This is a genomic window from Paenibacillus sp. Y568 (assembly GCF_059445545.1).
On sequence record NZ_JCAIUM010000005.1, the window covers coordinates 230,686 to 288,356 of the forward strand.

Below are 57,671 nucleotides of genomic sequence, written 5' to 3' on the forward strand. Positions count from 1 at the left end.
AAACGTCGTGTCGTCACCGACCTTCTCAGCAATAATTTCTAAATATCCATGCTCGATGACCGTTCCGCTGAACACTTTCGCATCCTTGTCTCTACTGACTGGAACGGACTCTCCTGTAATAGCTGCTTGGTTGATCGTAGCTTTTCCTTTGAGAATAGTACCATCCACCGGAATGCTTTCACCGGGACGGACTAGAACAATGTCTCCTTGGATCACTTCATCAGGTGATAACTTAACCTCTATCCCATCACGCATGACAGAGGACGTCGTAGGTGCCAAATCCATCAATGTTTCCAATGAAGAACGAGTCTTTTCAATAGTTCTCGCTTCTAGATATGAACCGAATATGAATAGGAAGGTGACGGCTGCCGCCTCCCAGTATTCCTGGATTATGATGGCCCCGATGACAGCTACCGTAACGAGTGCTTCAATTCCTAATATGCGATAACGTATTGCTTGAATGGCATTCCTCATAATCGGATACCCTGCGCTAAGCGCGGCTGTAATCATGAGCATGTTAGAGAATAAATCCAGCACGTTCCATAATTCCAGTAGAAAAGATATAGCGATAAGCAGCCCAGAAATCACTATAACCCTTTCTTTCTTCTTTCTAGACATGATGCATACCCCCTTATTTAAAATTTAGAATTTGAAAGCCCAGGTCGGTGATGACTTTACCGACACCCGCAGTATTAACAATATTCTCATTGTGACTTACTTTTACCTTGCTTGAAGTGAAGAGGACTTTTACCTCAGATACGCCATCTTTGTTATTTAATGCTGTTTCGATTTTCTTAATACAGCTAGGACAAGTAAGTTGTTCTAATTGGAAAGTTGTTGTTGTTGTTGTTGTTATTGTCATTGTAAATCCCCCTTAAAAGTGTAAGTTATCTTCTTGCTAATTTCAGTATAGGTTGAACCTTGTCATGTTAAATTGATATAGATCAAGATTTAAAATAATATGTATTTTTTTCGAATAAAACTAGGAAGAATCCATACATAAATTAGACCACATCAGATATACCTCTAATACAACCTGAGACGAGCTGAACGTATAGAATATATATTTTTCTATCTATTATTGTTATGATTTGATCGTAAACCAGATTGGTTTCATGTCATTAAAGTAGGAGGACTGATTCAAGATCAATCAGATATTAATTGTAGATGATGAGCCTGAAATTCGGCAGCTAATCCGAATACATTTAGAACAATCAGACTTATCCGTTATTGAAGCTGGGTCAGGACGCCAAGCTATTCAATACTTACAGAATCACGCCATAGAACTAATGATACTGGACCTCATGATGGATGATGGCAACGGGTTTGAGGTGCTTCGCTATTTGCGTGAGGCAAATGCTGGGCCATTAGTTATTGCTCTCAGTGCAAGACGTGAAATACAGGACAAAATCTTAACACTCGGATTAGGTGCAGATGATTATGTCACTAAGCCCTTCAGCCCGATGGAATTGGTTGCTCGTGTGCAAGCACAGTTAAGAAGACACCGCCCTCAATCTACTTATCCTGCTAAGGTTCTGCGCTTAAATAAATTAGTGCTGGATATCGACAATTATGTTTTGCGAAATGATGGAAAGGCTTTTCCCGTAACCCCAGTAGAATGCAGACTTTTAGCATTGTTCATGCAGAATCCAGACCGTGTGTTGACCAAAAGGGAAATTTACAAGCAGGTATGGAATCATGAAAACTTTGATGGCAACAATTTGAGTGTTTTCATAAGCAAACTACGTAACATTCTTGAACCAACGGAGGGTTCTCCTCATTACCTTCATAGCATACGTGGAATCGGGTATAGGTTCTCAGGAGATGGACAATGAAGAATCAAACCAAGCTGTGGTTACTTATGCTTATTAGTGCAACCATCAGTATTCTTGTGTTTATTCCACTAAGCATCGTTATTGGGAATATAGGAAATCAGGGGTATGATCTAAAAAGCCTGAACAACGTCTCCCAAGAAATCCTTGATACGGTTGAAGACCATCGAGCTTTTCATGCTGCAGACATAACACCAATACTAGATAATGCTCATCGAAGCCATCCTAATATTCGCTTTGAGTGGATTGCAGCAGATGGTTTGACGATCTATGATACCTTCGGGGAAAAGAAACATTATAATTTTCAACAACTTGCAGATCGTATGATTCATATGCCCGAGACCCTATGGGGCACCGATGATCCAGTTACACTTACTTTTTCTATTAGCCAAGAGGACAAACCCTATTATCTACTCATGGGGTTGTCCAGTGACGCCATGAAAGAGGGCCAATTTTACTTTTTCATGCGTACCTTTAAAGCTCTGTCTGTTTTTATGTTACCGTTAATTGTTGCTTTCATCATTCCCTATCTACTATCTCTAAGGTTCTTCTCTTCCATGAACAAACGCATCAATAAGCTCAATTATGCTATGGGACAGCTTAACCTCCAAAGTGAAATCACTGTACTTGAAGACACCAAAAAGGATGAAATTGCCCTACTTACTGCGCATTATAATGCGATGGCTCGCCGTATCCAGAATCAAGCCGAACAAATCAAGCAATTTGATAATAGACGCAAACTATTACTGTCTAATCTTTCCCATGATCTACGCACCCCACTAACGATGATTTTGGGATACGCGGAAATGATTCGCACTGGATTATATAAGGATGAGAAGGAGCTGCAGGCAGGTGCAAAGGTTTTGCTGCAACGCTCTCGTTATATGGATAAGCTATTGGATCAATTGTTAGATATTGCTCGGCAGGATGAAGACAATATAGAGATTCATGTTACATTGGATAATCTATCTGAAATCATGAGAAAAATTGCTGCAGACTACCTAATGTTCTTAGAAGGGCTAAATTTCACTATTGAAGTAAATATCCCTGACAAAGATATCGAAGCTTGGATTGATTCATCCCTAATCGAACGTGCACTGAGAAACCTAATCGATAACGCGATCCGTTACGGTTCAGATGGTCATTACCTTGAGATCGGGATTTCGGAAAATGATGATGCCATATTCATGACGGTTATCGATAAAGGCCGTGGCATTTCTTTACAGAATCAAGGGCATATTTTTGAGCGGTTCTACCGTGTTGATAGCAGCAGAAATGGCGAAGGACTTGGCATCGGATTATCCATTGTTAAAGAGATCATTACCATCCATGGTGGGTCAATTATGTTGACCAGTACTCCTTATGAAAAGACAGTGTTTGAAATCCAGTTACCGCATCATCAACGTAAATAGTAGCAAATTGTTGGAAGAAAGCTATAATGATACACTAGATTCAGTGATACTTACTTATTTTACTAGTAAAGTGAGATGACGTTATAAAAAAAATATTATCTTTCATGGATTGGGGCATATTTACTCTTCGGTTCTATCATTATATTTTGTTGTTTATCCGGTTTTTCACAGAAAGTGAGCTTTCGAACCATACATTGTTAAACGTCATCTGGCTGATGGCAGCACTTATCGTTCCTATGATATTCTGGTTTCCTGGTCGGCGGATGAACAAAGTCTGGTTTTGCATACTAGAGCTATTGTTGGGCGGTTCTTACTATGTGAATTCTGTCTTCCATCCAGATCTGACTTCAAGAGCAGACTACTTGTTGCCTAGTCTTACAATGGGGTACTTATTGACTAAGCAAACGCTATGGGTTATTCCCGCAGTTACTTTAGTTCCTTTTATCCTTCAGTCTCACTTAAAATCACCTTGGGAACAAACGCTTAGTATCGGAGCAGACAATCTGTTATTCTGCTTCATCGGTATATGGGTAAGCTTCGTAGCCAATGCATATTATCAGAAAAATGAACTGGTAACCGAAGTGGAGCAGCAAAATAAGCTGTTAACCCACTACGCCGCTCAGATTGAGAAGATAACTTTGCTTGAAGAGCGCAACCGCATGTCCAAGGAGCTTCATGATACACTGGGTCACTCCTTTATCTCACTCATTATGAGCCTTGATGCTTCCATAGCCCTTATGGATCGCAAACCTGCCGAGGTCAAAGATCGGTTAATTCGTTTAAGAACATTGGCTGAGCAAAATCTGGACGACATGAGAAATATCGTACATGAGATGGGAGAAGAAGATGAAGAATCTACTCTTATGCAACAGGTTGAGGCGCTTATGGCTAGCTTCCAGGAGCACACTGGAACAATCGTGACTTTGAATACGCTGGGGGCAGAGCAGCCGATCCGTTTTGAAGTGCGACAAACGATTCTTCGGGTCATCCAGGAGTCTTTTACAAATGCATTAAAGCATGGGAAAGCGTCTCAACTGCATTTGGAGTTTCGATTCTCCGAATCAATGCTGCAATTATCCATTCAAAATAATGGAAAACCAATGGATAAGCTGGAATATGGCTTCGGCTTGACCTCTATGAAACATCGGGTTGAGCGGCTGGGTGGCCACCTGTTTGTGTCATCCATGGTGGGAACTGCAGCGATCACCGAAGTCAGATGTGAAATTCCGCTGAAAGGAGCGATGCTGCATGGCAAAAATTAAAGTGCTGCTTGCCGATGACCAAGAATTAATTCTGGAGAGTCTACATATCGTACTGTCCATGGAAGAGGATTTAGAAATTGTCGGGTTAGCCAAAAATGGGGAAGAAGCAATCGAAGGCTGTGAGCAGTTTCAGCCGGATATTGTGCTGATGGATATCAATATGCCCGTCATGGATGGGGTTGCAGCAACGGCCATCATTAAAGAGCGGATACCTTTAATCAAAGTTATCATGCTGACCTCCTATCGAGAAGTAGAATATGTGTTGGCAGCACTAAGCCATGGGGCTGAAGGTTATCTACTCAAAGCCATCCATCCCAAGGATCTGGCTGCAGGCATACGGGTGGTACATGCGGGAGGGACTTTAATCACGCAGGAAATGGCAAGTAAAATGATCAAAAATATGAACAATACCACCACCACAAAAAGTAATGAATACGGACTCAGCGCCCGTGAAATAGAAGTACTACATAAGCTGGCTTCTGGCTTGCGCAATCAAGATATAGCTGATGCGCTGTTTCTTAGCGAAGGAACAGTTAAAAATTACATCTCGACGATTTATTCGAAGCTTAATGTGAGGGGGAGACGAGAGGCCGCCCGTAAAGCCCGAGATTCAGGAATCATGGATCACTAATAAGCCGATATCCAAGAAGCTGGCACTTACTATGGGTGCCAGCTTCTTTTGGCATGGTCATATGAGTAAATCATGACAAAAGCGCACTCTCTCTATATGACTTTTTCAGCCTATACTCATAACTATCAAGCGATAGAGGAGCTGAAGCAAGACATGAAGAAAATGACTGTATACAAAGAAAAGCAGCAAATTGGTGAGAAATTAAGTATATGGCGTTCAATAATGAGCTTTCCAATCATCTGGATGATTGTAGGGACGATCGGCATTATTCTCGTGGATGCACTATTTCGGCCATTAGCAGAGCAAACAGCGGGATTTGCCTCCCTTCTTTTAACACTAACGGCTGGGGTTGTGGCCATCATCATCTATGGGCTAACAATGAAATACATCGCCCATCGATCAGTTCCTGAGATATCAAGAAAACACGCAGGAATTGAAGCTGGCATGGGATTACTAATCGGAGCAATCTTTATGATCGTGTCTACTTTAATTATTGTTGCTGCAGGAGGTTATTCCCTTCAATGGGCGGGTGCTGCGGATACGGGCTCTGTTATAATTCCTTCTATTACAGCAGCTCTAGGGGCAGCCATTGTTGAAGAACTTATCTTTCGCGGGCTTATGTTTCAAGCTATTCAGAAATTGGGGAACAGCTGGATTGCGCTGGCTGTGACCTCACTATTCTTTGGAGTTGCCCATCTTGGAAATCCAGGAGCAACGCTATGGAGTGGGTTTGCTATCACCTTAGAAGCCGGGGTTCTACTTGGAGCTGCATTCTTGTGGCGACGGAACCTGTGGTTTGCCATGGGACTACATTTTTCCTGGAATGCAATTGAGGGTCTGCTTGGGATTCCCGTTTCTGGGCACGCAGCAAGCGGTCTGTTTACTGTAAAGGTGAACGGTGCTGCACTTCTCACAGGGGGGGATTTTGGACTCGAGGGTTCTATTATTCCAGTTATAATCAGCCTTCTAATTGCCATTCCCATGCTGATTGGCGCTGCACGAAATCGGGCGTCGTTAGGAAAGCAATGAGCCAGAAAAACGCAAACAGACTGGATAAATAATAAATCAACTACCGAGGCATTTAGAAACAACAGGCACCTATTGAGGTGCCTGTTGTTTTCGCCCTACTTATGGTGCGGTTCGCCCGCTGTCTCTAACGGTGTAGGCCCGCCCTATTACGGGATGGTCCTCCCCTGATTCACTTTGATCATGTGTCTTGGACCCTTACTTGGATTCGATGCGACCTAACGGACTGGCACCCTCCTCCAGAGCTTTCTGGGCTGCCAGCCAGCTAGAATCGTTGAAATTGAGTGCATTGCAAAGATAGGAACATGTGAGCTGCTGGAGCATAGCAACTCGTTCGGGATTCTCGTCCGTTGTCTCTGCTACGTTATACCCGGCAATTCCGCCAAGAGTGTGTTCTGCCCCAAAGAGGGTGAGCAGGCTCTTGCTGCCCGGACTCAAGAAATAGGGGTCGGTGAACCAGTCCGGCCCCCGATTAGACAGCTGGGATTGGTCATGATCCCCTGCTACTATCAGGGTCGGCATCTTCATGTCGGAGAAGCTCGGGTTCATAAATGGGAAGTGCTCTGCCGCAAACGGAGTCAAGTCAGCCCCCAGATAGGTTAAATATAAATTGAACCGGCCCCTTCCGCCAAATAACGGAGGGGCGTTTTCAATATACAGAGGGTTTCTCTCGACTAATAAAAAACTCACCCGCATTTCTACGCCGCTCATTTTGGCACCGAATAAGGAACCTAAGAAAATACCTAGTACTAAAAACACACCCCAATTGAGGAAATCCATATTCCCTGATACTAAGTACTGTAAAATGTTCGCCGATGGTGTTGTAATGCCTAAACCAAATATACGGCCAGAAGCCGCACTTAACGGCCAAGCTAATGTAGCAATTAAAGCAAATACACCAACGATCTGAATGGAAATAGCAATCAAAAGAGCATAAAATATACGATTGTCTTTCGCTATATACATATCTCTGAACCCAGAAAACCTCTATATATGAGAAAAAGCCACCTTTATATCGGTAGCTTCGGTCTTAGACCCAATTATGTTTCACTCTTTGTGTGAAATTGAGATTCGCCCTTTATAGAGAACAGTCCGCAGACCGTTCCCTTCGCTGTCTCACTTAGAAGCAGGTGAACGATCGAATCTGATTTAGATCAGTTCCGTAGTATCCCCAGAATATACCGACCCATCTGAACCCTGCAACAGAATTACGCCCAACGAAAACCGGGAAGAACCAGAATTGCTCTCCATTGTTCATCCAAATGTACGTGTTGCGGAATAGGCAGCCTCGGATTCCTCCGGGATCGACAGCAAATGTGGTGGTCTGCATTTGTGGTACGAACTGCGGTGGAGGAGCTGTTGGCGCTTGGGCGCCTCCTGGTGCACCTCCCGGAGATCCACCTGGAAACCCCGGCCCTCCCTGTCCTCCCGGAAATACCGGCATGCCAGATCCTCCAGGTCCTCCAGGTCCTCCTGGGAATCCCGGAAATCCTCCGCCAGGTCCTGGTGGTGAAAATAAACCCATATGTGTGGTCACTCCTTTCAACTAGTAGGCATAATCATCATATGCTTTTGCTGAGAGAGCGCCTGTGTGAATGCCCATAAATCGGACATGATTAGTCTACCTGATTCAAATGCATCTTACGGTGTGAGCAAATTCCACTATCGACCTAGAGGAGATATTTTAGTTTTGTTTGATCACTTCAATATTGCCGTTATTCGATTCTATATCCACTAGATTTTCTCCTTTTCCAATGACCGCATCCCCCTTATATTTATTGATAATATTTATTTTACCGTTGTTAGATGAAACCTTAAAGGCGGTATTAGTCGGTTCTTTATCCGTTATAATCGTAACTTTGCCATTGTCGCTCTCTAATTGAATGTTCCGATCTAAGTCCTTTGTAGTGATTGTTATTTTACCATTATTTGAAGAACCCTTGATATTTCCTTCCACATCATTAAGATCCACTCTACCGTTTGCACTTTTCAAGTCAATGTTTTCTGCTACGATCTGATCTAACTCAATATGACTATTATCCGTTTCCACTTTCAGATTCTTTATTTTTAGCTCAGACATGTTCGTTTTCCCATTTTTATTATCGACGATAAAGGAATCATATGACTTTTGCGGGACATATACGTATAACTTAGATGATCGAATGTTAAATCCAATGCTGAAGGTACTGTGTTCTTTTAATCTAATGGTAAGCTTATTTCCGTCCACTTCGGCAGTGAAATCCAACTTAGAAACATCTATACCTTTTGTTACAAGCTCTACTGTAGTCTCTGTATCCGAAGTCGGAAGAACTTCTACAGTTGCATTGTCCGCTTGAATCTGAACCTCTTTCACCATATCGGAGTTTACCGTTTTCTCTGTCGTGATTTCTTCCCGATTGGTTTGGGAAAACGTAATGAAACTGCCTATACCGCCAATTAATAATAGAAGCAACGCAAGGATTGATAATTTTTTACTCATGCTTCAAACCACCCTTCACAACAGTAATGTTAAATTTCAAATAGCGAATAAATCCTTTAGTTAAAGCTTTTGTGGCTACGAGCATCCCCATTGCTATAAATATGCCAATCCCACAAAGAGCAAGTGAGAAGAACAAATCAGATAATATAAATTGACTCATAAATAGATTAATAACAACAGCGAGTGGTGAAAGAATGAATGCTACAGATACTAACCATCCGGATACTGCCACACATAACAGTACACAAAAGGGTGCGAGGACAATTAAGATATTAAAAAATCCCAACCCAATCAAAGACCAGACTGCACGGAAAATGTTTCCGGCAGAAGTTGTTTGTTCAACCTTATCAAAATGGTAGGAGGCGAGTAGCTCCTTAGCAATTTGTTTCGGGTTCCCAAGGGATGCTGAGATTTCTTGCTCTAACTTTCCCTGTTCCATCCCTATTGCGAAGTACTCTTCGTAATCTTGAAGAATATCTTGTCTTTCCTCTTTAGAAAGCCTTTTTAGAGAAGCTTCCAACTGCATTAAAAATTGTCCTTTATTCATTTGCGTACACCTTCCTCGATTAATTGATTGACTCCATTAGCAAATTCATTCCACTCTGTCAACAATTCGTGAAGGTATACCCGCCCTTTATCAGTCAACTTGTAATACTTACGCGGTGGTCCTTCTGATGATTCTTGTAAATATGTCGTAAAGTACTCTTCCTTCGTCAATCTTCGTAATAGTGGATAAACCGACCCTTCCGATATTTCAATCTGATCCGAAATCCTCTGAACTAGCTCGTAGCCATATCGGTCTTGCTTATCAAGTAATACAAGCACGCATAACTCCAAGACGCCTTTCTTAAATTGTACATTCAATGCACGAACACTCCTTTCTGGTAAGCTTAGGTACTATTCAATGAACAGTACTGAGCATCAACCAATACATCCTTTTTTAACAATTTACCACATGCTACTGTTTATTGCAAGGTACTGTAATTGTCGGATAGCCTCTTTCCTCGCTTAAGGAATTAATCATCTAGCAGACGACCATTATCGTTCCATTGTCCGTACATTTTATTATCTCTCGTGTTTGTTATGAATTTGTCTAATCTGCTTTTAAATAATTCTGGTTGATTCTTATAGCTTTGTATCGTGTCGATCCGAACTCTCTTATATAGATCTGGAAATCCCATGAAGTTCTCATGGACTTGCTTATCCTCTTTTAGCCTTTGCTCTATGACTTGATCTATCCTGAAAGAATTGTGATCCATATCAGGAAGAACCCTTCTACCCTCGTCTCTCATGAGCCCTGACTGTTCGAGGCGGCGAACACGTTCTTTATTTAATTCTGTCCATGAACTTTTTTTACTTCTAGGAGATAGTCTCTGAGCCAGCTCCTTATCGGAAATTTTCTTTTTGACTCCATCAATCCAACCAAAGCACAACGCTTCCTCGACCGCATCCAAATATAACAATATATCCGGGGTGGGCATCATACTAACCAAGACCCAGCAAGAATGTTCACTCTTACCATTGTTCTGCAACCAAATCCTTAATTCTTCTCGCGATTTCACGGGTATTAAATTATTAATATCCATAGATAGAATACATGATCCTTTCTACATGAGGGCTAATACAATCCCGTAGCCTAAATTAGTAAACAAAAAATGGTCTTTGACTGCAAGACCATTTTTTTAAAATAAGTTACTGTTTGTTGGAAAGGACCTGATCCAAGAACTTATCAGCGTCACTATTGATCTTGTTACAAAAGAATATTGTTTCAACAACCGAGTTCTCCCAATTATTTAACGTGTCCAAAAGAACAATTCTACGTGATATGGAAACACTCGGTTATGCTAACATACCTATTTATGCTATAAATGGCGTCCACGGTGGCTACGGAATTATGGATGAATAGAAATTAGACAAACGGCTTTTAAGCAGCAAAGACTTAGAAAACATTCTAACTGCACTCGGTGGATTGGGGCAGATTTTATTTAGTGATAAAGTAGAGTTAACTCTTAAAAAAATTGACACCATGGTGGGATCAGCATCCTGGAAAGGTTCAATTCACCTGTCATTTTATGATTGGGAGGGTCGTTCTGAGATTCTTCAGACCTTGAACACATGTCAGGAATCCATATTAAAGAACAAGTTAGTTTCGTTTGATTATATTGATAAAGATGGTATGACAACCAAGCGAGTGATCGAGCCATATCAGCTTCATTTAGCGAAATGAGTTGGTATTTGAAGGGATTCTGTTTACATCGCCAGAGCTATAGAATATTTAAATTATCTAGGATTGATCATCTTCATATGGACGAACAAACATTTACTCCTCGAGATTATGTATTAGAACAAGAACATAACGTAAGCTACCAACCGCAACTAGTCGCTATTAAGGCGTTAATTTCACCTAGCGTAAAAGATCAATTTATTGAAAGGTACGGTCGAAAGAGTATTGAAGAGTATAGCTCTGAGTATCTCTTAGCAACAATAGAAACGCCGTCGACTTTCTCGCCTATCCTTCGAACGAATCCACACTCTGACATGAACAAAAAGAGATTGAAGAGGTTGAGCTATCCTTTGATAAAAACATAGAGGATTACGATAGCAATCTAATATTTTTACATCGTACAATTCCTCACATGCAATAAGATATTACAATGATAAGCTTAATCATGTATACCTTATTACATTTTTTAGGGGGATAATAAAATGAGCAAGTACACTGAAGCCATGAAGCTGCTGGACGAACAAGTGGGCAACAAGGACGGCCTGATCACTCTGTCCACCATCGCGCTAGAACCGGGGGCCGATGGCAAAAGCCGTCCTGCCGCCCGTATTGTGGACGCCTATTATGAAGACGGCTCGTTCTACACTGTCACCTATGCAACCTCGGGCAAGATGCTGCAGATCGCCCAAAACCCTGAAGTCGCCATTTGTATCATCGTCGAAAACTTTACGGCCGATGGTATCGGTGAAAACCTGGGCTGGGTATGTGACGAGAAAAACGTCGAGATGATGACAAAGCTGCGCACAATATTCGCTGCGTGGTATAACGAAGCCAATAACGATGAAGACCCCAACACATGCCTGCTGCGCATTCGCCTGACAAAGGGCCTGTGGAATGACGCCCACAAGGGGATCAGAAATGAGATTGATTTCGTCAATAAGACGGTAAATTAAGTAGCGTATGTAGTTTCCGTATATTTTGACCAACGGAAGCAACCTATCGGAAGTCATCCTATGTTTCTTCGAAAGGAACAATGCGATCGCTCACTAATATTTCTCCTGAACAACAATTCCACCCTCAGGTGACCTCTCGCGGGGGCAACTTTCCTTGCCTCGTAAGCGGTAAATACGAAAATTTTCGCCTCATTTAGGTTAAGGTTCACCGTACCATCTATAGGGAAAAATTTTAAAGGACATCCGACTGGATGCCCTTTATGCTTAAATTCTGACCGATTTGCCTAGGTTTATCAACAACACTAAATTTGATTTTATAGAGCTTTCCACAATCTCAGAAGTAAGACGACTGCTTCGGCTTTTATTGTCGATCCATCTGGGACAAACTCATTGCCACTTCGCCCTCTAAGAAGTCCATGGTCATAGGTTGCTGCGATATACGGCTTAGCCCAGGGTTGTATTCGTACGTCATCAGAGAAATATGTGCTTTCCGTACTGTTGGTCTTCCACTTCATTGCCCTTGAAACCATCACCGCCATTTCTAATCGGCTTACCGTTTGCTGTGGACGTATTGTCCCGTCGGGATATCCCTTGAGAATTCCCTCTGCCACTGCTGTCTGGATCGCCAATCGATCCACTCCAAGAATGCTTCCCACATCACTGAAGTCTATCGTCCTGGAATCGTCACTTAATGTAATTTGAAGGGTTCTCATCAACATCGTTGCAAACTCTGCCCGTGTGACGAGGCCATTCGGCAATAAAGTGTGGTTATCCTCTCCCATCACAATACCCAGCCCTACCGCTTCGCAAATATCTAGCTTCGCCCAGTGGTTCTCAATATCTGTAAATTGGCATACAGGAGCTTTAGTCCCATTATTGACTACTCGATTAATCGTTAATCTATATGTTTTACGGGTTCCATCCTCTGCATGAACCTTAATTGCTATCACGTTAGTACCCATCGTCAAAGGAATAGTTACCCTCTCACTTATACGTTTATCTATCAGTTCAACAACACTCTTAGGATGCTCAGGGGCCAGATGTAGCTCCACTTGTTCAACGCTTGTTTCTACTGTATATTCCGTAGTCTCGAACGTAAATGCAGGCGAGAGTTCCAATTCCTCGTTGGATGTATGAACGGTTAATCTAGCTAGATCTGCATTACTCGATGGAGTCGCTCTTGGTAGATAACCGCCGCTGGGTGGATTCTGAAGCTGGATAACATTCACCGTCCGCACTACATCCGTAGCTGCATTTCCCGAGTGATCCTGTATTTTATATGTTAGCTTATAAGTACCAACTTGACTACTATACACTGAACCACTAACTGTAATCTCGCTAGTTAAGTCCCCATTCACATCGTCCAATGCAGTCGCTCCCGGATCAATAAATGGGCTACCCACTTCTAATTCTAATGGATTTAAACCTATTAATGATAGGACGGGCGGAACCGTATCCACAACAATTGGATCCTTGGGATGGATAACAATATCTACAGTAGAGGGCAACGATTCACCATGTATATCACTTGCGCTCCACTCAAAAAATACCGTTCCCATTTTACCTACGTAGGAAATAAATTGTAAATCAGATAAGTCGCTAACATCTATAGTTTGATCTGCACTAATATCTGTTATGATTCCTCCTGTATTTAGTTGTAATTTTCCATACTTATTTTCTGGTAGGGTAACTATATTAATCTGAGTTAAAGGAGAAGAACCTGAGTATTGTGAGGTAAATACAGCTTCAGAGAATGTATATATCTCCCCTTCATTCATACTAATACTAACGGGTGTAATTACAGGTGGTGCGCTTATAGTTCTAAGTACCAGATGTATTGTGGACTCCTTTTGGATGTTATAATCAGCAAGGGTACGCCCATCCTCTAACTGTTTACCAGCATATATTAATCGCATTTGATCGGGCGGTATCCCTTCCTTGTCTTGGATCTTCACTTTTACATTTTCTATGCTATCACCCGATTCCACTTCTATCGAAATGGTTTTTCCTGTTAGTGTCTTAACAAAAATCTCCATGGCGAATACACTTTGTGGAAGCACAAATAATAGCATAACAATGAGCAGAAAACTTACGTAATATTTTTTATTCTTCATATAATGCACCTCACCTTTCCCTAGCCACTACAAACATAATATTATGTCTCTTAGCATGTCCTCTAGAATACTTCTATACTGAAAAAGGTCTTTATTCCATGTACCGCACACCTTCCTATAGTTCATTCCTACTATAATTATATAACCTATTTGCCGATTCAATCTTAATGAAATCTTAATAGATTACTAATAGGAGCTCTACCGTATCACCAATAGAGCAAAATCGATACGCAAGATTCCTAAACGACTCTTATTAACATAACCTCATTATTCAAATTGGAATCGGTCTTAATCCCCATACTGTCTAATTCACGTCCATCGGCTCCAGATGAAGCATCGATAGCCATGCAACCCCCGGGCGGCTTCAAGCGACAGGTAGATCACGATGTTGGAGTTAATGAATATGGTGGCCCTAATCGATTACTTGCGTATGCCGAGAAGTATTCCTTCATGAAGTCGATCTTCAATAGCGATATAATAAGGTGTAAAGGGAGGAATGACATTATATGGATAACCATATTTTTTCATCCGCATTGGGGGAATTCATCAAATCGCGCCGTAATCGGCTTCAACCTGAAGCAGTGGGAATCAAGCCGTTCCCCGGCCGAAGGCGTACCCCGGGACTTCGAAGAGAGGAAGTCGCCTACCTCGCTAATGTCAGCGTAACTTACTATACCTGGCTGGAACAGGGACGAGAGATAAATCCCTCCCCTGATGTTTTGTTCCACATCAGCCAAGCGTTTCAGCTGGACGAGGACGAGCGGAAGCACTTGTTCGACTTGGTCGCACCCGCTCCGGTCAGTCTCAATATGGCAACGAAATCGGATAAACCCGATGTCGAATTTTTGCAGAACCTTGTGAATCAAATGCGTTATCCTTCTTTTATCGCGAATGATGTTGCCGATATGATCGTTTGAAATCGGGGAGCAGAGCTTGTTGTTGCGAATTTTGGCCGTCTGCCGGAAAGCGAACGCAACATGGTGACGCTGCTATTTCTGGATCCGGAGTACCCGAAAAGGCTACTGAATTGGAAGGAGTTCGCCCGATATATGACGGCGTTGATACGAGCAACCTTCGACCGTTTCAAAGACAACCCGATATACATGGAACGATTCGAGCGTTTGAAACTAAACAGCGAGGACTTCGTTCGTTTGTGGGAATGGCATGAAGTCCGACAAAAAAGCACTGTACCGGTTCATTATCTCCTACCGGATGGTCAGAAGTTAGCGTTCACGATCCATTGCGCCGCCGCCATCGACAACGATCCTGGACTTCACTGGTGCTTCTTCGTACCGACGCCAGGTTCAGGCACAGAAGAGAGACTCGCGTTGCTACTAAAGCAGGACTCCGAATTGCCATCGCAATCTTAACCTGTTAGTCCCATTAATAGTATGGAGACACTGTGGTTAGCCCCCTCTGTCGTTGGTATCATACAGATAACTTCAACGACAAGGAGGGGCTTTCATGAACCCATATCATTATCAAGGCAAGCTGGCTGTGGTCACCGGCGCTTCCTCCGGGATCGGCGAGTCGTATGCCAAAGAGCTAGCAGCACGAGGCTGCCATCTCGTACTAACCGCACGGTCACAAAATAAGCTTGAAGCGTTAGCCGGCGAAATCAAACGGAAGCACGGCGTACAAGTGTATGTCCTGCCCAGCGATTTGTCCAAAGCAGGTGCCCCACGCCAACTAGTCAAATCCATAAACGAACTCGGCCTGAAGGTCGATATTCTCATCAACAACGCAGGCTTTGGCACGTATGGCCGCTTTGAGGATATGGATCCGGAGCACGAGCAGGAAGAGATAATGCTGAACACCGCCGCGCTTGTCGACCTGACACATCATTTTCTGCCCGGCATGCTGGGACGCAAGGATGGAATCGTCGTAAACGTAGTTTCAATGGCCGCATTCGTGCCTTGCGCTTATTCGGCTGTTTACGGTGCTACCAAGGCATTCGTATTATCTTTCTCCGAAGCGCTATGGGCAGAAACCCGCGGACGAGGTGTCCACATACTTACCCTGTGCCCGGGTGCGACGGATACGGGCTTCTTCGATGCTGTCGGCAGCCGGGACATGGCGGCGGGCAGTGCGCTGTCCACACCGGAGAACGTAGTTCAAGCCGGATCTCGTGGAATCGACAAAGGAAGCAGTTATATTATCGACGGGCGAAACAACTACATGGCGGCTCAGATGGGCCGCTTTCTTCCCCGACGCAGAGTAGCTATGATCATGGAACGCATTTCGCGCCCCAAAGCACGTTAAGGGGATGCAAGCGGCCGATTTGCTGCCTTGCATAATTCATGAAAGGCAGCAAATCTGTTTCCTAATATTTTAGAACGTTTGCTTCTCCCTACTTGTGGTATGGTTCATCGTATCACCGCAAAAGCGAAAAAAACCTTCATGAAATATATTCATGAAGAGTTTATTCCATAGGATTTCGCATATAGAATCTAGGGTTCGTGAGGATGTCGATTTATAATGATGTCGATGTCTTCACTACTAACCCGAATGAGGAATACTTTTACGAATCATACTTTTATGCTGACAAAGTAGTACAAATCCAACTGGAAGGTTACCCCGATATCATCTCTGCTCTAAATGCATCGTTGACGTCACGAGATGGTCATCCATTTTGCGAACCGTTCAGATCAGGCGGCAGAGGTTGTTCAGAATATTCAAAAAAACGGCGGGGAAGCGACAGCGATTCAGGCCGATATCAGCTGTTTGAGCGAGTTGGAGAAACTCTATCAAGAAACACTTAAAACGTTCGGAAAGCTTGATATTGTGGTGAATAACGCGGGGATCATCATTACAAAACCTATTGGCGATGTAACGGAAGCGGATTACGACCAACTGTTTGCGATTAATGTCAAAGGGACCTATTTTTCCTGCCAGCTTGCGCCAAGCATCTAAATCTCAATGGTCGCATCATCAATTTCTCCACGTCAGTGACCGGTCAGATGTTCCCGACTTACAGTCTATATGCTGGCTCTAAAGGAGTCGTCGAACAATTCACGCGTCAATTGGCTAAAGAGCTTGGAAAGAAAAATATTACGATTAATGCTGTAGCACCTGGCCCTATTAATACCGAGCTTTTCATGACTGGCAAAACACCCGAACAAATCCAGGGACTTGCCAACATGAACGCATTAGGACGTCTCGGGGAAACTGAAGACATCGCAGGTGTGATCCTCTTTCTTACGAGTGAAGAATCGCAGTGGGTCACGGGACAAACACTCCGCGTTAATGGTGGTTTTATTTAACCTACAGAAAGAACGTTATTTTTCCGTTACACGCCTGTCTAGCAGATATAAGAAAAGCGTAATAAACGGCGGTCGTATCCTGGTACTGCATCAGGGCGACCGCTTTACTGCTTCTGAATAAGATTGTCAGAATACGTTGTTCCAAAGGAGTAACAAAAAAAGCACAAAAATTTCGCCCTATTTGTGGTATGGTTCACCCCGATTAATTTTCACCGCACGGTACACCTGCTCCGTGAGTACCAGCCGCATCAGCTGATGCGGCAACGTCATGCGCCCGAAGCTAAGCTTCTGCTGGGCGCGACGCAACACTGCATCGGAGAGCCCGTGGCTCCCTCCGATGACGAATACGACATGGCTCGTCCCATAGGTGCCGAGCTTGTCGATCTCAGCGGCCAGCTCTTCCGAGCTCCATAGCTGGCCACCGATAGCGAGCGCGACTACATGCGCCTCGCTCTTAATATGCGCGAGGATACGTTCGCCCTCGCGCTCTTTTACAATAGACACCTCAGCTTCGCTCAAGGTGTCCGGTGCCTTTTCATCCGCAACCTCCACCATCTGAAACTTGATGTAAGGAGTAAGTCGCTTAGCATATTCCTGTATGCCCAAGACCAAATACTTCTCCTTCAACTTTCCCACGCCAATAATCTGAATAAACACGCTATAATCAACCTCCATAATGTATATAGCCCTATAAAAGATGCCTACCTGCATCCACTATCTATTTTTTATTATTGAATTTTCATAGAATCATTATCTTCTTTACCTCATGATCAATAATGATATCAATATTCTTAATTAACAATTGGTTCTACATCTATACCTTATTCTTTATCCCGGTCCTAGTCTTGGTTTTAATCTTGTCTTACCTTTACCTTGATTCTAGTACTGGTCTTATCCGCCTTGAACTTGCCTTTGTCTTTGTCTTTGTCTTTGCCTTTGTCTTTCCCTTGATCTTTATCTTTGTCTTTGCACTTGCCCTTGTCCTTGGCCTTGACCTTTGCCCTTAGATGGCTAACATGAAATCAGCCTTCACATCTTTCATACCACACCGCAGGCAGGCGCGGACTTTGCGCTCTGCCACCCACAGTGGGCGCGGAGGGAGGTGCGAGCCTTCTGGAGCGTTAAGTGGTTCAAGTGCGTACCAGCGAAGAGAACGGAATTGTTCTGGAGAAGCGATAGCGCTCGCCTTTGCGATCGGAAGAACAATCCGTTCTCGTAGCGGACTTCGAAGCACCCTTCGTAGCACAACTTTCGCATCACTTGCACTTCCTTCCATCCCCACAAACACAAAAAGGGCGCAAAATTCACGCCCCCTCCCCTTTTATACCACCAAATACTGCGCCGCCTGCTCACACTCAATACATTTAACCGGTGGATCCCAGTCGGAGAATTCGGTTTCCTTCAGATCGACAATATCTGGTGCATCTTCATATTCATCAACGAACTTATCAATCGCTAGTTCTACATGATCTTTGCATACCACGTACATGAATGAAAGCATCCTTTCTGTCCTACACTCTGCTGTTTATTATCTATTATAACCCGAATTCTCGTATTAGACATCCATAACCCGCATTTAGTTTTGCTCTCACTCTTCTACTGGCTTATCGCTAAGTTTCAATTTAGCTACCTTCAGTTCACCTTCACGGTAGTAAGTTACACTTAGCTCGTCACCAATTTTACGTTGATCATAGAGAAACTTACGAAGTTCCATAGTTGAACTAATCGGTTCATCATCCAATTTCGTAATCACGTCATTTAGCTTCAGCCCCGCATCAAGTGCTGGACCTACTGCATCCAGTACAACAATGCCTTCTTTCACATCACTTGGTAATTTCAGATTCTTACGTTCATCCGCATCCAAGGGAGCAAAAGAATTATTTAAATCGACGGTGTATACGCCTATGTATGGACGAGTGATTTTACCTGTGAGCATCAATTCATTTACGATTTTCATGACCTGCTCCGTTGGGATAGCGAATCCAAGTCCCTCTACACCCATATCAGATATCTTCATCGTATTAATGCCAATAACCTCACCGTTCAGATCAACTAATGCTCCTCCCGAGTTACCCTCGTTAATGGCTGCATCCGTCTGAATGACCTCTTGTTCCCAATCGTAGATACCATCTTTATTCAGAGATACCGGAATGAGACGATTCGTGTAACTTACAATACCTGAGGTAAGAGTGTCACCTAGCCCTAGTGGATTCCCTATAGCAATCACCGTTTCACCTAATCGGAGTTTACTTGAGTCACCAATCTTAGCAACGGTATTAATTTTCTTTCCTTCAATAGAGAGTACCGCAATATCGTTAACTGTGTCTGTACCCACTAACTTCGCTTTGATCTTTTCACCGTCAACCGTCATCACTTCCAGTTCTTCTGCTTCAGAGATGACATGATTGTTCGTGATAATATAAGCTAGATCTTTCTCTTTTTTAAAAATCACACCTGATCCGAGACCAGACTCCTCTAAACTCAACTTATCCTTGTTATGGTCCTTGTAATTCGAAATGCTTACGACCGCAGGGCGAACCTTCGCTGCCGCTTGAATCAACCGTTCATAAGGATCATTCTCAAGCTTTAATTGTACTGCGCTCACAGCAGATGCGTGGGGAGTTGAAGAGGGTGCTCCCGTTATTACACTAAATAATACTACTGCCACCACTGAGCTGATTACCGAGCTAATTACAGATATTTGCATGGTGGACATGCCCCGCCGACGGGTTCTAGACCAGCTTACGGGGTTTGTTTTTACTTTGGTATGCTCTTTTCTCTGTCTTGACACCTTTGTCGAATAAAAATCATCTTCGAACAAACCCATAGTAAATCCTCCCCTTTGTTATTACCCTCTAAGATTAAAACGTTTCTTCATCCCAGCCAAGCCCGAATCTTGACTTTCATATATTATATATAACTCCTTTATGACCCAAAAAGTTGCATGTTTAATTTCTTTAATTTTAAATTACCACATTACCGCTTTTCTAAATAGAAAAATGGCCAATTCCACATAAAAATAACCAATTTTATGATCATGTATGACTTCAATTCGTTCTCTCAATCTCTCTAGTAACCTTTATAAATAAATAGGAATATTTTATGTTAAAAGAGACTACACTAATAATAACTCTCCCGTAAATAATTCATAGATTAGTACTGTTCATTGTAACATACGTGTCGCTTACTACATAATATTTCACCATTAAATTTAATAGTTAAATATGGACTAATTTCCATATATATAAGAGAGGAGGCATGTATTTTGGAACGTTCAAATGTATCGATGGACATTGTCCATATGATGGCTAAGCTAGGAGATATGAAGGACGAGCATTATCGTAATATCCTTGCCATTAGTACCATCATTGAACTTCTTATAGAAAAAGGTATTCTTACTCGTGAGGAATTGGCTATAAAAGCCGACGAACTCGATCAATTTATGGCTTCATCAACCGATCACACGGTGTAATTGGTAGGTGGATTATAATAGATGTCAATGTATGCCTTGCGCGCAAAAAATGCGACCCGCCCCTCGTGAAGGGGCAGGTTGCACTTTGTTGTTTACTTTCTATCCAAACCGCTTTTTCAATCCCATTTTCTTAGACTCTTTAATGAGTTTTTCTATTCTATTTCTTTGCCTTCTGAGCCTTTGCCACTTTGTCAGCAGCAGCTTTAGTCCGAGTCTGAATAGTAGCCGTTGCTTGGTCTAATGATTTCTTTCCTTTTACTACCTGTGACAGTTCCGCCTCCATAATCATCCAGAATTCACCTTCCAAATCTTGTGATTTCTTCCCCAGTAAATGTCCTGTTATAAATTGATCGAAATTAGGTTTTAGTTTATAAAAAGCATCCAGCTTGTAGCCTGAGTACTCCTTAATCATGCGGGATAGAGGAGCCCCAATACTATTATTAGAGGTATTAGGTTTATAGTATTCGTTAGCAAAGTCATCTCCATTGAAATATTTAATGAAGTCCCAAGCCGCATTCACATTTGATGCATTTGCTGGAATAGCGAGTATGTCAGAAATATATGTATTTCCTGTTGACTTTCGATCCTTAGAATCCGCAGGGCCGGCAACCATACCAAGCGTGAAAGGTTTATAATTCTTCACACTACTTTTTGCTGCTTGCAAGGACTGCAGCGAAGAGATCGAAGATATTGCCATAGCTGATCGTCCCATAATAAAGGCGCTACCCTCCAGGTAACTTTTTTCAGAAATAGTGCTCCCATCGGTAAGCGCCCCCGACTTTATGGCTTCGACGGACAGACGATAGGCATTTTTCCACGCTTTTGTATTCGCAGTAGCCTCTAGAGTGTTCGGGTCTATGTACGTTAACCCTTCTGTTCTAGCGATATCCATGGCCAAATTACTGACACCAGAGTACCTTAAGCCCCAAATTCGGGTGTTCTTATCTCCTGTAGTAGGAAACTTACTAGCAAGCGTCAATATCTCTTCCCACGTCACTCCGTCGCTTGGCGCTTTAACATTGTACTTTTTAAATAAATCCGCATTATACAGAAGCGCGTATGAGTCCGTTCTTGGGCTTAGCCCGTAAAGGTTGCCATCGCCTTGTTCCTTCAACTCCTCAAGTAAGCCAGGATATACGGTTGTCATGTCATACTGATCTCGCTTAATTAAGGGCTCTAAATCTGTCAGTTTTTTATCTTTAGACATTTGTTTGTAATCGGATGGAGGCAGCAAAACAAGATCTGGTGAATACCTTTTGATAGCCGCGTTGTAATCTGTAATCGAACTCGTACCTGTAGGTGCAACTACTTGAATGTTTGTATTCGGGTATTTCTCATTAAACAAATCCCCATATGTCATTTTGAAATCGCCTGCGTTCCAGTACAATACCTTCAAATTATCTTTCTTATTGGCCTGATTATTTGAATTGGCATAAACTGAATTACCTGTGTTAAGACCTGCCGAAGTACCGATCAACATCACACCGAGGCTAGCAAGCATGAGCTTCTGAAATTTATTTCTCTTCAAATATAAAACCTCCATTCATTATTGTTCAAACAATTAATCACTTATGATGAACATGAACTAAGTATAGAAGAGGAAGCTTATCATCTTGCTACCCAACTTCTTATCAATCCCTTAAATAATGATGACGCTAATATTAAACTTACAAATATTCTATTTCTTTGCCTTCTGAGCCTTTGCCTCTTTATCAGCAACAGATTGTGTTTGTGTTTGAATAGCGGCAGTTGCTTTGTCTAATGTTTTCTTTCCGTTTATTACCTGTGTCAGTTCCTTTTCTAGAATTGACCGAAAATATAATTCAAAATTTGGTGACTTGTTCATGAGAGCATAACTTGATATAAATTGATCCTGTTTAGGTTTCAATTTATAAAATGCATCCAGCTTATAACCAGAGTACTCCTTAATCATGCGGGATAGAGGAGCCCCAATACTATTATTAGAGGTATTAGGTTTATAGTATTCGTTAGCGTATTCATCTCCATTGAAATATTTAATGAAGTCCCAAGCCGCATTCACATTTGATGCATTTGCTGGAATAGCGAATATTTCATGAATATTAATATTTCCTGTTGACTTTCGATCCTTAGAATCCGCAGGGCCAGCAACCATACCAAGCGTGAAAGGTTTATAATTCTTCACACTACTTTTTGCTGCTTTTAAGGACTGCAGCTGACTGAGCGGAGCTACTATCATAGCTGTTCGTCCCATAATGAAGGCGTTACCTTCCAAGAAACTCTTGGCAGACAGAACGGTCTTATCGGTAAGCACCCCAGATTTCATAGCCTCGATCGACAGACGATAGGCATTTTTCCACGCAGTTGTATTCGCAGTAGCCTTTAGAGTATTTGGATTAATGTACGTTAACCCTTCTGTTCTAGCGATATCCATGACCAAATTACTGGAGCCAGAGTAACCTAAACCCCAAATTCGGGTGTTCTTATCTCCCTTAGTAGGGAATTTCTTAGCAAGATTCAATATCTCCTCCCACGTCACTCCGTCGCTTGGTACTTTAACATTATACTTTTTAAACAAATCAACATTATATAGAAGAGCATGCGACTCCGTTTTTGGGCTTAGCCCGTAAAGCTTGCCACCGCCTTGTTTCTTCAATTCATCAAGCAAGCCAGGGTATAATGTTGTCGTGTTATACTGATCTCGCTTAATTAAGGGTTCTAAATCTACCAACTTTTTATCTTTAGACATTTGTTTGTAATCGGATGGAGGTAGCAAAACAAGATCTGGTGAATACTTTTTGATAGCCGCATTGTAATCTGTAATCGAACTCGTGCCTGTAGGTGCAACTACTTGAATGTTTGTATTCGGATATTTCTCATTAAACAAATCCCCATATGTCATTTTGAAATCGCCTGCGTTCCAGTACAATACTTTTAAAGTTCGTTTCGTATCGACCTGGTTGTCCGAATTGGCATAAACTGAATTACCTGTGCTAAGACCTGCCGAAGTACCGATCAACATCACACCGAGACTAGCAAGCATGACCTTCTGTAATATATTTTTCTTCAAAAATAAACCCTCCACTCATTTAATGTTCAATGATTATTAGTGTATGAACTTAGTATAGAGGAGGAAGCTTATCATCTTGCTACCCAACTTCTTATCATTTCCTTAAAAAAGACGGAGACGCGTGGAAAACATAGAGCCCATTGTCAGATCGTAATGATCTGACAATGGGCTCTTATAGGCATATAAGTGCGTTATCAGCAAGCTAAGTTTCCTGAGTTACTTTTTCGCCTTTTGCTTTTTCACAGCATCATTAAGGCTCTTTTGAACTTGTGTTTGAATGGAAACCATTGCTTTATCCAGTGTTTTTTTGTTGCTGATTACCTGTTTAAGTTCATTATATACAATAACTGTATACTGCAAATTGTTAAATGGGATTCCTATTGGGTTGATATGTGGAGGTGTTTCCAGATTTGGTTTTAATTTATAGAAGGCCTCCAGACTATATCCTTTGTATTCTTTACTATAATTCATGCGAGATAGGGAATTAGAGTAAGGTTCCTCAGCTCTGAATTTAGCATAGTCCACACCGTTATAATATTTGATGAAATCCCAAGCAAGCTCTTTATTCGCTGAACCCGCTGGAATCGCCATGATGGTTTCAATGTACACGCTTCGTGTCATGTTACGGTTCTTAGGATCGGCCGGACCCGCAGCAATTTTAACGTTAAAAGGTTTATAGTTAGCTACAGCAGATTTATCTGCAATTACTTCTTTTAAAGTTACCATACTTTCAACACTTACCTTCATAGCCGCTCGTCCCATAATGAAGGGATCAACATCAAATCCAACTAAATTTGAGCCTTCTATGGTTTTGGACTTTATGGCATTGATAGCCATACTATATACTCTTTTCCAACCCGCTGTATTTAACGTTACTTTTAGGGTATTTGGTTCAAACTTATTTAACCCTTCAGAAGTTGCTATGTCATTTATTAAATAGGTGTAATTGTCAAGAGGATAGTCAAGTCCCCAGATCCGGGTGTCCTTAGTTCCGGTAGTTGGGAATTTAGCGGCTAATTTCAGTATTTCTTCCCAAGTCATTCCGTCCTTCGGCAATGGAACATTATATTTTTTGAATAAGTCGGCATTGTAAAAAAGAGATTCTGTGCTGAAGAATGGGCTTAACCCGTAGAGCTTTCCATTCACTTTCAAGGCGTCCAACAATCCGGGATATATGGTTGCCGTGTTATAATTGTCGCGTTTGATTAACGCTCCCAGCTCTGCTAACTTATTCTCCTTGGACATCTGCTTATATTCGAGGGGATTCATCATAACGATGTCAGGGGATTGCATGGCAATAAACGTCTTCAAATCTGATGTGCGATCCCATTTAACTTCCTGGATCTGTACATCAGGAAATTGCTGTTTAAACACATTCTCATCGAAATAAGCTTTATTATTGTACATCACCTTTATCGTTTGCTTCGTCTTTGCCTGGGAATTTGCAGACACTTTTTCATCCAGACTGCAACCTACTGAGACAGCCAATAGCATTAAGCTCAAAGTAGCAATTGATGCCCTTTTAAAAATATTTTTCTTCAAAAATAAAACCTCCACTCATTTTTTGTTTAAACGATTATTCCTTATGCTTGAACTAATTATAGAAGATGGAACTTATCATCTAGCTACCCAACTTCTTATCATTTCCTTAAAAAAGGCTAACGTTATTTATTGCATAAGAAAAATCGCTTATACTTATTGTTCTGATCTTCAATTTAAGAAAGATTCAGGAATCAAGGGAGGATCTATGGTGGAAAGTACGATTTTGATGGTGGATGACGAAGCGGAAATTATCCAATTAATGAATATTTATTTTAATAACGAGGGCTACAAGCTCCTGCAAGCGTCAAATGGCCTGGAGGCGCTGGAGATTCTACAGTCTCAACAAGTCGATCTAATCGTACTTGATCTAATGATGCCTAAGATGGACGGATTGCAAGCTTGTATGAAAATTCGAGAAAGTAATCCGATCCCCATCATCATGCTCTCGGCTAAAAGCCAAGATATCGACAAAATATCAGGCCTCAGTATCGGCGCTGACGACTACGTAACCAAACCTTTTAACCCGCTCGAGTTGATCGCACGTATCAAGTCGCAGCTTCGAAGAATGAACCAGTTCAACTCTGTTTCAGCTAACGCGAACGAAATACATATCGACAACATCGTGATTAATATTCCGTCCCATACGGTAACGGTCGACCAGCAGGAAATCAAGTTGACTCCTCGAGAGTTCGCGCTCCTTCATATGCTGGCTGTTAATAGGGGGATGGTACTAAGCATGGATCGCATCTACGAAGAGGTCTGGAACGAACCATTTATGGAGTCGAAGAATAGCGTTATGGTTCATATCCGAAAGCTTCGTGAGAAGATAGAACCTAATCCACGCGAACCGCAGATAATCAAAACCGTGTGGGGAATTGGATACAAAATTGAAAGCGATCTTAAGAAAAGGGATGAGTAAAATCCAACCACAATGGCTGTATACAATTCGTTGGAGATTAATGTTAATCATGGTTGCAAGCCTGGCTTTAACAGGTGCAGCTATCTTTTTCGGGTATTACTTGGTGGGAGCGTTGCAAAAAATTGATTACGTAGCTCGCCCGATCAATTGGACAATTGTGCATGCTGGATCCTTTCGCGTGATGATTATAGCCTATATCCTTCTCTTTCCCATCATGTTCTTCCTTGCTAGCATCCGGTTGGTTAAAGACTTGCACGAAATCAACACAGGGCTGGAAAAAATGTCAGCAGGTCAGTTCGGGCATGTGGTAACGGTCAAGGGCAAGGATGAGTTAGGCAATATCGCAGAGAGTATGAACCAGTTGAACAGCGAATGGAATCATTACTTTTCCGAAATCACGCATGGCTTGGAGGAAATCGCCAACGGACAGTTCGACCATCAAATACCGGAACTTACCGATAACAAATTGGGTGAGATCGCGCTCAGTATCAACCAGATGCGTATGCAGTTGAAACATTCGAGAGCAGAGGAACGCAAAGCGGAAAAGACCAAAAACGATTTAATTACCGGTGTATCACATGACCTACGCACCCCCCTGACCTCGATTCTCGGCTTTCTCGAAGTGATCGAGAAGGATCGATATCAGGACGAAGTGGAATTGCGTTATTATGTCAACATCGCGTATGAGAAATCTTTGGCACTTCGGCGTTTGATCGACGAACTGTTCGAATATACGCGGATCAACAACGGCATGCCTTTGGAACGGAGTGAGCTTAATATCTCCGGGTTAATCTCTCAGCTTGCCGAGGAATTCGTGCCGGTTACGGAGAACGCAGGCATGGAAATCAGGCTTAACATGCAGGAAGGAGAATTCAAGATCCAAGCGGATGGAGGATTATTAGTGCGAGCGTACGAGAATATTATCGCCAATGCCATCCAGTACGGACAAGCGGGTAAATATATTGATATCGATATGGCACAGGATGGAGATGTGCTTGCCGTGCGAGTCCAAAATTATGGAGACCCCATACCAGAACGGGATTTACCCTTTGTGTTCGACCGCTTTTATCGATTGGAGAGCTCTAGATCGAAGCAGACCGGGGGTACAGGTCTTGGTCTGGCCATTACGAAAAGCATTATCGAGGTACACGGGGGGGACATCACTGCGCACAGCAGCAGGAAAGCAACCTCATTTGTGACACGATTCTCGATTTCTGGCCTTAATCAGGCGCATGCGGCAACTTCAGAAGAAATACAACATGATATCGAGCCGGAACCGACCGTGCCTCCCGAACAAGGCCCGGTACCGAAACAAAGAAGGTTTACTCAGCAACGAGGCTTATTTCAAACTAGGGTAGCCGCAGTGTCGATGATCGTATTGCTTGTCTGTGCAGTGGTACTATTCAGCGTTAAAAATCCATTTACCTCCGCGATCGTGCCCATTTTGACTAAATATAGCGATCCAGCGCTGATGCCAACAGGCGGATTTAATGAGATGCTTGTAATAACTGCTAAAACAGACAAAGGCTATACCCTTCTCATTCATGAATACTTTTTTAACGGCCATAGTCTTATTATTCGCTACTCAATGAAACATTCTAACGAGATAGCGGAATTGCAATGGGTGAATCAATCGCTCAAGCCTACTTTTCAACTGGACTCTTCAACAATACAGGCGGTTCCCGGCATCGCTACGGATTCAGGTGTCATGTTGGCCAAAAACGGCACCATCAATTATCATTTTACCGGAACCACACCTCCAGACAAGTTCATGTTACAAGTCAACGTAAAAAGTATAGCCCTATCCGATGACTCCAATCAGCAGCGTCTGCTCGCTGGAGACTGGAGCTTCGAAATTCCCGTGGAGAAAAATTATAAATTAAAATCCAACGGCCAAAGTGCGCCGCTGGCAGATTTCGAATAAAATTTATAGTGGAATAAAGCAATCAAATCAAACTCAATTCATTTATGACTTGCTCACGCGATCCCACGGTGTAGGTCGATCATAGTAGGTGTCACACAATTTGAAATCCGTCTCTTTGAAGAAACACCCGCGTTCTTCCATTGCATCACGTACGGACATTTTAGCTAAGTCCATCATGTTGTGATCTCGACTTAAGTGTGCCAAATACGTACGTTTCGTATCACCTGTAAGGAGTTCGCTCATCGCTTCCCCAGAGGCTTCGTTTGAGAGATGCCCTAGGTCTCCTAGGATACGCCGTTTGGTATTCCAAGGATACCGTCCCATACGTAGCAATTCGACATCATGATTAGCCTCAAGCACTAATACATCTGAATTCTCGATAGCCCGCTTCACTTTTTCACTAACATAACCCAGATCCGTAGCTACACTAAGCTTCTCATCTCCATCATAGAAGCTGTAACCTACGGGTTCTGCTGCATCATGAGAAATACCGAATGATTCGACACGAAGTGTTCCGAAGTCTTTCACTTCACCACTATCTAACACAATACGATTCTCTTCTGAGATTGCACCAATCGATTTATTCATAGCATCCCAAGTCTTCTCATTAGCATAGATAGGTAGATTATATTTACGAGCTACTGGCCCTAGACCCTTGATATGGTCAGAATGCTCGTGTGTTATTAATATCCCATCAATTTCACCGCCTGTCATATCACGTTCCTTCAACAATTCATCAATCCGACGTGCACTGAATCCTGCGTCGATTAATAGGGTTGTCTCCCCATTCGTAACTACGGTCGCATTTCCTGTCGACCCACTAGATAGTACTGTAAATGATATCCCCATAACAATTGTCCTACTCCTTTGTTTTATCTGTTTTGGAACTAATAACGTCCCCACTGATGCCCTGCACATAGTAGACTTCATTCTCTAATGTGAACCGCCATGCAGGTGCTGCTACTTGATTCTCGGAGTTAAACATCTCTCCATAATACCCGAGTTGAATATCTTTCACCGTTGAATTCGGCGGAATATAGTTATTATTAATTAGCTTTGCTAATGCATCTGACGCATGCAACACTTTCTGCTGCTCTTCTTCGTTGGAGGGTATAATCTCCGTATCCGACAGTTGATAGGAAGTGATTTTTTGCTCGTGGTACAACAGCTTGAGCTTCACTTGATCATTGAAAAGTGGCCATTCCCCATCGACTACAGGGTGAAACACAAATGTCCCATCTTCACTTTCCATAGGGTCATAGCGATAGTTTCTGAATTGAGGAATCTGACCTTCAATTGCTGTCGCCAGCTCGTTACCCATAAAGACAAGCTTACTATCTAGAGGTTCCTTAAGCTCGACTGGGTTTGTATTTAGCCTACTTATGAAATGATAGGTGATCTTAGGGAGAACCGGATTTCCAGCAGGTATAAGGCATAACAACTGAATATTCTTCTCCTGCATGATTTTTTGTGTATTCTCATCTAGTGAAGTATAATCCAGATTCGTAATGGTTTGTTCTCTCACATCGTTCCATAACTGATAGCCTAACAAGAAATTCAGCAACAAGAATGCGTAGATCAATACATTTTTGGCTCGTCCCCAATCCATCCATGTCCCCCCCTTAGCGCCAACAATTATTTTTCTAAATAGGTTCCAAATTCATATCTTTATTCAATGGTAATCACAACACCGCTACGAAGCTTAACTGCCCATACAGCGGTTAAATGTAACCCTTCCTTCGTGAGCGTTGGCTTGTAAGCAGGATAAAGGTCCGCTATAGCTGATTGTTCACTTACGTTTTTCAACTTCGCTATTAACTCATCTCCACCCGGTAACAACTTCATTTGCTTGTTTTGTTCTTCAGGTTTCATATAGATAAGAGATCGTTCATAAGCAGATACCGTCCCTTGGTGCAAATCAAGGTTAATCGTACCATAGTGGAATTGAGAAGTATCTAGAATAGGATAGGTGCCGAAGTACTGTTGAAAAATCACCTTATTCTTATCTATCCCACCTCCAGCTAGACTTAAGCGATAGTCACCATTCCAACCACCATGTTTATTCACGAAATCAACCGCTGCTAGAACTTCTTTATCGATATTACTCTCTCCCTCAGGCATAGCTGCTGGGTCGGTGTAACTGATCCATTTCTGTTCTTGTCTTACTTGCAAGCTACGCTTACTATCTGTATAGATTTCAGAGCCATCCTTTTCCCTAATGTTACGGGTAATACTTGAATCAAAAAATAAACTTCGTTGCATTTGTTCTGCTGTATACACATCCATGCCTAATGTGGATTCAACCATCTCTATCGATGTATCCGGAATATAATAGGAACCCTCCCTCGCTGTATAAGGGGTCCACGTTAGACCGAAATCAACATGTTGCTGTACATCCTGCACGGTAAGGTCAGCTTTACCTGCCTCATATACCACTCCACCCTCTGTACTAAAGAACAAAGCATGTGCTTTCGATTCATTATTGACGTTATATATCCAGATCCGATCAATCTGCTCTGCTTGAAATAACGAATCCGGCTGAATCTGCATCACACGCTGCAATAGTGTCACAGGTACACCTGATCCAAAGGTCAGCTCAATACCCGAGTTCTTAGAACGTATTTCATCCACGTCTACATCCTGTAAAGAAAGCCGTTGGAAACTATCGAAACTTCGCCCTTCAAGCAAGGAGAAGATCAAGTTGTAGAACGTTGAATTAGGATAGAAAACAGTATGATTATCGTCACCCATATGAATAACCATTTTGTCCGGATAAATAAGGTTCTCAACATTCGTCTCAGGCCCCATATTATCCGTCTTAATATACTTCGTGGCCGACTTAATGACAGAGTCACTACCTGGAAGGCGATACATGAGATAATAACTCTCCACGAGGCTACTCACAACTAATAAGACAAGTAGGATTGACTTCAACTTCTCCTTCATGTCGTCACACCTCCATCATCAACCAAAGGAAGCGTGAAGCTGACCTTCGTTCCTTGACCTAATTCAGATTGGAGTATCATGACTCCCCCATGAGCGCTAACAATTTCCCGGGCAATGGAAAGACCTAGACCCGTTCCTCCCATATTACGTGAGCGAGCCTTGTCCACTCGATAGAAGCGGTCAAATATATGCTCCAGATCCTTCTTAGGAATACCAATTCCCGTATCTTGTACAGAGATTGAAAGCCTTGAATCTTCTGTAAGCTTAGCTTCGAGCGTGACCACGCCACCCTCAGGAGTATATTTGAGCGAATTAGATACAAGATTATCTAACACTTGGTCAATCTGATCACGATCAAACCATACGCTGCCTATGCCTTCTTCCACCTTCACCTCGGATTCAATACTCTTTTGCTGCATTTGAAAAGAAAACCGATCTTTTACATCCTCCAACATTTCCAATACTTCCGTTGGTTCTTTTCGAAGGGAGGCTTCTTTATTATCCAGCCTTGATAAGTGCAGAAGATCTGTTACTAGGCGAATCATACGTTCCGTCTCATTCTGAATGACCCCAATAAAACGAGGTGCTAATTGCGTATCTTCAAGTGCCCCATCATCTAGCGCTTCTGTATAGCTCTTAATTGTCGTTAACGGGGTACGTAACTCATGAGATACGTTAGCTACAAATTCACGGCGTGAAGCTTCCAACTTCTCCTGTTCCGTTACATCCTGTAGTACGGCTATCGTACCAGTAATACCGAATTCCCGACGGTGAATAGGTGTGAAAGTTACCTTTACTTTAAAGGACATTGCCATATCCTCTGGGCTGATCTCCATAAGAGCTGTATTAATAGCCCCCTCTGTAAAAAAACGCGTCTGCTCAGCATTAAAGCCAAGTAGTTCAGTAATGTCGCGCTGATCTAAGTCTTCTTCATCCAAGCCCAACATCGCAGCAGCTCGTCTATTCATGAGAATGACATGTCCCGCTTCATCCGTCGCAATCACACCATCACTCATATTCGTAAGGATTGAGGCTAATTTCTCCTTCTCCTCTTCATTCTGTAAGAGAGCATTTCGGAGACGACTCGTCATATAGTTAAAAGCTTCACTCAATTTCCCGATTTCATCATCGCCAAACACTGGCATCTTCTGATCGAAGTTCCCCTCTGCTACTGCTGTAGCATGGCGTGTCATTTCTTTAATTGGCTGAGTAATAGTATGTGCTAGAATAACACCCACGATCGCTGTCAAACCTAGTGCAATCAACATGCCGGATATAAAAATATTGTTCACACGGCCCATTGTATCGTGCAGTTCATTCATAGAGGCTACAATATAGATCGCACCGACAATTTTACTGTTATAAATAACAGGCTTGGCAACCACCCGCTTGCGCTCATTGTCTTCATCAATCATATATTCTTCATTATCGCTAATGCCCTGAAGAGCACGGCTAACAACGGTCTGCGTATTCTTACGTCCTACGTAGTCTTCATGGGTTGATAAGGAAGTAATCAATACCTTACCACTGACATCAAGGACTTGAATCTCTACACCGCTGAGATTGAATAGGTTATTGACGATAATGCCCAAGCTCTCAACAGAGTTCTTCCCCGCTTCACCGTCACTGCCCAATTTCTCAGCTGCCATCACAGAGAGTAACTCCGCTTGTTCTTTCAGATCATTAGTGAAATTGCTCGTTAGTGAATTTTTCATTGCGCTCACGAAATAGACACCTATTAATTGCATCGCAATGAGAATCAGCAGCATATATACAATAATAAGTTTTGCTTGAATAGTACGAAAAAAAGAAGCTAACTTCATCAGAGCCCCCCGTTTTTAAGGCTTCGCATAACATACCCAAGCCCCCTGCGGGTAAGAATATATTCTGGCTTGCTAGGGTTCTCCTCAATTTTCTCACGTAATCGGCGGATCGTAACATCCACAGTACGTACATCGCCGAAATATTCAAATCCCCATACCGCTTGTAGCAAATGTTCGCGTGTCATCACTTTACCCGCATGTTTCACAAGGTAGACTAACAACTCATACTCTCGATGGGTCAGATCAAGCGGTTCTCCACTCTTAAATACCAGATACATATCTGTATCAATAAACAATTCAAAGAGTTGTATCCCTTGTTTCTCTTCACCCACGGTTTCTTCTGAGGGCGCGACTGTTTTGGTGAGTCTCCGCATATGTGCCTTGACGCGGGCTAGCAGTTCACGTGTACTAAATGGCTTAGTTACATAATCATCTGCACCCAACTCTAATCCGAGTACCTTATCGATTTCTCCATCCTTTGCTGTAAGCATAATAATAGGGAAGAACAATTGTGCTGCACGAATATCTCGGCATACATCCATCCCGTCCTTACCAGGCAACATCAGGTCAAGTAACATGAGATCTGGCTTTTCTGAAATGGCTAACTCAACAGCTGTAATCCCATCCGGCGCACAGATCACATCGTATCCTTCTTTTTCTAAGTTAAATTTCAATATATCAGCAATGGGTTGTTCATCATCTACTACTAGAATCGTTCCTTGCATGAATGTATCCCACCTTATATTTCAAGACATTAGTTGTTATTCCTGCTCCTATTTTACCACACCTGATAGCCTGTAACATCCTCATAAGTATCTAATAAACGGCAAAAAGAGCACCCCCGTAGTACTAATCATAGGGTCATGCTCTTCTTTCATCATGCTTTAATCATATCTTGTGTTAATTTAAGTATTTCATAGGGTTCTGGGCCACATTATTCTTCTTAATCTCAAAATGTAAATGCGTACCTGTAGAACGTCCCGTATTACCCATCACGCCAAGACTACTACCTTTTGATACGGTCTGGCCCTGAGTAACAGAAATACTACTCATGTGACCATATAACGTAGTATAGCCATTACTATGATTCACAATGACAGCATTACCATAACCACTTATCGTTCCAGTAAAAGTAACTGTCCCTTCATCCGCCGCCATAATGGTACGGTTACTAGACACCATATCAAGTCCTTGATGTTGTTTGCCCCAACGTGAACCATACGTGCTAGATATCCGTGCGCCTTTCACAGGCCAAGCGAATTGTCCTGATCCTTGCCCTGCAATCTTCGTTCCTTGGAGTACAACTTCTGTTACAGAAGATTTCACCACTTTTTGACCAATCCATTGTTCATCAATCGCTTGGCCATTTTCCTTGGTTACTAAGTACTGCATGACTTTAAGTCCTTCTTGTCCAGGACGAACCACTTTTGATTTACCTGCAGCAAGTTCTGTCGTTTTTCTAATTTCTATAGCTGGAGCCGTTACAATCTCTTCAGAAATTTGTTCTACCGTTGTAACTGTAACTGGAAGTTTAGGCACCGTTAACTTTAACTTATCTCCGATTTTAAGATATTTCTCTTCAATACCAGGGTTGTTTAGATAGATCTGCTTTTCCGTAATCCCATATCTCTTAACAATAGAACTAAGCGTATCACCTTCCGCTATTGTGTAAACGATAGGAGCATCTTCACTATTCGTGAGAAGTACCGTTACTTCCTCAGCGCTAAGCACCTTATTAGGGTCGGTGTTAACTGACGCAACATCTACTTTTTCGGCTATTTTTATAGATTTCACAGTTGAGTCTGGCGCAGACCCCGTACTAATTGTAGATGCAGTCACAGAAGCACTCATGTTTTTTATTTTTAGTTGCTTCACTTCTTCAGCTGGTAAATACCTTGATTTCACTTTCTCTAATATACTATCAACTGTTTCTTGATCCTTTACAATCGCTATAACCTTACCGCCAATTTTGAGCTCTACACCTTTGGCATAGGCAGTCAACATACCATCTAGCTTCCCGAGCGTGGCTTCACTATCGACTTCTGCTTTATAGGATTTATCAACTTCGGTTGTGATGCCTTTGGTCTGTAGGATCATTTCTATACCTGGATATTTATCCTTATACTCCTGCCGCTTTTGGCTAAATAATTGCTCAATCTGAGTTGGTTCCTGTACATTACCAATCATCTGACCCTGAACAAACACATTATAATACGAAACCTGGTTAGCATTGACATACTGCTTACCTGCAAATACAAGTCCTACTATAATGACAACACTCGATGCCGTTATTACCATCCATTTATTTTTAATTAATTTTGGTTTTTGCCCAATCATGTCCGGTGATTTCATGCTGTTTTCATTTTGTTTATGGATCGGTTGGATGCCGGTATAGATCTTGTCCCACATCTTTCCTACCCAACGTATGTTATTGAAACCCTTCATGCTTTTTCTCCTTTATAACCAGGTCTATATATTTGACAGATTTAGATTCGTAAGTACTGTCTAACTTATTAAGCCAATATTATGTCCAAACGTTATAGTACCCCATTCATGCAATTATAAGTACGGGTATGTAAATAAATCACTCTAAAAGGTTTCAAAATTTTAACTTTTTGAGTTCTTTGTATACTTTAACATAAGGTTTATAAATAATTCAACTTTCGCCAAACACGAAAAAACCCGCTAATTTAGCGAGTTTCCTATCCTTTTCCTATATTTACATGAAACATTAACTTATGACAATTCAGTGATTTTTAAATGATTTTAGGATTTAAGTAACGTCATTAACTTACTATATTCGTCTTTACTCAGATACTTTGAAATAATATCTTCCACTTGTTTAAGTTCCTGTTCTGTTAGGCCATTCTCCATAGCTACCGTTATTTCTTGTATTTTATCTTGAGGTAGCTTAGTCATTAGTATGTTAAATATCTCTTCCTTTTCACTAGCAGGTAAGTCATCCTTTTTACGTGCAACATCATCAGGTGTAACAACAACCTGTTGATCTTGTTGTCCCATCCCAGAAGCCTCTGAATCAATCCCACCCATCACGGATAATGCATCCTCAGGAACTTCTTCATCCACAACTGGTGAATCCTCTTTGACCGATCCTGGGGAGCTCTCACCATTCCCTTTAACCTCATCCCGTTTAGATGAATCTAAGTCTTTCGTTATGCTTGAAGATCCCACTACAGGTTCCTTATCTTCTATTACTGGTTTTTTACTATCTCTTTCCTCGGTAGATGAAGAGTTGTTGCCCCCCATCATTCCTTGAAGCATACTTCCCCAAGCAAAGGGTTGTCCCTCAAGCTGTATATTAAAACTATTTAATATAGACTTAATATAGGCATTTACAACCATTCCTGTCGTGAACACCGTCAATGAACTGACCATTAGAACAACTAGCACCATCTTACACAACCAACCCATAAATTTCATAATAAAGTCCTCCTATACATCCCCTGATCCGATATCTTCAACGTTACTCTCTTTGGCAGTATTGACCAGAAGGAGGAGGTTTAACCTACGTAATTCGTAATAATCATATAAAAAAAGCCTGTCTAGCCACAGTTGTGACAGACAGGCTCATATATTCTTATCTTCCTAATCTCATAACAGATATCCTATTCGTAAATCTTAATAACTTGGTTCGTCTGATCACGATTACGTCCTACGGAGAAGATCGCAATTGGAATTCCAGTAAGTTCAGAGACACGAGTTACATAATTACGTGTGTTCTCTGGAAGATCTTCGAGTGTCTTAGCACCTGTAATATCTTCGCTCCAACCCGGCAATTCTTCATATACTGCTTCACATTCTGCAAGCATCTTCAAGCTTGCAGGATAAGTAGTAATCACTTCTCCACGATATTTATATCCTGTACAGATCTTAACAGTCTCAAGTCCAGACAGTACATCAAGTGAATTCAAAGATAATCCCGTTAATCCACTTACGCGACGTGCGTGACGTACAACCACACTATCGAACCAACCTACACGACGTGCACGGCCCGTAACTGTTCCATACTCATGGCCTGTTTCACGAATAATATCTCCGATTTCATTGTTTAATTCCGTAGGGAAAGGACCGTCTCCTACACGAGTTGTATAGGATTTAGCTACCCCAATAACTTGTTTAATCTTAGAAGGACCCACACCAGATCCAATACACACCCCACCTGCGGAGGGATTAGAAGAAGTTACGTAAGGATAAGTTCCTTGATCAATATCTAGCATGACGCCTTGAGCACCTTCAAATAATACTTTGCGGTTCTCATCAATCGCATCATTTAGGATAACGGAAGTATCCGTTACATAAGGTCGAATAAATTCTGCATATTCTAGATACTGTTTCAAGACTTCCTCCACATCAAGTGGTTCTGCACCATACACCTGTTCAAGAACATGGTTCTTCTCGATCATCATATGACGAAGTCTTAATTCAAATTCTTCTGGATCAAGCAAATCCGAGATACGAATACCATTACGTGCAGCTTTATCCATATAACAAGGGCCGATCCCTTTACGTGTTGTACCGATCTTATTAGCACCTTTACGATCTTCTTCTAATGCATCTAGAACCATATGATAAGGCATAATGACATGTGCACGGTCACTAATTACCAAGTTGTTTGTAGTAAATCCATTATCGTGAATGTATGTGATCTCTTGAATAAGAGCCGCTGGATTAATAACCATTCCGTTACCAATAACGCAAATTTTATCTTCATAAAATACGCCTGATGGAATTAGACTCAACTTATATTTTTTATCGTCAATCAGAATGGTATGGCCGGCATTGTTCCCGCCCTGATATCGAGCTACTACATCTGCGCTCTCTGCCAGAAAATCCGTGATTTTGCCTTTGCCTTCGTCTCCCCATTGTGTTCCCACAACGACTACTGTTGACATATTCATTCCCCTTTTGGTGCTGTCACACCTCGTATTATTTCTTATTACTTTGAGCTTAGCATATGAACTTTACATGCAAACCATTCACTGCATAAGCAGCAATAATAGTGTAACAGCCCCCATTTTTAAAGTCAAATAAAAAACGAACAATCCGACTTGTCTAAGTTGGATCGTTCGGAAATAGATGCCTTATGGATAAGCTAATGTCTTCATATCGACATTATCCTGCAAATGAGTCTGAATGTGCTCGCTCATAATTGACAAACTTATTGAAGTTTTTAAGAAATACGAGTTCTACTGTACCCACTGGACCGTTACGTTGCTTAGCGATAATAATTTCGATAATGTTCTTTTTTTCCGTATCCGCATTATAGTAATCATCACGATACAAGAAAGAAACAATATCCGCATCTTGCTCAATCGATCCCGATTCACGCAAGTCACTCATCATGGGGCGTTTATCTTGTCTTTGCTCGACACCACGGCTTAACTGTGACAGGGCTACTACAGGTACTTCAAGCTCACGAGCAATCTGCTTCAATGTACGAGAAATTTCGGATACTTCCTGCTGACGGTTCTCGCCAGCTTTTCCTCGTCCATGAATGAGTTGAAGGTAATCAATAACGATCATTCCAAGACCCTTCTCTTTCTTCAATCGTCGACACTTAGCTCGAATGTCTGCTACGGTGACGCCGGGTGTATCATCAATATAGATTTCAGCTTCAGATAGGGACGATATCCCCATCGTTAACTTCGCCCAATCATCATCTTTGAAGTCGCCTGTACGCATCACATTCGCATCCAGATTAGCCTCAGCACAGATCATACGTTGCACAAGCTGTGGTGCTGACATTTCCAGGCTAAATATAGCTACGGTCTCTTTAGCGCGAACCGCAACATTCTGAGCAATATTCAGAGCAAATGCCGTTTTACCTACAGATGGTCTGGCTGCAACGATAATGAGGTCATTACGCTGAAATCCGTTCGTCATCTTATCTAGATCAACGAATCCCGTTGGAATTCCTGATGTTCCACCTTTGTTCTCATGCAACATTTCTACTCGATCGAATACTTCCATCAATACATCACGAATTAAGACAAACCCGCTTCCGCTACGCCGATTAGAAATCTCCAAGATTTTACGCTCTGCATCGCCGAGCATGCCAGAGACATCTTCGCCACCCGTGTAGCCTTCACTGACAATTTGCGTAGCTGTTCGGATTAGTCGGCGTAACATGGATTTCTCTTCAATGATCTGCGCGTAATAATCTACGTTCGCCGCGGTAGGAACAGCATGAGCCAACTTCGCCAGATAGCTCACACCGCCGATTTCCTCTAACTGTCCACGATCTTGCAACAAAGAAGTCAATGTAATCAGATCAATCGGTTGATTACTTTCACCTAGCTGTAACATGGCTTCAAAAATTAATTGATGAGGTTTATCATAGAAATCTTCCGTGTGGACACGTTCCATCACGGTAATGATAGCTTCATCCTGTAATAATATGGCACCTATAACAGCTTGCTCTGCTTCTAGATTCTGAGGAGGAATTCGATCGAAAAAGAGCTCTCCGCCCATCTTAACCCTCCGCTACTTGAACCTTGAGTGTTGCTTTCACTTCAGGGTGTAGCTTCACTGGAACTTGGGTAACACCCAAGTGGCGAATGGGTTCATTTAACTCTATCTTACGTTTGTCTATTTTTACGCCTTTAGCCGCAAGTGCCTCTGCGATTTGTTTACTAGTAATGGCTCCAAACAGACGTCCGCCTTCCCCTGCTTTGGCTGCAAGTTCAACGATCATCTCTTCAAGTTTCTTACCAAGAGCTGCTGCTTCATCTTTCTCTTGTTGTTTACGTTTTTGTTCTGCTGACGTTTGATTCTCAAGCGTCTTCATGTTGCCATCTGTTGCTGCACGTGCCAATCCACGAGGAAATAGGAAATTCGCTGCATACCCTTCTGAAACTTCCTTAACGTCTCCCTTTTTCGCCTGACCCTTAATATCTTTTACAAATATAACTTTCATTCAAATAGACCCTCTTTCTCCTCAATTTGCGTTAACACTTCTAGTAATTGTGCTTCAGCTTCACCGACTGTGCCTTTGAGTTGTACAGCAGCGTTGGTCAAATGGCCTCCTCCGCCTAACATCTCCATAACGACTTGCACATTCATTCTACCTAGTGAACGAGCACTTATGCCAATCATACCATCCGGTCGTTCACTAATGACGAAGGAAGCTACTACATCTGTCATTGTCAAAAGCGTATCCGCCACCTGTGCTATCAGCAATTGTGGAATGACCACACCTGATTCGGTCGCCGCTAGTGCGATATGATTATGAATCATTTTTACCTTTTTAATAATCTCAGCCTTAGCCAAATACTCTTGAAGATCCTCTTTCAACATTCGTTGGATCATCACGGTATCTGCCCCACTTCGGCGTAGGAATCCAGCAGCTTCAAAGGTCCGTGAACCTGTATGAAGTGCAAAATGCTTGGTGTCTACGATAATTCCAGCTAGTAGCATGGTGGCTTCTAATGGATTAAGTTGTGTTTTTTCATGGATATATTGAAGCAACTCCGTCACTAACTCACAAGCGGATGAGGCATACGGTTCCATATATACAAGCACAGCGTCATTTATGAACTCTTCACTCCGACGGTGATGATCTACCACCACAATTCGTGATGCATTATGCACTAATCGTGGCTCCATCGTCATGGATGCCTTGTGTGTGTCTACCACAACCAATAGGCTGTGTTCCGTGAGCATCTGCAAAGCCTGTTCTGGAGTTACAAAACGTTCTGATAATTTCTCATCTTTCTCCACCTGTACAAGCATACGCTCAATCGATGGATTACTTCCCGATAACACGATATACGCATCAACATTATACATTTGTGCTGCTTTTAGTACGCCAATAGAAGCACCTATAACATCCATATCGGGCATTTTGTGTCCCATGATTAGTACTTTATCGCTTTCTTGCATGAGGTCACGAAGAGCATGAGCAATAACTCTAGCTCGAACACGTGTCCTTTTCTCTACAGCATTTGATTTGCCACCATAAAAGGACAGTCGTTGTCCCGCCTTCACAGCCGCCTGATCGCCTCCACGTCCTAGAGCCATATCAAGACTTGATTGAGCAAGTTCACCCAATTCAGAGATATCCTCAGGTCCAAAGGCAAGACCTATACTAAGTGTCATAGGCACTTTCAAATCGGCAGTCATTTCTCTCACCTCGTCCAAAATAACGAAGCGGCTTTTCTCTAATTCTTGCAGCGATTTATAACTCAGCATCATAAGATAACGATCCGAAGAAAGACGTCGCAGATAAACTCTATATGTTTTAGCCCAAGACGTTATTTCATTTGCTACCTTCGCAATAAGCGCCGTACGTTGTTGATCGTCCATTCCTTGCGATGCTTCATCAAGATTGTCCAAATTGATAATTCCTAAGGCTAACTTCTCATTCGCATATCGCGTTCTAAGTACTACCAATTCTGAAATGTCATGCATATAAATAAGTCGCTCATCTGGAATGACAACAAGTTGATAAAATCGATCTTCGTATTGTATTTCCAATTGTTGTTCTTTATGAGGATAATCCTTGTTGCCTTCTTTCTTATCGGTACCAAAAGATGAAGGTAACTGCGGAAAGACTTCTTGCAAGGAAAACCCAATCAGTGACTTACGTCTGCACAATTCGCTAACGTAATGATTATTCCACTCGACAGTACGCTCCTCGCTGTACAGTATAATACCAAAAGGAAGCATACTCATCGCTTCACCTTCCACCCGCTTAATACGGAATGAAAGCCCATTGATATATTCAAGTAAATCTTTACGAAACGTCATTTCAGTCTTTAACGTTAGGTAGCTAAGAACAGATACAATGCAAAGACAGAATATGCCGAGTGGCCAATTATACCAGGATACAAAGATGACAAGCAGAAGTAGAAGCATGAACGCCCAGACGCTATGGTAGCCGTGCCAGCGTTTCTGTAGAAATTTAGGCATGACTTCTCATCCTATCATTTTGATTTGGTCATCATCTGACGCAGTGGAAAGGCAATATCTAGAATACCGATAATAGCCATCGGGGGAAACAAAATCACAGGAATAGCTATTATACATGGGAAAACCGGGTGCCATTTACGGTGATATGCAAGAAAAAAGAAAAATCCGATGGCTTGAATACCAAACAATATATTCAGTGAAGGAACTAAATTAGCCGAGATCATTGTTAAGTAACCACTATCTGAGTTTACCGCAATAATCTGAATCAGAAAACCGAGCAAATAGTACCATACCAGCGATCGAGGAAACTTCCATTCTCTTGCAGGTTTTAATTTTATTACAGTAAAACCCATGCTGCTTAATATCGGCCGGGCGATGCTGTGTGTGATAAACGCAACTATGAAAGAACTAAGAATTAAGGCAAAAGGAATCTTCTGCACTGTCATATCCATTAGACTATCCATATATTCTTTTGTCATCACAAAATCTGTGGAAACTGAGCTATTCGATATCATATCTTGAAGTGGCTTCATCGTCACATTCACCATATCTTGAACATACACAGACAAGTCGAATTGGAACAGTAATGTACCAATAAGGAGGAGTACTAACATTTCAGTCAAAATTGTAGCGGCTCCGACTAATAAAGTACGTAAAGCGGAGGCATGTTTTTTATAACATATTCCCATTAGTATTCCTGGAATAGCGAAATATACAGCCAACATTAAATAAATGGGATGAATTAAACATGCGATCAACCACACAATGATGACATGAATAAAAAACTTTCTCGTACTTAATATGTTAAACAGTACAATCACCGGTACAATTAATAAAAATACGGTGATAATCGAGAAGCTGGTCAGCAACGATAGGATAAGGAGTAAATATATCCCCGTCCATAATATAGCCATGGAGCGCGATTTCAAGTCAGTTCACCTCTTACGCAAATGTTCTTCAAGTGTTGATATATCTTGATACCAATCTTCCAATTGATGTCCTTCTTGCTTATGCTTCTTAAGTTTGTCAATCAATAGCTCATCGATCTCCCGATAAGACACACCAAGCCTTCTACCCAGAATATACGAGCTCATAATCAAGCTAGCTATGCTGTCACTTACCCGAGCCGTACTTCCTTCCCATAGTGCCTTAAATAATCGAGATACATGGTCTACAACCTCTGTCTTTAGCCATTCAATCACTTTAGCGCGTTTGGCTACATCCAAATCCTTTGGCATGTTGGACACATTAACCTCCCTGAAAAAGCTTTATTCTCGATTATATCATAAAAAGAGATTACCTACACATTGTCTCGCTGGGAAGATTGGAGCAACTCGCGAAGTTCATTTTAGCGAGAATCCATGGATTCCCTAGATACAAATTTCTCGCAATATTCAATGATCTGACTTCTACGTACAATCCCAATGAATCGGTTCATATCGTCTACTACAGGGACAAAGTTCTGTACTTTGGCTAGGTTAATTAAATCCTCCATATCGGCCTCGATGGATACCGGCTTATTACTTGTCTTTATAGGAATATCCTTAATCAGAAACTTCGAAGCGTTCTCAAATGTAACTTTTCCTTCAGAGTTCTTCATATACCACAACAAGTCACCTTCTGTGATTGTGCCTGCATACTGTCCATTATTATCTAACAAAGGTACAGACGTATATCGATGATATTCCATTCGTTCTAAGGTCTGCCTTAGTGTCGATTCAAGGGTTAAACAAACCACTTCTTGTTTGGGAAGCAGAAAAAATGCAATATTCATATCATTCTATTCCTCCTAGATCTTAATACAAGTTCTCTTCCTTCTTACGTTTACAGCCTATAAATGTTCCATTTAAAAGTTAAACCAGCAGCCCTACTCGGCTGGGCTGCTGGTTTAGCTAACTACTCTGCTTCTTTCTGATCCTCTGGCATCAGTAACTCATTTGCTGGTGTAGAGCTACTCATCCAATTATCAATTAAGTCTTGAGCAAATTCCAAATCTTCTTCATCTGCTAAATCATAAGAGATCCCGTGCATTCGTGTACTCTCTCCCATTACTGTATAACTTGTGATCTCAACTTCCCTTCCAGTAAGTAACTGTTTACCCAGATCAATAATGAACTTTGGTTGCATATTCGTTTGAAGATTAGTGCCCATAATATCTAGTAATTGTGGAATCTTAGTGACTTGGTTAAGATTCATCATTTTCTTAGCTACTTGATCTATAAATACTTGTTGTCTCTTAGTCCGGTTAAAATCATTGTCCTCACGATAACGTACATAGTTTAAAGCATCCGTACCCCCGTAAATAGGTTGATTGGCTTTGATCGTGAATTTCTCGTGATCCGCACCTTTATTGACGATATCCTTCTGAATCGGAAGTTCAACGCCTCCAAGCGCATCAACAGCATCTCTTAATCCCTCGAAATTAATCGTAGTATAATAATCTAACGTGTGATCAAGGAAGGCTTCCATCGTATCTTTAGCCATCTGTTGTCCACCAAAAGCAAAAGCATGGTTAATTTTATCCTTCTTATCTTTACCTATGATTTCTGTATAAGTATCTCTTGGAATGGAAACTAACAATATCTTCGACTCTTTAGGTCTGATCACCGAATAAATCATCGTATCCGAACGCGCTGGTTCAGTTCCACGCTGATCAGTTCCTAATAGTAAGACGGAAAGTGGCTTGGTTTGAACTGCAATAGGTTCAGCTTTAGGTGTCATTGTATCGCCTTCTAAGGGCTTATATGACTTTGCTTGAAGTGTATCTTCTATTTGATCTGAAAGAAATATGTCAAACGCAAGCACAGCGAGCGATTTACGAAAAGTAAAGGCTCCACCAGCAATCAACAACAGCATTACAGCTGCTATGACATACTTTTTTGTTCTCTTTTCCATGATTGGAGTTCCTCTTCTATATGTGGAATATAAATAAATAGCGTAAATGTGAAAATGGACTACGAAGACGTACCTGACCCAGCCTCCTTTCAGTATTAAACAGATAAATACGTCATTGAAGCAGATATATGACCATAGTCATACCAAACTATTGTAAACGCTAAGCGGATAAAAAGAAACTGATAAATGCTTACAACCCTTGTTTTACTGCACAATTTTTAACATATAACCACATAAAATAAGCGTATCTCTTGCGAACTTACTATGGCTATGATAGAATTACTTTTGCTGTGGAAAGGTACCCAAGTGGTCCAAGGGGGCTGACTCGAAATCAGTTAGGCGTCGCAAGGCGTGCGTGGGTTCGACTCCCACTCTTTCCGCCATCATTATTACCCTATAATACATAACCAAGCTAATTTAAACCTCCTATGAATATGGGAGGTTTTTTTGTTTCATGATTGACGCAAATTATTAAATGAGCGTACATTCAGGGATTAATTAACATATAATACTTTATTGAATAGAACACAGACTTATACCGAGGACTAGCTATTAATGAAGGTGTTTTATTTGAGGTTAATTTAATGACATCTAATTTCAGCTATATAGTAGTAGGACAAGCCAAAGAAGGACCCTATCGGATCCTTCTTGACAGCGGTACATGTCGATTTGGAACTCTTATACATTCACAATAAAAGGTTACTTTCGCTGTGTTGCCATTAGATTTCCGGTGAGCTGTTAAGAAACTAACAAAAGTTATGTTTTACGATAACCCAAGCCTATTTCTCGCAGAATGACTACCACCCTCTAAAGGGAAGGACGTCATATCTACTGACTGTGAAGTCCAACGGAACCACACCTCTCTCCTGTACCGCTTGAAAATAGTATGATCCACATGAGCGGTCTCTATACATTCTCTAAAAATTAATGTGACTTTTCTTTGTTTTTCTTTTTCCATATCCGATTCTGATTAGATGTTTCAGGGAATCGCTCACCTTTGTGTAATTTCACGTGCTTAGGGTCAAGAATTGGGGTGTCTAACCCAATCTCACCAAACTCCATGTAATGGCCGTTATTAGGTGCTTTATCACCTGGTCTGAATTCTTGCTTTTCGCCCATCTGAATATCCCCCTTAAAAAAATGAAGTTCATCCTTAGTGTGTACCAGCTGAAGAGAATCATGTGTCCATCTATTGGAAGTAAGGAGCCAAGCAGTCTTGCATATGACTTGGCAATTTGTTATAGTAATGTAGTGCGAGTTTAAACTCGTTCCTTGCTCCTGAGTAAGATCAGGGGCCGTGAGTCCATAAGGAGGTGAAAAAATATGCGCAAATATGAAGTGATGTACATTATTCGTCCAGACATTGAACAGGATCTAGTTCAAGCTACAGTCGAAAAATTCCAAGGCATCATCTCCAACGGTGGAGAAATTACAAAGCATGACGTAATGGGTAAACGCCGTCTTGCGTATGAGATCAAGAAATTCAATGACGGTACTTTCGTTCTAGTTAACTTCAACGGTACACCAGAAGTAATTAACGAACTTGAGCGTCTAATGAAGATTTCTGACGAAGTAATTCGTTATCTCATTACGAATGACGTAGCTTAATTCATTTCGGTTTTGTAGTTAAAACGCTTGAGGGAGGGGACTTAAATTGTTGAATCGTGTCATACTGATCGGCCGATTGACTAAGGATCCTGAATTGCGGTACACACCTTCGGGTGTTGCAGTAACGCAATTTACGCTCGCTGTAGACCGTCCGTTTACGGCTCAAGGCGGGGAGCGCGAAGCGGATTTCATTCCGATCGTTACCTGGAGACAACTTGCAGAGACTTGCGCCAACTATTTGCGTAAAGGCCGCTTAACAGCAGTTGAAGGACGCATTCAAGTTCGTAATTACGAGAATAACGAAGGAAAACGTGTATACGTTACTGAAGTTATTGCCGATAATGTTCGATTCTTGGAATCATCAAAAAGCGAAAGCGGAAATGGTGGAAATAGCAGTGCTACGCGTGAAGAACCTTCTTATGGAGGCGAAGGACGTGGAAATCAATCCTCTCGCAATAAAAACAACAATCAGGATCCTTTTTCCGATGACGGAAAACCGATAGATATCTCGGATGATGATTTGCCATTTTAACAACGGAAAGGACTGACTAGCATGGCTTTTAAACCAAGAGAAGGCGCCGATAACGATAAGAGACCGGCACGCCGTGGTGGACGTAATAAACGTAAAAAAGTATGTTTCTTTACTGCCAACAAAATTACTCATATTGACTATAAAGATACTGACTTGCTCAAGAAATTTGTTAGCGAACGTGGAAAGATTTTGCCACGTCGTGTAACAGGTACTAGTGCAAAATATCAACGTGCTTTGACTATAGCTATCAAACGCTCACGTCAAATCGCATTGTTGCCATATACTACTGAATAGTAGTTCATATTGGTATCATAGAAAGACGATCTCAATTTATTCGTAAATTGAAGATTGTCTTTTTATTTTTCTTTAATGTTATACATATACTACCTCCTTTATACCTCACCTTCACGAAAAAACCGCTAGGATCATACATCCTAACGGTTTATTTCTATATAAAGATTATATTGAGTTATTCAAAGCACTATCTTTTAAACAAAGTGACAAGCAACTAGATGTTCGTTACCTAGACTACCTACATCACGATACTCCGGCACTTGTTGCTTACAAATATCTGAAGCTATAGGACACCGTGTATGGAACTTACACCCAGATGGTGGATTTGCCGGACTCGGTATATCCCCTTGAAGAACGATTCGCTCTCTCTTCAACGTCGGATCAGGAATGGGTATAGCAGACATCAATGCCTTAGTATAAGGGTGTAGTGGATTACGGAATAACTCTTCCTTACTACACATCTCTACCATAGCACCAAGATACATAACCCCTACTCGGTCACATAAATGCTCTACCACACTTAAATCATGGGAAATGAACAAGTACGTTAGTTGCTTTTCACGTTGCAAGTCACTTAGCAGGTTAATAATCTGAGCTTGGATAGACACATCTAGTGCAGATACTGGCTCATCTGCTACAATAAATTCCGGATTCATGATCAATGCGCGTGCAATCCCAATACGTTGTCTCTGTCCACCAGAGAACTCATGAGGAAAGCGATCATATTGATAACTAGCAAGACCACAGATAGCCATAGTCTCCATTACGCGTTCCCGTACTTCCTTAGGATTGGTAACTCCATGATCATAGAGAGCTTCTCCAATTGCATGTCCGACCTTAATCCGAGGATTCAATGAACTGAAAGGATCTTGAAATACAATTTGAAGCTTCGGACGTAAACGACGCAGTTCCTCTTTAGGCAACTTATACAGGTCTTGGCCTTGAAATAGGACCGTACCATCCGTCTTTTCGTTCAATCGAAGAATGGTTCTTCCAATTGTACTCTTTCCACAACCAGATTCCCCTACTAAGCCAAATGATTCACCTTTATGAATACGAAAAGAAACATCATCAACTGCCTTAACATGGCCTACTGTACGTTGAAGGATCCCACCAGTTACGGGGAAGTATTTCTTCAGATTGTCTACTTGCATTAAGACTTCACTCAAAGTACTTCCCTCTCTTCTTCATATAACCAGCAGGCTGATTTATGGTTCTCATTATCGTGTGCTCTAAATGGTGGTTGCTTCACCTTACAAATATCCATGCAAAATTCACAACGATCGTGAAAGTGGCAGTTATCTCCAAGATCAATAGGATTCGGAACTTGACCAGGTATAGAATAAAGACGCTCTTGCCTCTGATTAATAATAGGCTTGGCTTTGAGCAAGCCTTTGGTATATGGATGCTGTGGATCTCGGAAGAGCTCCAAGACCGGTGCTTCTTCAATCACCTTACCTGCATACATAACAACAACATAATCAGCCATCTCAGCTACTACACCTAAGTCATGTGTAATTAACATAATAGAAGTATTGAGCTTATCTTTAATGTCTCTCATCAAATCTAGAATCTGCGCCTGAATCGTTACATCGAGTGCGGTCGTCGGCTCATCTGCAATAAGCAATTTAGGATCACAGCTTAGAGCAATGGCTATCATTATCCGCTGACGCATTCCACCACTTAACTCGTGTGGATAGGAATCAAATATTTTCTCCGCACGTGGAATACCTACGAGCGTAATTAATTCAATTGCCCGTTTCTTGGCAGCTTTACGATCTAATAGCATATGCAACATTAAGGGTTCACTAATTTGATGTCCAATGGAAAGAACAGGATTTAATGATGACATCGGCTCTTGGAAAATAACGGATATCTCATTACCACGAATTCTAGACATTTCTCTTTTATTTAATTTAAGAAGGTCTCGACCTTCAAATACGATCTCGCCTCCGACAATTTTTCCATGTGGTGCTTCAATTAACCGCATAAGTGACATCGCTGTCACGCTCTTACCGCAACCCGATTCACCTACAACACATAACGTTTCGCCTTCACGAATAGTAAAACTAACATTATCCACAGCCTTAACCGTACCTGCTGATGTTTGAAAGTGTGTTTCTAAATTACGGAATTCTACTAAATCTTTTGCCATATTGCATCTCCCATCTTGAAGATATCGACCTCTTTTACGAGAATCGATGTTGTTCAAGGAAGCAGTTCTCACTGCTTACATCTATCACTTATACTTTTATTACACAAATTATTTTTTTGACTTAGGATCCATGGCATCACGAAGTCCATCACCAATCAAGTTAATGGCTACCGCTGTAATCAGGATACAAGTCCCTGGTGGAATCCATAGCCATGGTCTTTTGCGAAAATCAATCAAGTTGTTTGCCGCTGAGATCATGTTACCCCAAGATGGAGTAGGTGGAACGACACCAATACCTAAGAAACTAAGTGCTGACTCTGATAGAATTGCACCAGCAACACTAAGCGTTGCTGTAACGATAATGACAGGAACTGTGTTCGGGAGCAAGTGCTTAAATATTTTACGTCTGTCCTTTAAGCCCAACGCTTCAGTCGCCTGCATAAACTCTTGTTCACGAAGCGTTAGAATTTGTCCCCGTACAAGTCGTGCCAGAGTTGTCCAGTTCAGAACTCCAATAATGACCATAAGGTAATATATTCTTTTTGAAGGATCAACTTTAAGATCAGATAGAACTGCTCCAAGAATAATAAGAATCGGTAATGATGGAAGAGCCATAAATACGTCAGCTACACGCATAACAATCGTATCAATAAATTTACCATAAAATCCAGCTAATGCACCCAATGTTGCACCGATTAAAACTGTTATAAAGGTAGCAACAAGGCCAACTAATAGAGAGATTCGACCAGCCAACATCATACGAAGCAAAATATCGCGACCTAGCTTATCCGTACCTAACCAGTATGTTCCATTAGGACTTAAATTCTTATGTTTCAAACTGTAATCAAATAGATTATGTGGTGACAATAAGGGCCCTATGAAACAAAGTAAAAACATGAACACGATCATGATAAAGCCAAATACCGCAAGCCGATTTCGTGTGAAACGGCGCCAAGTTGATCTCCAAGGTGTATCAACAGATTTCGCCTTGGTTTTTTTATTTTCTGTTATAGGCATAACATCAGCAGACAACGCAATCTCCTCCTACTTTAAACGAATTCTGGGGTCTGCAATTCCATAGAGCACGTCGGCGAGCAAATTACCCACTAGGGTCAACATAGCTAGAAAGACAGTAAACCCAAGCATAAACGGATAATCTCTCATACTAATTGAATTAAGATAGATGTGACCGACACCTGGCCAAACAAATATTTGCTCCAGAATCATGGCTCCACCAAACAGTCCTGGCAGTTCAAACCCAAGTAGAGTGATTGCAGGAATCATTGCATTCCGAAATGCATGCTTGAAAATAACTGTCCGTTCCTTAAGACCTTTAGCCCGGGCAGTCCGAATATAATCCTGTCGAATAACTTCGAGCATACTCGTACGGAAATAACGTGTTAATCCACCCGTATTCAACATAGTCAGTACCATGACCGGTAAAAAGCTGTGTTTAAGGACATCCTTGATATACGCCCATCCATCAGCATTTAACCCGGAAGTGGCCATTCCCCCAACCGGAAATAATTTTAGATTTAATGCAAAAAACTTGATAAGTAACAGTCCTATAAAGAACGAAGGTAGTGACATACATACAAATACTAATAATGTGACTATCTTATCAAAAAACGAATATTGAAATTTGGCAGAAAATATACCAGTTACCATGGCTATAAACCAACTTAAAATCAAAGAAAAGAATCCGATTATAAATGAATTCCATACATACGAGTTAATAACAGTTGTGACGGGTTGCTTGTGCTGCATTGAATCCCCGAAATTCCCCTTAAGCATGTTTCCAGCCCATATGAAATAACGTTGATAGTCCGGCTTATCCAGTCCGTATATGGCTCTAAGTTGCTCTTGTTTCTCAATAGACATATTCGGATTCGCCCGAGCTGTAATGTAATCCCCTGGTACCATCGCTGATATGGCAAAAATAATGATAGATATGCCTATTAGCGTGGGTATCATTTGCAACAGCCGTCGAATGATATATTGCTTCATTCCTATTCCCCCTGGCTATAAGTGGATATGCTCAGCTCTTATGAGCTGAGCATATCAGAACATACTTTATTGTTGCAATTCAACTTGATACAGACTGAAAGGGAAATCCTTGTATGGAGAAATATCGAAGCCTTGTGCTCTAGCATCAACAGAAGTCATGTTCGTTCTTTGATACATAAAGATTACAGGAATATCCTTGTTCATCTCTTGATACATTTCTTTGTAAATGGTTTTACGTTTTTCAAGATCCATTTCCTTCTTACCTTTAGCCATTAATTCATCAACTTTGGCATTAGAATATCCGACATCATTTTGTGCACCTTTTGTTGTGTATACTGTGTTGTCAGGATCTGGTGTTAAGCCCCATGCCGCGAAGTACATTTCGAAGTCGCCAGCCGATTTCTTGTCGGTAATTGCATTAAAGTCGAGCGTTTCAGCAACGATCTCAATACCTAAATCTTTGTAATTTGTAGTCATAATCGGTAACAATGCTTCTACAACTGGATTATCTGCAGTAGCCGAGAAGTTGATCTTGAATTTCTCTCCATCTTTCTCACGAATACCATCTGATCCAACAACCCAACCTGCTTCGTCAAGCAAGGCTTTTGCTTTTTCTGCATCGAAGTCATACTTCTCGATATTCTCATCCGTATATGCCCAAGATACTTTAGATTCAGGGATGTTAATTACATCTGCGTATGGTCCGTAGATACCTTTTACAATTTCATCACGATTTAACCCATAAGTAAGTGCTTGACGTACTTTTGGATCTTGGAATTTCTTAAGATTATGGTTAAACCCAATGTATCCATAACCGTTGTTTGGAAGGATGTTAATGTCTAGGAATCCTAATTCCTTCAACGCTTCCACATTATCTTCAGAAACAGAAACTTCATCCATGTCTGTTTCACCAGATTCTAGCATTGCCATTTTAGTTGAATCTGATGTTGTTTTGAAGATGACATTCTTAGTCTTTGGAGCTCCTTTGAAATAGTTCGCATTAGCTTCCATTACAATTTCTTGTCCTGCTTTGTAATTTGTCATCTTATATTGGCCACTACCAAGTGGTTTGCTGTTTAATGCCTTTACAGATTCCAAATCACCTTGTTTGTAGCCCTTGCCGTAATAAGATTCAGGCAAAATGTACTGAGTTCCCAATTCAACTGGAGACAAAGCAGAATATTCAGTCAATGTAACTTCTACTGTAAGATCATCGATGACTTTGATACCAGAGATATCAACTGATTTTCCATCGTAATAATCTTGAGCACCTACGATATGATAACTTAGTGGATCAGATTCACCATCGTAGCTCTTATCAAGGAAAAGCTTCATTGTAAACAGGTAGTCGCTAGCTTTCATTGGGCTACCATCAGTGTAAGTAATACCTGGTTTGAGGTGGTAGGTATATTTCAAGCCATCCTCAGATACATCCACTTTCTCTGCCAGACTGTTTTCATAGCTTCCGTCAGCCTTAACTGTAATGAAGGAATCAAATAATGAATAGTTTACATAATAATCATAAGCCGTTTCCATAAACAGTGGGCTGAATACCCCTTTTGGATCTGTCATACCTACAATCAAAGTATCTTTGCGGTTCTTAGCTAGCTCAGGAATAAGAGAAGTATCCGTTGCTTTAATTACCCCAGTAGTTTGATCCTCAGCTGGTGCTGTAGGTGTTTCTGTTGTTGGTTCCACTGCATTCGTGCTGTTCGTTGGCTCCGTTGGTGCAGCCTCTTTGTTGTCCCCACCACATGCGGAGAGTACCATTGTTAGTGAAAGCAAAAGTACTATTGCTACATTCTTTTTCTTTGTCATGCAAAATCTCCTCCTTTTAGTAATTTTTAATATATATTATGAATATAATATATCCCACAAATAGTATTAACCCGATGGGTTAAATGTAGTTAAAACTTGCAATAATGACCACAGGTCAATTTTAAGAACTGCTTACCCAATGTGGGATTGTATATGTAAGGTATATTAACATATTCAAATCAATTTAATTAATAATATAACCCAATTATCATAATATTCCAAGCATTTTATATTACAATATGTTTATGGATGCTTAAACATACAATAAAATCAATCAAAGAGGTTAATCTTTCACTACTTTTTTGTTATCTAATCTACTCATTTGTGTTAGAGATCAATAACATCATTAACAATAATCCCTATTTTGCGAGTCACCCTTTTTATGTAATGATTAAATTTTATATTAACTTTTTATTGTTATCCCTAGTTAGCCTTATAGTCAGTGGTTATAACGGACTGTTATGCTTTACACACCAAAGGCACCTCGTGTTGGTGCTCCTCAAAGATCACAATCATCACTTTTCTTATGTTGCATTATTTAGTTTCCGAATTGGCCTTTTTTTGAATTCAATTTCATAGATTCTTTTATTGTATAATTTTACCTTGTACATGGTTGTTATTCAACACTTTTTCCATTAGTCGTTTCAAATATTCTATAACTTATTTTGTGAATTTAACACTTATTTTTTTTAACAATCTATTAGGCTCATTTTATATGTGAAAATAAATTTCTATGTATTTATATGTACTATAATAAATATAGCAATACCTGACACATAAATTACGTATAATGTCGTATATATTTTTTTATTATAAGATTTTAGCTTAATATTTACGTAAATATAAAGCATACGCATGTGTCTGTATACTTTATTTAACACGTTTTGTTATTTTTAATTTAATTCTAACAAAAAAACCTCCTACAATTAAATGTAAGAGGTCTAATAGAACCAAAGTAAACCATTCAAAGAAAACCCTATATTGTCTTTATACCTCAGGTGGCAAATTGGAACGCAGGACCTTTTTCATGTTTTTTTCAAATTTCACACGTGGAATAAGTACGCTATGCTGGCACCCAACACACTTAACTCGAATATCCATTCCCATACGGATAATCTCCATTTCATTACTTCCACAAGGATGTTGCTTCTTCATCTGTACGATATCCCCTAATTGAAATATCTTACGTTCCATCTTCAACCCCCCCTTTATCTTCATTCGTCGCAGCATGCTCAACCCTAGCTAATTGAAGTGCCTCTTCTTCTTCAAAAATCTGCTTAATCCCCATCTGAATATCACGCTCTACCTTATCCCGTGTATTAGGTAAACAATCCGCTACAATCCGAATAGCATATTCACTTGTATTCAGTGATTGTACGCCTAACACATTTGCTGTCGAGAGCATCTCTGCACTACTCTTTTGAATATTGTCTAGCGCATGCTTAATAAGCTCTATAGTGTCTTCGAGATTACGCTCATTCTTTATAGGAATATCTACAATAGCTAATGCATTCGATAATGAGAAATTAGTTACAGTGGCGATGGCACCATTAGGTAATATGTACACTTCGCCTGTATGGCTTACAATCCTAGTCGTACGAATTCCAATCATCTCAACAGTACCTTTGAAGGTACCTGTCTGGATCACATCTCCTACTGCAAATTGATCCTCTAATATAATGAAGAACCCTGTAATTACATCCTTTACCACGCTCTGTGCCCCGAACCCTATAGCTAACCCTAGAACTCCAGCTCCTGCAATAAGAGGCGCAAGGTCAAAGTTGAATTCCGATAGAACAATTAGAACCATAACGAAATTACAAGCAACCGAGGTTACGTTCTTTAACAACCCACCTACTGTCACAAAGCGACGTGGATTCATTCTTAGTCTACTATTTTCCTGACGAGCTAATGTTTGGTCAATTATTTTATATACTACCTTAATGATTAAACGAGTTAATAGGAATATCACTACGATTCGTATTGCCGCAAATAGAATAACCATCCACATATCCGTATCTGTTAGCCATTTCCACGCTATATCCTTAAATTGAAGCGCCTCCTCTATGACCTTCTGCGTAGTTTCAGTTTCATTACCTGAATTCTGCAAGATATTCCACCCCCTTACATCTCGATGATTTCATAGTGCTCTAAGTTGTTTTTAGTAAAGATTCCCCGAATCTCTACCTTTTCTTGATTAATGATATCCCACACGACTAGCAAGTCCCTCTTTGGAAAAAGAATGGATAATGCACAGCCTGCAGTAACATCTTTAGGTGTAGGAAATAAGTCAATCTCAATCTCTGCATACTCTAGTAACATTTCAACCCGCAGTGCCTGCTGAGTGGAATCAAATGCAATGAGAAGCCATTCCTCCATCATACAGCCCCCTGTGTTGTATCTTCCATACGTTATAATTTCCAACATTGGTTTTTGAGTATAAATAATGATTTTCATCCATATACTAGTACTACTATCTGCATACGAAAGGAAGATCTTATGAGTCCTGTGACCAATCCATTCTCACAACAACAGCAACCTTCTTGCTTAAAAATACCACATACCGATCCTGAAATCCATTCCGCTATCATTCATCGGTTGTTGTTTCATTTAGCTCAAGTAAAAGAGGGTCAACCTGTTATTATTGTATGCATAGGAACAGATCGATCCACAGGGGATAGTCTTGGTCCTCTTGTTGGTACTTCTCTATCTCGGTATAAAAGTCATCTCTTTCGTATATACGGCACATTAGATGAACCTATCCACGCTGTTAACTTGCAGGAAACCATATCTTCTATTAACGAACTCTTTCATCAACCTTTTATTATTGGTATTGATGCCTGTTTGGGTCAATCCTCCAGTATAGGTTGTATACAAGTGGCTGATGGTCCTCTGAAGCCTGGAGCTGGGGTAAATAAACAATTACCGCCGATCGGCGATATCCATTTAACTGGCATCGTTAACGTCGGCGGCTTCATGGAATATTTCGTATTACAAAACACACGTCTAAGTCTAGTGATGCGTTTGTCTGAGATTATTGCAACAAGCGTCTACTCCGCCATTAAGGAGTGGAAATCTCACTCTACATTTTTTGCTTTGCGAGAGTAATAGCTTCCTTCTCCTCTGTTGATAAGGAGTGCTTAGAATCACCTTGCTCTAGCGATTTAGCATAGATATAAGAATTATCTCTATTATAGATAGAAGTAAGTACAACTCCATCTAATCGATCATCTAATATTGCTACAGAGAAGCTTAAGTCACTACCTCTCTCCCCAAATGCATTGTATCGAATAAGACCAACGTGTCCTTTTACAGCTTGTAGTTTATCTACGGTACTCTTGAGCAGTTCTCGTTGTTTCTTTTGATCATCTTCCATACTATCCAGTTGGACCTTAAGATCGATCAGGAGTGACTCTAAGTTCTCTACACCACTACCAGACATCATCAATTCGTATCTCTGGCGTAGTTTGGTTAACTTAGATAATTGAGTAAACATCAGTATCAACAACAATAACACCACAAGCACGATAACTCCGATAATCAAAGATAAATGTTCCAAAAATAAATCATTCAGTTCAGACATTGATGTTTCATTCCCTTTCCTCTTCCTCAATCTTAGAATAGATCTATATTTAAACTTCTATCTACAAAGTTGTTTTACAGCCTTAATAAGAGTTTCAATTTCCTTTTCTGTCGTGTTGAATCCTACACTGGCACGTACCGCGCCTGTTTTTTCTGTATGAACAGCATAGTGCGCTAATGGGGTACAATGGAAGCCTGCTCGGACAGCAATGCCATATTCACGATCTAACTGAAATGCTAATTTTGATGAATCCAATTGGTCTACTACAAAAGAAACAATACCTGTCCGAGGTAATCCTGGATCAGGCCCTAATATAGTCATACCACTAATGTTTTTTATGCCACTTAATAACTGTTGCGTAAGATTCCACTCATGAGTATATATCCATTTAGGGGTAAGCTCAACAACTTTTTCTATCCCTACTCGTAAGCCTGCAATTCCTACCGTATTAGGCGTTCCTGCTTCATAACGATCTGGACGAACAGTAGGCTGCTCTTTCTCTTCAGACTGACTTCCTGTTCCGCCGTGTAGCAACGGTTCCAGGTCCACATGAGGGGCAATATAAAGACCGCCTGTCCCTTGGGGTCCTAACAACCCTTTATGACCTGGAAACGCCATTAGATCAATTTTCATGCGTTCTACATCTATATCGAGAATACCCGCGCTCTGCGCAGCATCTACTAAGAATATAGCCCCAGAATTGTGAGCAAGGTTACCTATTTCCTCTACAGGCAATATACTTCCCAACAAATTAGAACTGTGACTACAAATAACCAGTCGAGTTGATTGTTTCAAGGCTTCCTTTATATCAAGAAGATTCAATTCACCTTTCCCATTAACTCTTACATAATCAACAGTAATTCCGAGCGTTCTCTTTAAATATTCTAAAGGGCGTCGAACAGAATTATGTTCAACCATCGTGGCGACAACGTGGTCTCCCTCTCGCAGCAATCCCTTTATTGCTAGATTCAAAGCCA

General features: G+C 41.2%; 56 protein-coding genes, 1 tRNA gene and 5 pseudogenes (2 of these 62 only partly in view). 20 read left to right on the plus strand and 42 right to left on the minus strand.

The window, feature by feature from the left end:
* A protein-coding gene (locus AC1D7X_RS09615; protein ID WP_495475097.1) for a heavy metal translocating P-type ATPase crosses the window boundary here: on the minus strand, nt 1-618 show its 5' end (the start). It extends 1,299 nt beyond the left edge of the window; 618 of the gene's 1,917 nt are visible here — the first part of the coding sequence; its start codon is at nt 616-618; its stop codon lies off the left edge, out of view.
* Between the two features lie 13 nt (nt 619-631).
* A complete protein-coding gene (locus tag AC1D7X_RS09620; RefSeq protein ID WP_495475098.1) occupies nt 632-862 on the minus strand; it encodes a heavy-metal-associated domain-containing protein in 231 nt (76 codons plus the stop codon).
* Between the two features lie 337 nt (nt 863-1,199).
* On the opposite strand from AC1D7X_RS09620, the pseudogene AC1D7X_RS09625 reads away from it, so the two are divergent.
* The 6 genes and pseudogenes from AC1D7X_RS09625 to AC1D7X_RS09650 form a co-directional block, all read left to right on the plus strand.
* A pseudogene (locus AC1D7X_RS09625) lies at nt 1,200-1,509 on the plus strand (response regulator transcription factor); the annotation flags it as partial.
* A 44-nt stretch (nt 1,510-1,553) separates the two neighbouring features.
* Nucleotides 1,554-1,835, plus strand: coding sequence for a winged helix-turn-helix domain-containing protein (locus tag AC1D7X_RS09630; protein ID WP_495456653.1), 282 nt, complete (start codon nt 1,554-1,556; stop codon nt 1,833-1,835).
* Nucleotides 1,832-3,244, plus strand: a complete 1,413-nt coding sequence (locus AC1D7X_RS09635; RefSeq protein WP_495456578.1) for a HAMP domain-containing sensor histidine kinase — start codon at nt 1,832-1,834, stop codon at nt 3,242-3,244. Before AC1D7X_RS09630 ends, AC1D7X_RS09635 begins: the two co-directional genes overlap by 4 nt.
* A 317-nt stretch (nt 3,245-3,561) precedes the next feature.
* Nucleotides 3,562-4,506 carry a sensor histidine kinase gene (locus tag AC1D7X_RS09640; protein WP_495475099.1) on the plus strand — a complete coding sequence of 315 codons (945 nt, stop codon included), beginning with the start codon at nt 3,562-3,564 and terminating at the stop codon, nt 4,504-4,506.
* On the plus strand, nt 4,493-5,137 hold the full coding sequence (locus tag AC1D7X_RS09645) for a response regulator transcription factor (RefSeq protein WP_495456580.1): 645 nt from the start codon (nt 4,493-4,495) through the stop codon (nt 5,135-5,137). Before AC1D7X_RS09640 ends, AC1D7X_RS09645 begins: the two co-directional genes overlap by 14 nt.
* Nucleotides 5,138-5,209: 72 nt before the next feature.
* Nucleotides 5,210-6,166: a CPBP family intramembrane glutamic endopeptidase gene (locus tag AC1D7X_RS09650; RefSeq protein ID WP_495456581.1), complete on the plus strand. Its 957-nt coding sequence runs from the start codon at nt 5,210-5,212 to the stop codon at nt 6,164-6,166.
* Between the two features lie 702 nt (nt 6,167-6,868).
* Here AC1D7X_RS09650 and AC1D7X_RS09655 read toward each other — a convergent pair.
* From AC1D7X_RS09655 to AC1D7X_RS09680, 6 genes and pseudogenes are all read right to left on the minus strand, one after another.
* A pseudogene (locus AC1D7X_RS09655) lies at nt 6,869-7,051 on the minus strand (YeeE/YedE thiosulfate transporter family protein); the annotation flags it as partial.
* A 232-nt stretch (nt 7,052-7,283) separates the two neighbouring features.
* Nucleotides 7,284-7,688, minus strand: coding sequence for a collagen-like protein (locus AC1D7X_RS09660; RefSeq protein WP_495475100.1), 405 nt, complete (start codon nt 7,686-7,688; stop codon nt 7,284-7,286).
* A 159-nt stretch (nt 7,689-7,847) separates the two neighbouring features.
* Complete coding sequence (locus AC1D7X_RS09665) at nt 7,848-8,642, minus strand: DUF4097 family beta strand repeat-containing protein (protein ID WP_495475101.1); 795 nt, start codon at nt 8,640-8,642, stop codon at nt 7,848-7,850.
* Entirely contained in the window at nt 8,635-9,189 is a 555-nt protein-coding gene (locus AC1D7X_RS09670) for a DUF1700 domain-containing protein (protein WP_495456584.1), read from the minus strand. The genes AC1D7X_RS09665 and AC1D7X_RS09670 overlap by 8 nt, the downstream gene beginning before the upstream one ends.
* Nucleotides 9,186-9,506: a PadR family transcriptional regulator gene (locus tag AC1D7X_RS09675; RefSeq protein WP_495456585.1), complete on the minus strand. Its 321-nt coding sequence runs from the start codon at nt 9,504-9,506 to the stop codon at nt 9,186-9,188. Before AC1D7X_RS09675 ends, AC1D7X_RS09670 begins: the two co-directional genes overlap by 4 nt.
* A 152-nt stretch (nt 9,507-9,658) precedes the next feature.
* Complete coding sequence (locus tag AC1D7X_RS09680) at nt 9,659-10,228, minus strand: YdeI/OmpD-associated family protein (RefSeq protein ID WP_495456586.1); 570 nt, start codon at nt 10,226-10,228, stop codon at nt 9,659-9,661.
* A gap of 127 nt (nt 10,229-10,355) precedes the next feature.
* On the opposite strand from AC1D7X_RS09680, the pseudogene AC1D7X_RS09685 reads away from it, so the two are divergent.
* Nucleotides 10,356-11,138 (plus strand): annotated as a pseudogene (locus tag AC1D7X_RS09685) (helix-turn-helix transcriptional regulator); the annotation flags it as partial.
* A gap of 210 nt (nt 11,139-11,348) precedes the next feature.
* The gene (locus AC1D7X_RS09690) at nt 11,349-11,819 is read left to right on the plus strand and encodes a pyridoxamine 5'-phosphate oxidase family protein (RefSeq protein ID WP_495475102.1); all 471 of its coding nucleotides are present in this window, start codon (nt 11,349-11,351) and stop codon (nt 11,817-11,819) included.
* A gap of 314 nt (nt 11,820-12,133) precedes the next feature.
* Here AC1D7X_RS09690 and AC1D7X_RS09695 read toward each other — a convergent pair whose 3' ends face one another.
* Nucleotides 12,134-13,933: an S-layer homology domain-containing protein gene (locus AC1D7X_RS09695; protein ID WP_495475103.1), complete on the minus strand. Its 1,800-nt coding sequence runs from the start codon at nt 13,931-13,933 to the stop codon at nt 12,134-12,136.
* A 506-nt stretch (nt 13,934-14,439) separates the two neighbouring features.
* Between AC1D7X_RS09695 and AC1D7X_RS09700 the strand changes: the two genes are divergently transcribed.
* The 4 genes and pseudogenes from AC1D7X_RS09700 to AC1D7X_RS09715 all read left to right on the plus strand — a co-directional run.
* Nucleotides 14,440-14,850, plus strand: coding sequence for a helix-turn-helix domain-containing protein (locus tag AC1D7X_RS09700; protein WP_495475104.1), 411 nt, complete (start codon nt 14,440-14,442; stop codon nt 14,848-14,850).
* 12 nt (nt 14,851-14,862) lie between these two features.
* Nucleotides 14,863-15,303 (plus strand): annotated as a pseudogene (locus AC1D7X_RS09705) (MmyB family transcriptional regulator); the annotation flags it as partial.
* 94 nt (nt 15,304-15,397) lie between these two features.
* Complete coding sequence (locus tag AC1D7X_RS09710; protein WP_495475105.1) at nt 15,398-16,195, plus strand: SDR family NAD(P)-dependent oxidoreductase; 798 nt, start codon at nt 15,398-15,400, stop codon at nt 16,193-16,195.
* Nucleotides 16,196-16,579: 384 nt separating this feature from the next.
* Nucleotides 16,580-17,196, plus strand: a pseudogene (locus AC1D7X_RS09715) (SDR family oxidoreductase); the annotation flags it as partial.
* A gap of 177 nt (nt 17,197-17,373) precedes the next feature.
* Here AC1D7X_RS09715 and rlmH read toward each other — a convergent pair.
* From rlmH to AC1D7X_RS09735, 4 genes are all read right to left on the minus strand, one after another.
* Entirely contained in the window at nt 17,374-17,853 is a 480-nt protein-coding gene (gene rlmH, locus AC1D7X_RS09720) for a 23S rRNA (pseudouridine(1915)-N(3))-methyltransferase RlmH (protein ID WP_458632808.1), read from the minus strand.
* 346 nt (nt 17,854-18,199) lie between these two features.
* Nucleotides 18,200-18,472 carry a hypothetical protein gene (locus AC1D7X_RS09725; RefSeq protein WP_495475106.1) on the minus strand — a complete coding sequence of 91 codons (273 nt, stop codon included), beginning with the start codon at nt 18,470-18,472 and terminating at the stop codon, nt 18,200-18,202.
* 45 nt (nt 18,473-18,517) lie between these two features.
* Nucleotides 18,518-18,685: a CxxH/CxxC protein gene (locus tag AC1D7X_RS09730; protein WP_495456592.1), complete on the minus strand. Its 168-nt coding sequence runs from the start codon at nt 18,683-18,685 to the stop codon at nt 18,518-18,520.
* A 99-nt stretch (nt 18,686-18,784) separates the two neighbouring features.
* Entirely contained in the window at nt 18,785-20,023 is a 1,239-nt protein-coding gene (locus AC1D7X_RS09735; RefSeq protein WP_495456593.1) for a S1C family serine protease, read from the minus strand.
* Between the two features lie 459 nt (nt 20,024-20,482).
* Between AC1D7X_RS09735 and AC1D7X_RS09740 the strand changes: the two genes are divergently transcribed.
* Nucleotides 20,483-20,668: a hypothetical protein gene (locus AC1D7X_RS09740; protein WP_495456655.1), complete on the plus strand. Its 186-nt coding sequence runs from the start codon at nt 20,483-20,485 to the stop codon at nt 20,666-20,668.
* Nucleotides 20,669-20,825: 157 nt separating this feature from the next.
* Here the strand turns inward: AC1D7X_RS09740 and AC1D7X_RS09745 are convergent, their stop codons facing one another.
* From AC1D7X_RS09745 to AC1D7X_RS09755, 3 genes are all read right to left on the minus strand, one after another.
* Nucleotides 20,826-22,196 carry an ABC transporter substrate-binding protein gene (locus AC1D7X_RS09745; protein WP_495475107.1) on the minus strand — a complete coding sequence of 457 codons (1,371 nt, stop codon included), beginning with the start codon at nt 22,194-22,196 and terminating at the stop codon, nt 20,826-20,828.
* 150 nt (nt 22,197-22,346) lie between these two features.
* Entirely contained in the window at nt 22,347-23,717 is a 1,371-nt protein-coding gene (locus AC1D7X_RS09750; protein ID WP_495475108.1) for an ABC transporter substrate-binding protein, read from the minus strand.
* A 216-nt stretch (nt 23,718-23,933) separates the two neighbouring features.
* Nucleotides 23,934-25,259 (minus strand): ABC transporter substrate-binding protein, encoded by a 1,326-nt coding sequence (locus AC1D7X_RS09755; protein WP_495475109.1) that lies wholly within the window; start codon nt 25,257-25,259, stop codon nt 23,934-23,936.
* A 205-nt stretch (nt 25,260-25,464) separates the two neighbouring features.
* Between AC1D7X_RS09755 and AC1D7X_RS09760 the strand changes: the two genes are divergently transcribed.
* Together AC1D7X_RS09760 and AC1D7X_RS09765 are read left to right on the plus strand one after the other, a co-directional pair.
* Nucleotides 25,465-26,178 (plus strand): response regulator transcription factor, encoded by a 714-nt coding sequence (locus AC1D7X_RS09760; RefSeq protein WP_495475110.1) that lies wholly within the window; start codon nt 25,465-25,467, stop codon nt 26,176-26,178.
* A 49-nt stretch (nt 26,179-26,227) separates the two neighbouring features.
* Nucleotides 26,228-28,102 carry an ATP-binding protein gene (locus tag AC1D7X_RS09765; protein ID WP_495475111.1) on the plus strand — a complete coding sequence of 625 codons (1,875 nt, stop codon included), beginning with the start codon at nt 26,228-26,230 and terminating at the stop codon, nt 28,100-28,102.
* A 42-nt stretch (nt 28,103-28,144) separates the two neighbouring features.
* On the opposite strand, the gene AC1D7X_RS09770 is transcribed toward AC1D7X_RS09765, so the two are convergent.
* The 15 genes from AC1D7X_RS09770 to AC1D7X_RS09840 form a co-directional block, all read right to left on the minus strand.
* A complete protein-coding gene (locus tag AC1D7X_RS09770; RefSeq protein ID WP_495456597.1) occupies nt 28,145-28,951 on the minus strand; it encodes an MBL fold metallo-hydrolase in 807 nt (268 codons plus the stop codon).
* Between the two features lie 10 nt (nt 28,952-28,961).
* Nucleotides 28,962-29,711, minus strand: coding sequence for a two-component system regulatory protein YycI (gene yycI, locus AC1D7X_RS09775; protein WP_495456598.1), 750 nt, complete (start codon nt 29,709-29,711; stop codon nt 28,962-28,964).
* A 59-nt stretch (nt 29,712-29,770) separates the two neighbouring features.
* Entirely contained in the window at nt 29,771-31,048 is a 1,278-nt protein-coding gene (locus AC1D7X_RS09780) for a YycH family regulatory protein (protein ID WP_495456599.1), read from the minus strand.
* Nucleotides 31,045-32,871 carry a cell wall metabolism sensor histidine kinase WalK gene (gene walK, locus AC1D7X_RS09785; RefSeq protein ID WP_495475112.1) on the minus strand — a complete coding sequence of 609 codons (1,827 nt, stop codon included), beginning with the start codon at nt 32,869-32,871 and terminating at the stop codon, nt 31,045-31,047. The genes AC1D7X_RS09780 and walK overlap by 4 nt, the downstream gene beginning before the upstream one ends.
* Nucleotides 32,871-33,596 carry a response regulator YycF gene (gene yycF / locus AC1D7X_RS09790; RefSeq protein ID WP_495456601.1) on the minus strand — a complete coding sequence of 242 codons (726 nt, stop codon included), beginning with the start codon at nt 33,594-33,596 and terminating at the stop codon, nt 32,871-32,873. Before yycF ends, walK begins: the two co-directional genes overlap by 1 nt.
* Nucleotides 33,597-33,771: 175 nt before the next feature.
* Nucleotides 33,772-35,316 carry a peptidoglycan DD-metalloendopeptidase family protein gene (locus AC1D7X_RS09795; RefSeq protein WP_495456602.1) on the minus strand — a complete coding sequence of 515 codons (1,545 nt, stop codon included), beginning with the start codon at nt 35,314-35,316 and terminating at the stop codon, nt 33,772-33,774.
* A gap of 321 nt (nt 35,317-35,637) precedes the next feature.
* Nucleotides 35,638-36,312 carry a hypothetical protein gene (locus AC1D7X_RS09800; protein ID WP_495475113.1) on the minus strand — a complete coding sequence of 225 codons (675 nt, stop codon included), beginning with the start codon at nt 36,310-36,312 and terminating at the stop codon, nt 35,638-35,640.
* A gap of 185 nt (nt 36,313-36,497) precedes the next feature.
* Nucleotides 36,498-37,784, minus strand: coding sequence for an adenylosuccinate synthase (locus AC1D7X_RS09805; RefSeq protein WP_495456604.1), 1,287 nt, complete (start codon nt 37,782-37,784; stop codon nt 36,498-36,500).
* Between the two features lie 220 nt (nt 37,785-38,004).
* On the minus strand, nt 38,005-39,363 hold the full coding sequence (gene dnaB, locus AC1D7X_RS09810; protein WP_495456605.1) for a replicative DNA helicase: 1,359 nt from the start codon (nt 39,361-39,363) through the stop codon (nt 38,005-38,007).
* Nucleotide 39,364: 1 nt separating this feature from the next.
* Nucleotides 39,365-39,808 (minus strand): 50S ribosomal protein L9, encoded by a 444-nt coding sequence (rplI, locus tag AC1D7X_RS09815; protein WP_495456606.1) that lies wholly within the window; start codon nt 39,806-39,808, stop codon nt 39,365-39,367.
* Complete coding sequence (locus AC1D7X_RS09820; RefSeq protein ID WP_495456607.1) at nt 39,805-41,802, minus strand: DHH family phosphoesterase; 1,998 nt, start codon at nt 41,800-41,802, stop codon at nt 39,805-39,807. Before AC1D7X_RS09820 ends, rplI begins: the two co-directional genes overlap by 4 nt.
* A gap of 14 nt (nt 41,803-41,816) precedes the next feature.
* Complete coding sequence (locus AC1D7X_RS09825; RefSeq protein WP_495475114.1) at nt 41,817-42,731, minus strand: DUF2232 domain-containing protein; 915 nt, start codon at nt 42,729-42,731, stop codon at nt 41,817-41,819.
* A gap of 6 nt (nt 42,732-42,737) precedes the next feature.
* Nucleotides 42,738-43,040 (minus strand): MazG-like family protein, encoded by a 303-nt coding sequence (locus AC1D7X_RS09830; protein WP_495456657.1) that lies wholly within the window; start codon nt 43,038-43,040, stop codon nt 42,738-42,740.
* Nucleotides 43,041-43,150: 110 nt separating this feature from the next.
* Nucleotides 43,151-43,576 (minus strand): CBS domain-containing protein, encoded by a 426-nt coding sequence (locus AC1D7X_RS09835; RefSeq protein ID WP_495456609.1) that lies wholly within the window; start codon nt 43,574-43,576, stop codon nt 43,151-43,153.
* Nucleotides 43,577-43,698: 122 nt separating this feature from the next.
* Nucleotides 43,699-44,697 (minus strand): LCP family protein, encoded by a 999-nt coding sequence (locus tag AC1D7X_RS09840; RefSeq protein ID WP_495456610.1) that lies wholly within the window; start codon nt 44,695-44,697, stop codon nt 43,699-43,701.
* Nucleotides 44,698-44,989: 292 nt separating this feature from the next.
* On the opposite strand from AC1D7X_RS09840, the gene AC1D7X_RS09845 reads away from it, so the two are divergent.
* Nucleotides 44,990-45,080: transfer RNA gene (locus tag AC1D7X_RS09845), tRNA-Ser, on the plus strand.
* A 541-nt stretch (nt 45,081-45,621) separates the two neighbouring features.
* Here the strand turns inward: AC1D7X_RS09845 and AC1D7X_RS09850 are convergent.
* Entirely contained in the window at nt 45,622-45,816 is a 195-nt protein-coding gene (locus tag AC1D7X_RS09850; RefSeq protein ID WP_495456611.1) for a YjzC family protein, read from the minus strand.
* A gap of 204 nt (nt 45,817-46,020) precedes the next feature.
* On the opposite strand from AC1D7X_RS09850, the gene rpsF reads away from it, so the two are divergent.
* The 3 genes from rpsF to rpsR are packed head-to-tail and all read left to right on the plus strand — an operon-like array spanning nt 46,021 to nt 47,131.
* The gene (gene rpsF / locus AC1D7X_RS09855; protein ID WP_495456612.1) at nt 46,021-46,305 is read left to right on the plus strand and encodes a 30S ribosomal protein S6; all 285 of its coding nucleotides are present in this window, start codon (nt 46,021-46,023) and stop codon (nt 46,303-46,305) included.
* Nucleotides 46,306-46,351: 46 nt separating this feature from the next.
* The gene (ssb, locus tag AC1D7X_RS09860) at nt 46,352-46,837 is read left to right on the plus strand and encodes a single-stranded DNA-binding protein (RefSeq protein ID WP_495456613.1); all 486 of its coding nucleotides are present in this window, start codon (nt 46,352-46,354) and stop codon (nt 46,835-46,837) included.
* A 21-nt stretch (nt 46,838-46,858) separates the two neighbouring features.
* On the plus strand, nt 46,859-47,131 hold the full coding sequence (gene rpsR, locus AC1D7X_RS09865; protein WP_495456614.1) for a 30S ribosomal protein S18: 273 nt from the start codon (nt 46,859-46,861) through the stop codon (nt 47,129-47,131).
* Between the two features lie 194 nt (nt 47,132-47,325).
* Here rpsR and AC1D7X_RS09870 read toward each other — a convergent pair whose 3' ends face one another.
* From AC1D7X_RS09870 to AC1D7X_RS09905, 8 genes are all read right to left on the minus strand, one after another.
* Nucleotides 47,326-48,300 (minus strand): ABC transporter ATP-binding protein, encoded by a 975-nt coding sequence (locus AC1D7X_RS09870; RefSeq protein ID WP_495456615.1) that lies wholly within the window; start codon nt 48,298-48,300, stop codon nt 47,326-47,328.
* The gene (locus AC1D7X_RS09875; RefSeq protein WP_495475115.1) at nt 48,297-49,286 is read right to left on the minus strand and encodes an ABC transporter ATP-binding protein; all 990 of its coding nucleotides are present in this window, start codon (nt 49,284-49,286) and stop codon (nt 48,297-48,299) included. The genes AC1D7X_RS09870 and AC1D7X_RS09875 overlap by 4 nt, the downstream gene beginning before the upstream one ends.
* A gap of 108 nt (nt 49,287-49,394) precedes the next feature.
* Nucleotides 49,395-50,303 (minus strand): oligopeptide ABC transporter permease, encoded by a 909-nt coding sequence (gene opp4C / locus AC1D7X_RS09880; protein ID WP_495475130.1) that lies wholly within the window; start codon nt 50,301-50,303, stop codon nt 49,395-49,397.
* 27 nt (nt 50,304-50,330) lie between these two features.
* Nucleotides 50,331-51,293, minus strand: a complete 963-nt coding sequence (locus tag AC1D7X_RS09885; RefSeq protein ID WP_495475116.1) for an ABC transporter permease — start codon at nt 51,291-51,293, stop codon at nt 50,331-50,333.
* Nucleotides 51,294-51,359: 66 nt separating this feature from the next.
* Nucleotides 51,360-53,111 (minus strand): ABC transporter substrate-binding protein, encoded by a 1,752-nt coding sequence (locus AC1D7X_RS09890; RefSeq protein WP_495475117.1) that lies wholly within the window; start codon nt 53,109-53,111, stop codon nt 51,360-51,362.
* A 987-nt stretch (nt 53,112-54,098) separates the two neighbouring features.
* On the minus strand, nt 54,099-54,305 hold the full coding sequence (locus AC1D7X_RS09895) for a DUF951 domain-containing protein (RefSeq protein ID WP_495456620.1): 207 nt from the start codon (nt 54,303-54,305) through the stop codon (nt 54,099-54,101).
* Complete coding sequence (locus AC1D7X_RS09900) at nt 54,295-55,221, minus strand: mechanosensitive ion channel family protein (protein ID WP_495475118.1); 927 nt, start codon at nt 55,219-55,221, stop codon at nt 54,295-54,297. The genes AC1D7X_RS09895 and AC1D7X_RS09900 overlap by 11 nt, the downstream gene beginning before the upstream one ends.
* Before the next feature lie 14 nt (nt 55,222-55,235).
* Nucleotides 55,236-55,490 (minus strand): putative Se/S carrier protein, encoded by a 255-nt coding sequence (locus tag AC1D7X_RS09905; RefSeq protein WP_495475131.1) that lies wholly within the window; start codon nt 55,488-55,490, stop codon nt 55,236-55,238.
* A gap of 120 nt (nt 55,491-55,610) precedes the next feature.
* Between AC1D7X_RS09905 and yyaC the strand changes: the two genes are divergently transcribed.
* A complete protein-coding gene (gene yyaC / locus AC1D7X_RS09910; protein ID WP_495456621.1) occupies nt 55,611-56,219 on the plus strand; it encodes a spore protease YyaC in 609 nt (202 codons plus the stop codon).
* Here yyaC and AC1D7X_RS09915 read toward each other — a convergent pair.
* Both AC1D7X_RS09915 and AC1D7X_RS09920 read right to left on the minus strand, forming a co-directional pair.
* Nucleotides 56,194-56,694, minus strand: a complete 501-nt coding sequence (locus AC1D7X_RS09915) for a DUF4446 family protein (RefSeq protein WP_495456622.1) — start codon at nt 56,692-56,694, stop codon at nt 56,194-56,196. The genes yyaC and AC1D7X_RS09915 overlap by 26 nt on opposite strands.
* A gap of 57 nt (nt 56,695-56,751) precedes the next feature.
* A protein-coding gene (locus AC1D7X_RS09920) for an aminotransferase class V-fold PLP-dependent enzyme (protein ID WP_495456623.1) crosses the window boundary here: on the minus strand, nt 56,752-57,671 show its 3' portion. Its footprint extends 229 nt past the window's final position; only the last 920 of its 1,149 coding nucleotides appear in the window; the start codon falls outside the window, past its right edge; the stop codon is at nt 56,752-56,754.

Excerpts from the sequence above, each read along its gene's own strand:
- AC1D7X_RS09620 (WP_495475098.1), bottom strand. The coding sequence starts at position 862 with ATGACAATAACAACAACAACAACAACAACTTTCCAATTAGAACAACTT.
- AC1D7X_RS09635 (WP_495456578.1), top strand. The coding sequence starts at position 1,832 with ATGAAGAATCAAACCAAGCTGTGGTTACTTATGCTTATTAGTGCAACC.
- AC1D7X_RS09645 (WP_495456580.1), top strand. The coding sequence starts at position 4,493 with ATGGCAAAAATTAAAGTGCTGCTTGCCGATGACCAAGAATTAATTCTG.
- AC1D7X_RS09650 (WP_495456581.1), top strand. The coding sequence starts at position 5,210 with ATGACAAAAGCGCACTCTCTCTATATGACTTTTTCAGCCTATACTCAT.
- AC1D7X_RS09660 (WP_495475100.1), bottom strand. The coding sequence starts at position 7,688 with ATGGGTTTATTTTCACCACCAGGACCTGGCGGAGGATTTCCGGGATTC.
- AC1D7X_RS09665 (WP_495475101.1), bottom strand. The coding sequence starts at position 8,642 with ATGAGTAAAAAATTATCAATCCTTGCGTTGCTTCTATTATTAATTGGC.
- AC1D7X_RS09670 (WP_495456584.1), bottom strand. The coding sequence starts at position 9,189 with ATGAATAAAGGACAATTTTTAATGCAGTTGGAAGCTTCTCTAAAAAGG.
- AC1D7X_RS09680 (WP_495456586.1), bottom strand. The coding sequence starts at position 10,228 with ATGGATATTAATAATTTAATACCCGTGAAATCGCGAGAAGAATTAAGG.
- AC1D7X_RS09690 (WP_495475102.1), top strand. The coding sequence starts at position 11,349 with ATGAGCAAGTACACTGAAGCCATGAAGCTGCTGGACGAACAAGTGGGC.
- AC1D7X_RS09695 (WP_495475103.1), bottom strand. The coding sequence starts at position 13,933 with ATGAAGAATAAAAAATATTACGTAAGTTTTCTGCTCATTGTTATGCTA.
- AC1D7X_RS09700 (WP_495475104.1), top strand. The coding sequence starts at position 14,440 with ATGGATAACCATATTTTTTCATCCGCATTGGGGGAATTCATCAAATCG.
- AC1D7X_RS09710 (WP_495475105.1), top strand. The coding sequence starts at position 15,398 with ATGAACCCATATCATTATCAAGGCAAGCTGGCTGTGGTCACCGGCGCT.
- AC1D7X_RS09725 (WP_495475106.1), bottom strand. The coding sequence starts at position 18,472 with ATGGAAGGAAGTGCAAGTGATGCGAAAGTTGTGCTACGAAGGGTGCTT.
- AC1D7X_RS09730 (WP_495456592.1), bottom strand. The coding sequence starts at position 18,685 with ATGTACGTGGTATGCAAAGATCATGTAGAACTAGCGATTGATAAGTTC.
- AC1D7X_RS09735 (WP_495456593.1), bottom strand. The coding sequence starts at position 20,023 with ATGGGTTTGTTCGAAGATGATTTTTATTCGACAAAGGTGTCAAGACAG.
- AC1D7X_RS09740 (WP_495456655.1), top strand. The coding sequence starts at position 20,483 with ATGGACATTGTCCATATGATGGCTAAGCTAGGAGATATGAAGGACGAG.
- AC1D7X_RS09760 (WP_495475110.1), top strand. The coding sequence starts at position 25,465 with ATGGTGGAAAGTACGATTTTGATGGTGGATGACGAAGCGGAAATTATC.
- AC1D7X_RS09765 (WP_495475111.1), top strand. The coding sequence starts at position 26,228 with ATGGTTGCAAGCCTGGCTTTAACAGGTGCAGCTATCTTTTTCGGGTAT.
- AC1D7X_RS09770 (WP_495456597.1), bottom strand. The coding sequence starts at position 28,951 with ATGGGGATATCATTTACAGTACTATCTAGTGGGTCGACAGGAAATGCG.
- yycI (WP_495456598.1), bottom strand. The coding sequence starts at position 29,711 with ATGGATTGGGGACGAGCCAAAAATGTATTGATCTACGCATTCTTGTTG.
- AC1D7X_RS09780 (WP_495456599.1), bottom strand. The coding sequence starts at position 31,048 with ATGAAGGAGAAGTTGAAGTCAATCCTACTTGTCTTATTAGTTGTGAGT.
- walK (WP_495475112.1), bottom strand. The coding sequence starts at position 32,871 with ATGAAGTTAGCTTCTTTTTTTCGTACTATTCAAGCAAAACTTATTATT.
- yycF (WP_495456601.1), bottom strand. The coding sequence starts at position 33,596 with ATGCAAGGAACGATTCTAGTAGTAGATGATGAACAACCCATTGCTGAT.
- AC1D7X_RS09795 (WP_495456602.1), bottom strand. The coding sequence starts at position 35,316 with ATGAAGGGTTTCAATAACATACGTTGGGTAGGAAAGATGTGGGACAAG.
- AC1D7X_RS09800 (WP_495475113.1), bottom strand. The coding sequence starts at position 36,312 with ATGAAATTTATGGGTTGGTTGTGTAAGATGGTGCTAGTTGTTCTAATG.
- AC1D7X_RS09805 (WP_495456604.1), bottom strand. The coding sequence starts at position 37,784 with ATGTCAACAGTAGTCGTTGTGGGAACACAATGGGGAGACGAAGGCAAA.
- dnaB (WP_495456605.1), bottom strand. The coding sequence starts at position 39,363 with ATGGGCGGAGAGCTCTTTTTCGATCGAATTCCTCCTCAGAATCTAGAA.
- rplI (WP_495456606.1), bottom strand. The coding sequence starts at position 39,808 with ATGAAAGTTATATTTGTAAAAGATATTAAGGGTCAGGCGAAAAAGGGA.
- AC1D7X_RS09820 (WP_495456607.1), bottom strand. The coding sequence starts at position 41,802 with ATGCCTAAATTTCTACAGAAACGCTGGCACGGCTACCATAGCGTCTGG.
- AC1D7X_RS09830 (WP_495456657.1), bottom strand. The coding sequence starts at position 43,040 with ATGCCAAAGGATTTGGATGTAGCCAAACGCGCTAAAGTGATTGAATGG.
- AC1D7X_RS09835 (WP_495456609.1), bottom strand. The coding sequence starts at position 43,576 with ATGAATATTGCATTTTTTCTGCTTCCCAAACAAGAAGTGGTTTGTTTA.
- AC1D7X_RS09840 (WP_495456610.1), bottom strand. The coding sequence starts at position 44,697 with ATGGAAAAGAGAACAAAAAAGTATGTCATAGCAGCTGTAATGCTGTTG.
- AC1D7X_RS09850 (WP_495456611.1), bottom strand. The coding sequence starts at position 45,816 with ATGGGCGAAAAGCAAGAATTCAGACCAGGTGATAAAGCACCTAATAAC.
- rpsF (WP_495456612.1), top strand. The coding sequence starts at position 46,021 with ATGCGCAAATATGAAGTGATGTACATTATTCGTCCAGACATTGAACAG.
- rpsR (WP_495456614.1), top strand. The coding sequence starts at position 46,859 with ATGGCTTTTAAACCAAGAGAAGGCGCCGATAACGATAAGAGACCGGCA.
- AC1D7X_RS09875 (WP_495475115.1), bottom strand. The coding sequence starts at position 49,286 with ATGGCAAAAGATTTAGTAGAATTCCGTAATTTAGAAACACACTTTCAA.
- opp4C (WP_495475130.1), bottom strand. The coding sequence starts at position 50,303 with ATGCCTATAACAGAAAATAAAAAAACCAAGGCGAAATCTGTTGATACA.
- AC1D7X_RS09885 (WP_495475116.1), bottom strand. The coding sequence starts at position 51,293 with ATGAAGCAATATATCATTCGACGGCTGTTGCAAATGATACCCACGCTA.
- AC1D7X_RS09890 (WP_495475117.1), bottom strand. The coding sequence starts at position 53,111 with ATGACAAAGAAAAAGAATGTAGCAATAGTACTTTTGCTTTCACTAACA.
- AC1D7X_RS09895 (WP_495456620.1), bottom strand. The coding sequence starts at position 54,305 with ATGGAACGTAAGATATTTCAATTAGGGGATATCGTACAGATGAAGAAG.
- AC1D7X_RS09905 (WP_495475131.1), bottom strand. The coding sequence starts at position 55,490 with ATGGAGGAATGGCTTCTCATTGCATTTGATTCCACTCAGCAGGCACTG.
- yyaC (WP_495456621.1), top strand. The coding sequence starts at position 55,611 with ATGAGTCCTGTGACCAATCCATTCTCACAACAACAGCAACCTTCTTGC.
- AC1D7X_RS09915 (WP_495456622.1), bottom strand. The coding sequence starts at position 56,694 with ATGTCTGAACTGAATGATTTATTTTTGGAACATTTATCTTTGATTATC.